Source organism: Stappia sp. MMSF_3263 (assembly GCF_030733745.1).
Lineage (GTDB): Bacteria > Pseudomonadota > Alphaproteobacteria > Rhizobiales > Stappiaceae > Stappia.
In genome coordinates this window covers 53451-111121 of the sequence record NZ_JASHIK010000014.1, presented here as the reverse complement: position 1 = coordinate 111121, position 57671 = coordinate 53451, and the positions used below count along the sequence as shown (strand labels likewise).

Sequence of the window (57671 nt, the reverse complement as noted above, 5' to 3'; positions counted from 1 at the left end):
AAGGACGGCCGCTCGGCGATTGCCGCCATGGCGCGCAAGATCCTCGAGATCGAGGCGATGACCACCGAGGACTGCACCTTCTCCGTCGGCGTCATCCATGCCGGCCAGTGGGTCAACTGCGTCTCGTCCTTCTGCGACGCGGAAGTGCTGTCCATGGCCAAGCGCCAGCACGACCTCGACGAGGGCGTCAAGCGCATGCTGGCGCTCAGCGGCGAGGAGAACGACGTCGTCATCGAGGTGACGCGCGGCGTGACGCGGCCGGTCTGGGAGCCGGACGAAGGCACGCTCGCGGTCTACGAGACGGCCCGCGGCATTGCCGGGGAGATCGGCTTCGACCTCACCCATTGCAGCGCCGGCGGCGGCTCGGATGGCAACTTCACCGGCGCGCTCGGCATTCCGACGCTGGACTCGATCGGCGTGCGCGGCGCCGGCCTGCATACGCTCAACGAGCATATCGAGATCGCCAGCCTGACCGAGCGGGCAAAGCTCATCGCCGGGCTGATGCTGCGGCTGAAGTAACGGCGGCCGTCCTGAAGCTGGAGTTGCCGAAACCCCTTCCGGATCGGAAGGAGCTCGGCCACTCTCTCATTCTGCGGCACCCCGCGATCCACCGGCGTAGCGGCCACCGCCCCTGCGCCGGTTTTGTCTTGTGGCTTCTCGTTTCGCCATCCCGGGCAAGTGCAAGCGCGACCCGGGACCGGAGAGCCGAGGGCCTATGAGGCGCGCTCCGGGCCAAACCCGCACCCACCGTGCCTCCCGATACAGGATCTTCGGCCTTCGGCCTCGTCCGGGAAGACGCGAGGTGAGGGCGGAGCGCAGGAGTTACCTTCATACCCGTCATGCCGGACCGCGGGACGCGGCAGCGTCATCGCGTGATCCGGCATCCAGATATCTGTTGCGGGCGTAGCCCGCGCTTCCGATCAAGAAACAGGTTGCGCGCCTTCGGCGCGGCTTATGCGCTGGATTCCGGATCTGGCCATGCGGCTGCGCCGCAGGCCGTCCGGAATGACGTGAAAGTGGCCCACACCTCCGAACCCACCCCGGCCAAGCGCAAGCGCAGAGCCGGGGCCCATTGGCTGCCAGAGCGGCGGCGAGCTCGCGCTGGCCGAGCTCGCGCTTTCGAATGTGTCAGGGTTGAACGTCTTGCTTGCCGCAGGGTTGGACGACGATGTCGTAGGCCTCTCTCATGCGCGAGATGTCGAACGATGCCTCGATGAGGACGGTGTCCTTGTCGCGCATGACCACGTCAAGCGTCTGGCCCCCGACAATCTGATCCAGGAAGGGCTTGGCTGTGTCGGCATCCGGGAGCTCGAAAGTACGCTTGTTTTCACGGGCGGGCATGGACACGGAGTGAGGCGGTCCCCCGTCGATCCGGTACGTCACTTCGGCGGCATCTGCGTTGAAAATCCTGTCGCGCCCGATCCACAAACTTAGCGTGTCCATGATACAGGCCATGGCGAATATCGTGCGCTCGCCGCTTTCGGGCTTGCTCCGTAGCACTCCCATCGTGATCAGGGTCTCGGTCTGGTGCGGCCCGCCGTGGATCTCCCATTCCGCGCTCGCGGTGCTGCCTGTCTGCGCGTTGGCCGCGGCTATTGTGAGCGCCAGCGCGGCGAGTGCCATTCCCGGTCTTTGCATCGTGTTTCCTTGTTCGGTCCGCGTTCGGATCTCAGCACATCGGCGCATTGCCCGTCCATGTTTCCCGCTCCGTCGGGAAACAGAAGTGGGAACCGGCTGCTGCCATGCTTGATCGAACGGCGATGGGATGCCCTAAACGGGAGCGACGCAAAAAGGAACCGGCATGCAGACCATCATCCTCTACATTGCGGCAGCGCTGGCCGAGATCGCCGGTTGCTACGCCTTCTGGGCCTGGCTGCGGGCGGACAAGTCGCCTCTGTGGCTGGTGCCCGGCACGCTCTCGCTGGTCTTCTTCGCGGTGCTGCTTGCCCTGGTCGACAGCCCGGCCGCCGGGCGCACCTTCGCCGCCTATGGCGGTGTCTATATCGCGGCTTCGCTCGGCTGGCTGTGGCTCTTCGAGGGCCTGCGTCCCGATCGGTGGGACCTGATCGGCGCAACCCTCTGCCTTGCCGGCGCCGCCGTCATCATTGCCGGCCCGCGCGGGGCGGTGTGAGGGGCGCAGCCCTGTCAGGTCATCATCCGGGGCAGGGGGCGCCGAGGCAACGCCAACGGCGACGGCCCGGCCGTACCGCGAGACCGATACGTTCATGCCATGCAAATCGCCCGCATCGGACGTTTCCGGCCTGCCGCGCGCGATGGAGCGACGGCGCGCCCTAGGCGGCGCGGGATTCTGCTTCGGAACTGAACTCCACGGCAAGCTCCCGGTCGTTGCGGCGGACAACAGTGCCGCGCCGCGCGATGGTCGCGACGCTTACATGCGCTGCACTCGCGACGGCGGGCTGTATGTCGTCGGCTCCGGTCGGTGCTCTTGAAGCTCCGATAGATCGCAGTCACCAGGACCTCGTCGCGCCGGGAGCGGGCGCTTGGGCGTCGGTTGAGCCAGGTATGGAAGCCCGAGCGGGAGACATCCAGCGCATCGCACAGCCATGCCACCGGCCAGACGGTCCGGTGCTTCGCGATGAAAGCGAACCTCATATCGCTTCCCTCGCGAAGAAGGCTGCGGCCTTTTTTTGGATGTCACGCTCCGCCTTCAGCTTCGCGACTTCCTTGCGCAGCCGGTCAATCTCCTGCTGTTCCGGCTTCATCTGCCCATGGCCGGGAAACGCATGCTGCGGATCACCCGATAGCTCGCGCACCCATTTGCGCAGCACGTTCTCGTGGACATCAAGGCCGCGGGCAGCCTAGGCCACCGAAACGCCTCGATCCTTCACCAGCCTCACCGCCTCAAGCTTGAGCTCGCGGCTGAACTTCCTTCTCTGCATTCCAACTCTCCGGTTCCGTAAAACACCTTATCTCAGTGTCCACGAAACCGGCAGCAGGCCAATGGGTCGCTGCGGATCGTGGCGCGGGGCGCGCGCGAAGACGGCAAGGAACCGTTGGCCGAGTAAGCTAAGAACTACGTTCCGCTGGACATCACAGATTCGGTCTGAACTCGAACGAGCCTTTTCCTGTTGCCTTAGCGAGCACGTTAATGGCGCCCCCGCCAATCCAGATCGACATCGGCTCAATCTCGTCGACGGCTCCTCTGAAGATACCGGAAGAACTGTCATCCTCGAAACTGACCAGGTCCTCCTGCAGTCGCTTTAGCTCCCCACCGTAAGCCCAGACGGCCTTCTCTTCGATCTTGCTTTCGATACGGGAAGAAAGCAGCCAGTTGGCGAGCTTTGCGATCACGCGCTCTGAATCCACATCGAAACCAACATCGCGTAACCCTATCGTTCGGGTATCGGTATCTAGATGGGGAGTTGCCCAAGCATATAGCGTACCGACAACTTCACCTCCGTCACGCTCGGCCACGGAGAGGGAGATGACGAATTTGTCGGAGCTCTGGTAGAGGCCAACATCGGCGATCATATAAGGCTGATCCGGGTACTCAGTTTCGACAAAGGAGGACAGTTCCTTCGCCAGCTTTTCCCGTACTGGGGCTAGTGGCACACTCGCGCTTGCCGACAAAACGACCCCCTTTGGCAAATCGTCCTGTACCGCGAAGGCCAGAGGCACTCCCGTGGGTGCGTCTGGTGGCCGTGAGCCAATCACAATCCGCGGGCTGGCTTCAACGGCCACATCCAGAGTAAGGACGTTGGATTGGCCGGAACCGGTACCTGAGAACTGACTCGCCAACAATTTCTCTGGATTGATGCGAAGCCATGCATCGTTCTTCAGATCGATGGGTTTGCTGATGCTATTGGCAATCTTCTGGAGACGGTCTGCAAATTTCAGGTCGTCAGCAATTTGCTTGTCTAGTTGCTGGTTCAAAATTTTTAGAAATGGCTTCTTTAATACTTCCTTCAAGAGTTCCTTGTGGAGAAACAAGTTTGTATTCAACAGAGTCAAATCTGTGAGTTGAACCGCGCCGGGGATGCAAAGATGCTTCGTATCCAGATTAAACCGTGTGATCTCGATGTCGACTGAAGCATCTCCCTGCACTGTTGTTCTGACAGTCATATCAAGTCCGAGTTTGATGTCACACTTCAGCGCTCCCTTCACCTTCATTGAAGCACTAAGCACGCCCTGCTTGATGTCGACAGATACGGTCGTATCGACGACGCCGGACACAGTCAGGTCCCGGCCATGAGCCTCGACGTCGAACTGACGAAGCCAACCTGCATAGTTAAACCAGACGGACGTTGGTAGCAGGCAGTCCTTGATCGTGGCGGGAACGACTACGTGTGACTCGATTACTTCCTTGATCTCGGGCCAACACTGCTGGACATCGCGGACACATGGAACATAGACGGTTTCCGTGATTGTCCGGAAACAGTCCCAAATCCTGAAGTTCCTGAAACAACGCTCCTTGATGCGCTTTTCAATTGATTTCGGACAACTGGATGTCACCTGTTTAACTGCGCAACCGGCGGCTTTGTACGGTGTGACAATCACTTTTTCGATCACTGCCGGAATGTCTTCTTCGGCGCCGATATCAGCGCTGATTTCATCTGTTCGCCCGTTGAAGATGGGGCCGACAGATGCGCGTTGAAGCACAGCCTCTTCGATCATCGATGTCTTGATGGAGAGCGGTACATGCGCATAGGAGGCCGGAATTGAAATACTTGGTTCGTTGGCCTGCGTCTCGGGTGGCGCTTTGGCGTCCCAGTTGTCGCATCCAGTCAAAAAGAGAGTGGCCAGTAAGCATATTGAAGAAAACCTGCTCATCGCAACCTCCTCAATTATATATATAAATATTTGAAAAAATACCACGACAATTATCTTTAATCTATAATAAATTGCATTGAGTGACAATGCAGCCAAAATGCGAGTGGCGGATGTTCAAGCTGCATTGCTGTCGGTCACTTAGAGACACGGAGCTCGTTCCGAACCCGACTTTGCTCCATGCGCCGTCGTTGATGCGCGCGAGCTGCGTGGCTTCTTCCTCCGGCGTCATGGTGCCGTGACGCCCCAGGTCGTCGAGTAATCGCCGCACCGGCTGAGGGGGCCTTGCGGTTGCAGTGGCCCCTTGCCGACGACGCGCTACGGATCGTGGCGCGCGGCCCGAGGGCGGACGGGTAGGGGCTGGGGATATGCGTTTCAGGGCGTATTTGTCGGGATAACTGTCGGGCTAGCCCTGTGACAGGGAAGCGCAACTCATCTAAGTATCTGAATTTGTTTGGTCGGAGTGGCAGGATTTGAACCTGCGACCCCCTCGTCCCGAACGAGGTGCGCTACCAGGCTGCGCTACACTCCGAATCCATGCGCCGAAACACCGCGAGACGGTGGGCGACGAGCGTTTGACCGGGTCGGGTGTCCGGCGCTCGTCGATGGCGTGGCGGGTTCATATCACCCGGATGGGGGCTCCGCAACCCTGTCGTTGCATCGCATTTTCACGTGCCTGTGGATGAGCTTGTCGCCAAGGCCGGATTGTGCCTGCACCCACGGTCCGCCTGTTGAAACAAGCATGCTGAAGGGCCAACGCCCCGCTTGCGCGGCGCGGGCGCGCTCGCTATACAGGCCGCCAGCAAATTGGGGCGTCGCCAAGTGGTAAGGCAGCGGCTTTTGGTGCCGCCATTCGCAGGTTCGAATCCTGCCGCCCCAGCCAGCCCGCCGATCAGGCCGGCCTGGCATGTCGGCGCCTGCGCACGGCCGATGATGTCTCCCTGCAAAAAATCATTTCTTTTGAGGCTCAGGCGCTCCTGCCAGGCGAGGGCAGGCGCAGGGGCAAAAATCCGCAGGCGCGATCTCCTGCCCTGCGATCCAGTCTAGTATAAATTACTTATTATATCGGCTCTCTAATATTTGGCTTTGCTAAACTGTAGAATCATGCCTTTATTAAAAGAATTATTTTCATTAGTACTTTGGAAACCGACTCCATCCAGCGTCGACGCAGCGTCATGTAACGAGGATGGCACCGATGTCGGGCATGGATTCAGCACACACGATGGAACGGCTGGCGTTTGCCAGGATCGAGGACGAAGCCCGGGTGCAGTTGCGCGCGCTGTGGAAGATCGTTGAGCCTGAGCTGGATCGCATCCTGTCGCGGTTCTACGTGCATCTGGCCCACCAGCCGACGCTGAAGGCCCTGCTCGGCGATCGTCAGGCATCTCTGGAATCGGCGCAGAAAAAGCACTGGCAGCGCCTGTTCGCCGCCAAGTTCGACGATGAGTATGTCAGCAGCATCGACCGCATCGGCCGCGCCCACAGCCGGATCGGCCTGGAGCCGCGCTGGTATATCGCCGGCTATCAGTACGTCCTCAACGAGTTGGTCGAGGTTGTCATTCGCCGCTATCGGCTGTCGCCGGCCAAGGCGACGGCGGCCGTCCAGGCGCTGAACAAGGCGGTGCTGCTGGATCTCGACTTTGCCATCTCCACCTACCAGCAGATCCTGATGGAAGCCCAGGAGGCGCAAACGCGTGGCCTGAGCGATGCCATCGATCGCTTCAAGACGAAGGTCGAGGTGTCGTTGCAGACGGTCGACACGACGGCCGACAAGATGCAGTCGCAGGCCGGCACCCTGTCGTCGGTGGCAAGCGCCGCCTCCCAGGAGGCGGTCTCCGCCTCGGCGGCATCGGAGCAGACCTCGGTCAGCGTCCAGACGGTTGCCTCGGCGGCGGAGGAGCTGTCCTCCTCGATCGAGGAGATCGGCCGGCAGATCACCGGCGCCTCGGACGTGGCGCGCCGGGCCAACGTGGTCACCGAAAGCGTTTCGAGGGAAGTCGGCCAGCTGTCCACCAACGCCCAGAAGATTGGCGACGTGATCGGCCTGATCCAGGCGATTGCCGAGCAGACCAACCTCCTGGCGCTGAACGCGACCATCGAGGCGGCCCGCGCGGGCGATGCCGGCCGCGGCTTCGCGATCGTCGCTCAGGAGGTGAAGCAACTCGCCAGCCAGACGTCGAAGGCGACAGAGGACATCGCCAAGCAGATTGCCGAGGTCCAGGGGGCGACCACCCGCGCGGTGGACACGATCGGCTCCATCGCCTCGACGGTCGGCGAGATCGACACGCTGACGGCTGCCATCGCGGCTGCGGTCGAGGAGCAGGGTGCGGCGACGCGCGAGATTTCCATGAACGTCCAGCACGCGGCGCAAGGCACGCTGACGCTGACCCGCAATGTCGGCGGCGTCAACGACGCCATCGAGAAGACCGAGCACGCAGCCCAGGACTTCCTCCAGGTGTCGGGGTCGTTGCGCAGCCAGTCCTCGCAGATTTCCGAACAGGTGCGGGACTTCTTCGCCGAGATCCGCACCTGCGGGCAGGAACGACGCAAGAAGGCCTGATCCGTTTCCCCGGTCTGCGGCCTGACGCTGCTCCGGCGGAAAGCCCGGAGGCACATCCGGGACTGCACCATGCCTGCCAACTCAAGGCCGGTGCCGGCAAGGCTCCGGCCTTTCTTTGTCTTCGGGCGCGGGAGCCGGGTCACGGGCAAAGAAAAACCGCCCATCCGCGTGCAGGCGCGAATGGGCGGCATTCTTCGTGAAACCCTCTGGACTATGCCTGTATGAATTTCCTGCTGCCGCCAGGCCTATGATTTTGACGCTCAGGCGCCGAAAAACCGTTGGGCGCGATCGCGAATGCGGCGATCGGCCGAAGACTGTCGCAAGCCGTCCCGAGGCCCCAACCACGCGTCCGGCGAAGCGGTCGCCGAAAAATGGGCCGGATCGGGTTATGGACCCGGCCCAGTTGGGTCACGTGCGATCCGAAGCCTGAAAACAAGCCTGGATTGTCCGCATGTGTCTCGCATCACCTGTCCGGAGGGGCGAACCTCCGGTTCGATACGGCGATGCCGTTCGAAAAGGTGCCGCGAGGGCACTCCTGAAACGCCTGCCGCGCACCCCGTGCGCGCGGCGTGAACCGCATTCACGCCGGGAAACCGGTACGGATCGTCCGTCGGACATCCGCGCGTCAACTGGGGGAGGTCAAACCGGCTCCGTCATGCTCCCGGCACGCAATCTCGTACCTGGCAAGCCTGCCGTGTCCCCCCATCCATTTGATTTTCCGATACAACACCAGCTAGCGTTATCTGTCCGTGATTTTTCCGCTCATCTTTTGAGCAGGGCGTTATTGCCGGGGGCGCGGCAGTGTCGCGGCGGAACGGGGAACGGGCGGGGAGCCGCTCGGGGGAAGGATGCGGATGCGCGAGGAGACGCGACGGACCTTGCAACTGGCAGGCGATGCGGTTGCCTCCGGCGGGCTGTCGGCAGACTGCGACGAGCGGGTGCGGGCCTTCCTTGCCTATCTGGGCGAGGGGGCGGGCGGAGTGCCCGTGGGCGATCCCGATCTTGCTGCGCTGTTGTCCGTCGCCGCCCGGCTCGACCGGCTGTTCGAGCTGCCGGTGCCGGATGCGCCTGGTCTTTACTGTTTTGGCGCCCAGGCGACCGCGTCCGCCTTTGGCGCGCTGGCGCCGGCGCGCGGGTCCGTTTCCGGCATGGGCGAAACGCGGCTGGCCGCGTTCCGAGCCTGCGTGGCGGAAGCGGCCGAATTCGCCAGCCAGTTCGAATGCGAGGACGAGACACGGGCCCGGAGCGCGAACGGCGCGGAACCCGCGTTGCCGGCGGCACTGCTCGCCGGACTGGTCGGGGAGGCGCCGGCCGACGGGGCGGATCCGGCGCCGGATGGGGAAGCGGTTGCCCGCGACCTTGCCCGCGACATCGATGTGAGGCTGCCCGCAAGCCTTGTCTGGCGACGTCGCGACAGCGGTCCGGCGAGCGCCGTCCCTTTCGCGCCCGGGCTGGGCGTTGCCGCCGGCCGCGACGCGGCGTCGGCGCGCCGGCATGCGTTGTTCGAGTGGATCGAGCGGGATGCGGTCGCGCTGTGGTGGCGCGGTGGCCGGCGCGCGCGCGGCTTTGCGCAGGAGGCGCTGGCCGAAGCCGCGATCTCGGGATGCCTGGCGGACTGGCGCCGTGGCCGCACGCAGCGACGAACATGGTTTCTGGACCTGACCACCGACATCGGCATTCCCGTGGCCGCGGCCCTCTCGGTGGATGCCTCCGGTGGCGGCTTTGCCTACGGCTTCGCGGCGCGGGCCACGCGGGCAAGAGCCCTGTCCGCGGCCTTGCAGGAACTGATGCAGATCGAACTTGCCGACAGGCTGGTCGATGCCAAGCGCGCGGAGGCCGGGGAGGCCGCGCTCAACGACATGGACCGGATCCATCTGGCAAGGCGCGAACAGGTGCGGCATGACTGGCCGATCCTGCAACCGGCCGGTATCGCCGCCGAAACAGTGGACGCGGTGCACGCGGGAGACCGGGCAGACGCAGGTGCGGACCCGCTCGCAGCCCTGCTGCATGCGGGGTTCACCGTACTGTTAATTGATCTCACCCGTGCCAATCTGGGAGTAAACGTGACACGGGTATTTGTTCCGGGGTTGCAACCCGATCCGGGTCGTATCATCACAGCAAGGCTCGCGCGCCAGTGCGCCGCGCATGATACGGTCCGGGACGGGAGGGCACTCCCGCCTCTCTACTGATTTTTGTACAAACCCTTTGATACGCAAATCTTTTCTTCTGGGGCAAGAGGGACTGACCTGCTAAGGTCTTGATGCGCAAGGGGGTTGGGGCAAAGTGGACGATATCGGGAACCAGGACAGGTTCGGCTCCGGGCCGGCCGGCCCCGCCTCGCGGGCGCGCCTGCACGCCTCGATTCTCGGAGTCCCCCGCTTCGAGGTCGGCGACCGGCCGGTTTCGTTCCGTTCGCGCAAGGCGGAAGGCCTGCTTGCCCGGCTGTGCCTGACGGGCGATGGCCGCCTGTCGCGCGAGATGGCGGCGAACCTCTTCTGGGAAGACAGTTCCGAACATCACGCCCGCTCCTCCCTGCGCCAGACCTTGTTGATCTTGCGCCGCAACCTGGAGGCTGCCGGCTTCGACGGGCTGGACAGCGACAAGATCAATATCAGCCTCGACCTTTCCCGCGTGGAAACGGATGTGGAGGCGTTGCTGGCGCCCGGCGCCACCGTCGCCCGGCGCTTGCTGAGCGAGAAGCGACTGTCCGAGCGCCTGTTCGAGGGCGGCGAGATGCTGGCCGAGCCGTTCACCGCCTGGCTTCGGGTGCGCCGGCAACAGCTCCACGACCAGCTGCGCGGCGTTCTCGAGCCGATGATTCGGCTTGGCGCCGGCGACTGGCAGTCGATGGAGGAAGCGGCGCTGGCGTTGCTCAACCTCGACCCGACGCACGAACCCGCCTGCCGTGCCTTCATGACCTCGCGGGCGGTGAGCGGGGATTTCACCGCCGCGCTCAGGGCCTACGAGGACCTGTGGAACATTCTGGAGGAGGAGTTCGACACCCAGCCCTCGAGCGAGACCCAGTCGCTCATCGTCGACATCAAGCTCGGCAATTTCTCCGAGTGGCTGAAACGCGAGCAGACCCGTGTTGCCGACGGGATGGCCGACCCGGCGGCAAAGGCGCGGGCCGCAGGCGATGCGCGTGGCGAGGCGAAGGCGGAGCCGGCCGTCCAGCCCGTGAACCCGGTGATCGTGGTCGACCAGATCCTGCAGATCACCGAGGCCGACGACGACGTGCGCCTTGCCAAGGTGTTCCGCCACGACCTGATCTCGCGCCTCGTCCGGTTCCGGGAATGGTCCGTGGCCGACGACATGACCGAGGAACTGTCGCGGTCGGCGGCGCCGATCTACCGCGTCTCGATCAGTGCCATGCGCTCGCAGCACGCCGTGTCCTACTCGGTGACGGTGAAGAACTCGCGCACCAACGCCTATGTCTGGGGGCGCAATTCGGATGTCGGCATCTCCGAACTGTTCTCGCGCCAGTCGCTCCTGGTGGCGGAGATCGCGCTGGCGATGAACGTCAACATTTCCGCCGAGCGCCTCGCCAACATGTCGCGGATGCCCGATGCCTCGCTCGACCAGTATGACCGCCTGCTGATGGGCCAGCGGCTGCACTACACATGGAAGATCGAGAACACGCACCGCGCTGAGGAGATCCTGTCGGGGCTGATCGAGGACAACCCGCGTTTCGGCCCGGCCTATTCAAGCCTGGCCCAGATCATCAACTCGCGCCACATCGTCTTTCCCGGCCAGGTGCAGACCCCCGAAATGCTGGAGCGCTCGGCCGGGCTGGCGCGCAGCGCGCTGACGCTGGATCCGTTCGATTCGCGCGCCTATCTGTGCTCCGCCTGGACGCTGGCCCTGCAACGGCGCTTCGAGCAGGCGGAGGCGCAGCACCGGCAAGCGCTCGAGCTGAATTCCAACGATCCCTGGACGGCCCTGTCGGCGGCGCACGGACTGGCCTATTACGGCTACCGGGAGGAGGCGGCCGGGATTGCCTATCGCCACCGCGACAGCGGCCTGCTGACCTCGCCGCTGCACTGGAGCTATTTCGTCGGGATCATGTGCCTTTGCGGCGACCACCGGGCGTCGATTTCCGCGTTCCGCTATCTGAGCGACGGCTATCTGGGGGTGGAGGCCTGGTATGTGACCGCGCTGGCCCTGACTGGCGAGGTCGACGAGGCGCGGGCCCAGGCCGAACATCTCAAGCAGCGCATCGTCGAGCGCTGGATCCTGCCGGACAAGCCGGATGACGCGCAGATCGGCCGCTGGATCGGAAACTGCTTTCCGATCAGTTCGCAACGCACCTGGAACGACGTGCGTCACGGGCTTTCCCTGGCCGGCATCCCCCTTCCGGATGACCTGGCGCCACCGCCGGACACGCCGCACTGAAAGACCGGCAGGCCAAGGGCCCGCCGGCAAGCCGTCGTTTCAGGTGCACACGGCGATCGTATAGTCGGCAACCCTGTGGAGAAGAAAGTCGCTGTTGGAAAGCGTATCGCCATCCTCGTAGAAGCCGGGCAGCGGATAGGGACCGGTGGCCCCGTCGCCGGTCGAGTAGTTTTCCAGCGACTGCTCGATCATGCGACGCGGCGGCAACCTCAGCAGCAGGACCTCTTCCGAAGGCTGGATCACCTGCAGCGCCTTGAGGTGATCTGGGACGGTGGCAATTCCCGCCAGTTCGCTCTTCAGTGCGGCAAGCGTCTCTGGCCAGGGTTTCGCGCCCGTGGCGTAGTCGGCCACAAGCTGTCCCAGTGCCTTGTGATCGTGGATGTCGATCTTTGCCAGTTCGTCAGTCATATTTTGCCCCGTAACGGTTTGAGAAGAAGGCACGCCGCATGAACATCCTCCGGTCTCTCGCCGGAGTCCCGTCATGTAATCCGCACTGCCCGCCACCCACCGGCCTCGACGGCGAGTGGCAGTGTTTGGCGCCCAAAAGCTGTGAACGAAAAGATTCCCAGCATGTGAATTAGAAGATTGACCGGGCAAAGCGTCAACCGGATATTTGTATAAATTCGAAAATACAACCTAAATACAATTCACGATATCCGGAGCAGGTGGGAGCCGCGGGGCGCTGCGGGAAAGTACTAGATCAGGGCTTTCGGACGCCGGAATCCTTGAAAATAACTCAACGGAAGTTTTTGCCTGGCCGCATCGCCTGTCCGAAGGTTGGGGAGGAGGGGCGCATCTTCCGGTTTTACGCCGGCACCGGATGCCGTAATCTGGCGTCCGGCTGCGATGTCGGGGTGCGTGTGGAAAGGCCTGCGCACCGTTGCTGACCGCTGGATGTCGGAGCCGCCAGGGCCGGGTGCTGGAGACCTGCCACCGGCCGTGATCGCGTTGCCCCGGTGCTGGCGAAGGCCAGACCTGAGCGGCGCGCCAGAAGGGGTGGTTGCTGGCACGCATGACCGGGAATAAGCCCAGTGTCCTGCTGGTCGAGGACGCGCGCGCGCTTGCCGAGACCTACAGGGCCTATCTCGTACCGCAGGGCCTCGAGGTCCATGTTGTCGCGACCGGCGCGGAGGCGATGGAGCACGTGGCGGCGCATGCGCCTGGCGTGGTGGTGCTCGATGTGAACCTGCCGGACGGCAACGGTCTCGACCTGCTCAAGCGAATCAAGGCGCGGGGTACGCCCTGCGAGGTCGTGCTGATCACCGGCAAGGCATCCGTCAACATCGCGGTCGAGGCGATGCGCGAGGGGGCTTTCGACTTTGTCATGAAGCCCTTCACCGCCGACCGGCTGCGGGTGACGGTGCGCAACGCGCTCGACCGGCTGCAACTGGCCAGCCGGCTGGAGGAACTGGGCGGCGAGATCGGCGCGGACGGCTTCGAGGGCATGATTGGCCGTTCGCCGGCGATGCAGGCCGTCTATCGCCTGATCTGCAGCGCCGCTCCCACCAGCGCCACCGTCTTCATCTCCGGCGAGAGCGGCACGGGCAAGGAGCTTTGCGCCCATGCGATCCATGCGTTGAGCAAGCGGGCGGCGGGGCCGCTCGTTTCCATCAACTGCGCCGCGATCCCGCGCGGCATGCAGGAAAGCGAGATCTTCGGTCACGCCCGTGGCGCCTTCACCGGCGCTGTGAGCGAGCGCAAGGGCGCGATGCTGTCCGCCGATGGCGGCACGCTGTTTCTCGACGAGGTCTGCGAGATGGACCCCGACCTCCAGACCCGGATGCTGCGCGTCCTGCAGGAAAAGGCGGTGCGCCGGGTTGGCGAGGATCACATGCGGCCCGTCGACGTGCGCATCGTGTGCGCCACCAATCGAGATCCGGAAGCGGAGGTCGCCGCCGGCCGCTTCCGCGAGGATCTCTATTACCGGCTGCATGTAATGCCGATCGAATTGCCGCCGCTGCGCGCGCGCGGCGGCGACGCGGTGCTGATCGCCCGCCATTTCCTGCGTCAGTTCGCCGAGGAGGACGGCAAGCGGTTCCGCGATTTCACGACCGATTGCGAGCGCGCGCTGGCAGCCTGCGCGTGGCCAGGCAACATCCGTCAGCTCCAGAACGCCATCCGCCGCGCTGTGGTGCTCAACGACGCGGAGCTGATGGAGGCGGGAATGCTGCCGGCGCAACCGCAGGGCCAGGCCGATATCCCGTCGCCGTCGCCGGTTCCGGCGGCAGCTTCTGCGGGCATTGCAGTGGCGGGAATGCCGGCCGATGCGCAGGCCGGCACCGACGCGGCCATGCGCAGCGAGGCGGGCCTGCGCATCCGGCCCCTCGACACGGTGATCCGCGAGGCGATCGAGAGTGCGATCTCGCTCTGCGGCGGCAACATCCCGCGTGCCGCCCAGGCGCTGAAGGTCAGCCCCTCGACCCTTTACCGGCGGCTGCAGTCCTGGAACGGACAGGGCAGGGCGCCGGCGGGGGCGCGCGGCGACGCGCCGGCGGGTGAGGGACCGATCTCCGAACGGTAGGGCGGTTGCCTCCTTGGGGGGCAACGCGGCTTGGCGCAAGGTGCCGGGCAAGGCCCGTCAGCCGTGCTCCTGTCCGGTGCCTGCCAGCCGGCCGGTTGGCGCGTCGCGTTCCGGTTCGGCCTCGGCATTCATGCGCTGGCGCGCGTGCGCGACCTCCGCGATATGAGCCTCCAGCGCCGGGTCCTTGTCCATCAGGCTCCTGAACTCCGACCGCGACAGGACGAGCAGGTTGCAATAGCCGAGCGCCCGCACATCCGCCGTGCGCGGTTCGCCGGTGACCAGCGCGATCTCGCCGAACACGTCGCCACGGCCAAGCCGGATGCGCATGGTTTCTGTGGAGACCTCGACAGCACCCGAGGAGATGAAATAGGCGGTGTCGCCGCGTTCGCCCTTGCGGATGAGGCTGTCGCCGGGCACGGCGAAACGCGGCCGCATCAGCCGCGCGATGGCGCGGATCCGGTCCTCGGGCAGGTCGCGGAACAGGGGCAGCTGGGCGGTCAGTTCCTCGGTGCGCATGCCCATGTCGAGATGCGGGCGCTGGTCCGCCTCGTCGCGGCCGGCATGAACTTCCTGGGCAAGGTTCGAATAGAGCTCGGAGCCGATCAGGTTCTGTGCCTGCAGCGCCCGGTACGCATCCTCCTCGAGCCGCAGCGCAGCCTTCAGCAGGAACCGCTGGTCGAGACTGTCGGCATAGTCGGGATATTGCAGGCGCAGCGCTTCCAGCGCCGTGGTGGTGGATTCGCGCCGCAGCAGCAGGATCTCGGTGAGGATCTCGGCCACGCGGGCGCCGAGCAGCGGCTCGATCTTGTCGTCTGTGAAGGCGATCAACTCGTCGATGACGATGCGGCTCAGCAGCAGCATCTCGTAGCGGTCGGCCAGCAGGCGGGCGAGCCAGCCCTCGTATTTGAGGTGACGCTGGCACCATTGGGCCAGCCGCATGGTGCGCGGAAAGGCGAGCGATTCGCGTGCCGCGCGGTTGTATTCGAGCCGTCCGCCGGCTCGGGCCTGGTCGCCGATGCGGCCGATCTTGGCCAAAAGGTCCTCGGCGGTGTGGATCGAGGCGGTGCGCTCGCGAAGATGACGCAGCACGATCTCGCGCTCGCGGTTGGAGATCGAGACGAGGCCGACCGTGACCCGGTCCCGGTCGAGGATTTCCTGCGAGGCGCTTGCGGCGCCTGAGGCGATCGTCTGCCGGTCCCGGTAGCGCCGGTCGGTCTCCTCCGCCGCCGCCGGGGCGATGTTGTAGTTCGCCGCCACCCGGGCGACGCCCTCGCGCACCTTGGCCAGCGCCAGCGCCAGCACCTGCGAGCGCATCGCGTTGTCGAGCGGCGTCAGCCTGTCGAGCCCGAAGACCTTGATCAGCGGCTTCAAGGTGGTGCCGTAGACAAGCAGCGTGAACAGCACGAACCCGGTGGCAAGCACGGCGACGAAGCGCTGCACCTGCGGGTCGATCGCGGCGTTCTCGGTGACGCCGAGCGCCAGCGTCAGGGTGATCGCGCCGCGCATGCCACCCCACAGGATGACGGTCTTGAACGGGGTACTGACCGGCTGCGACAGGCGTAAGAGGCTCATCAGGGGCAGCGCGCCGAACAACACCACGGCGCGGGCGACCAGCGCGGCCGCCACGACGATGGCAAGCAGGCCGAGATCCGCCCAACCGACATCCACAAGGAGCTTGGGGATCAGGATCGAGGCGAGCATGAAGATCAGCGACGATGCCCAGAAAGCGATCTGCTCCCAGACGTCGTTGAGATAGGTCCAGCCGTCCGGCGTGACGCGGGAGGGGCCGGCGAGATTGATCAGAATGCCGGCGGCGACCACCGCGACGACGCCGGAGACATCGACGAAATTCTCCGCCACGATATAGACGAGATAGGGCATGGCGACGGACAGCGTCACCTGGGCGAGGCGGAAGTCGCGCACCAGGGGCAGCAGGCGGACCATCGCCTGGCCCCCGAGATAGCCGAGCGCCATTCCGCCGGAAAAACTCCACAGGAACAGCTCGACGCCGCCGGTCAGCGTCGGCGCCTCGCCGCCGGTCAGCGCATCCAGCAGGATGACGAAAAGGGCGATGGCGGCGGCGTCGTTGAGCAGGCTTTCACCTTCGACCAGGCGGCCGAGACGGGCGGGCGCGCCGATGTCGCGGAAGATGGCGACGACGGCGACCGGGTCGGTGGTGGCGACGATCGCGCCGAGCAGAAGGCAGGCGATCAGCGACACGCCGGCGAAGGGCTGCAGCGCCAGCCCGATAAAGGCGGTGGCGACCAGCACCGCGACCACCGCCATGACGAAGATGACGCCGGCATCGTCGGCCATGCGGCGGATGTCGAGGGTCAACGTCGTCTGGAACAGGAGCACCGGCAGGAACAGGTGGAGAATGCCCTGCGAGTTCAGCGGCAGGTTCACGAACACCGCGGCGATGTCGTTGAAGGCATCGGTGCGCGGCGTGTAGAGCAGCCACGAGGCGAGCACGCCGATGCCGATGCCGACAAGGGCGAGCAGCACGGAGGACGTGACCTTGAGCCGCCGCGCGAGCGGCTGGATCAGGGAGATGACGACGAGCAGGCCGGCGATCGCGGCGATGAACAGGGGCGCTTGCATGACCTGTCTATCTTGCCACATTTCGGCAAATGCGCGACGGCCTTGCGGCACTTCGCCGATATTCGGTGTTGATTACGTGGTGTTGGCGGAACGAGGCGCGTTGCTGCGCCTCAGCTAACGGGCGCCGCGGTGCGCGACTTGCGCTCGGACAGCGCGATGCCGACCAGAACCAGCGCGAGCGCGAGCGCGTGATAGAGATGGAAAGGCTCGCCGAGCAGCATGACGGCCAGCAACGAGGAAAAGATCGGCACCAGGTTGATGAAGACGCCGGCCCGGCCGGGGCCGATCAGCTCGACGCCGCGCATGAAGAAGATCTGCGACAGGAACGAGGGGAAGATCGAGATATAGGCGACGACCAGCCAGCCCTTCGGGGTCGGCCATTGCACGGTGCCCTGGATGAATTCGAAGGCGAAGACGGGCACGGAGACGATCGCCGCGATCACCGAGAGCACGGTGAAGAAGACCATGCCGGAAACCGCCGGCCGGTTGCGCAACAGCACCGCGTAGAGCGAGTAGAGGATGCAGGCGGCGATCATCAGCCCGTCGCCGGGATTGACCTTTAGCTCCGCCAGGCGGGCGAAATCGCCCTGGCTGGCGATGAAGACGACGCCGGTCATGGTGACCAGCACGCCGAGCGCCTGCAAGGGCCGGATCGGGGTGCGCAGGATGATCAAGGCGCCGAGCAGCACGAACATCGGCATGGAGCCCTGCAGGATGCCCATGTTGAGCGCCGTGGTGGTGTGAGCGGCGATGTAGAAGAGCGCGTTGAAGGCAGTCAGTCCGATGGTGCCCATCAGCGCCATCATCGGCAGGTGCTTCCTCAGCATCGGCCATTCGGCCCTGACCTGGCGGCCGTAGAGCGCCACCATCAGCGCCGAGACGAAGACCCAGCGCAGGAACACGACGGCCAGTGGCGACACTTCCCCGATGGCGAGCCGGCCGGCGATGGTGTTGCCCGCCCAGAACAGGGTGGTCAGCACCAGCAACAGGATCGGCCGGGCGTAGAACCGTGCGGCGAGGGTGGAGCCTGGTTGCGACATGGGACGGTCGGTTCACCTGCCGGGCGAGGACGGTCTCCGGCGGCCGGGTGCCGGTTCTGGTCGCTGTCCGGTCTTGCTGGGGGTCTCGGTTCGCGGCGCGTCTGGAGCGCCGGTTCATCGACGGGAATGGCTGTTCCTATCGTATGACCAATAGTGCAATCGGATGCAAGCCGTGCCCGCGCGCAAGGGGATTGCGCGTGGCGCAGGGCTGGCGAAGGGGCAGGGCGCCGGACGGACCCGGCCCGACGGGTCAGGCCTTCGTCTTGCGGGACCGCGCAAGCCGGCGTTCGATCTTGGCGAGGAGCACCAGACTGGCGGTCAGAAGCAGAGCGCCGTTGACGGGATGGAAGGCGAGGGAGCGGGAGGCATCGCCGGCGGCGAGGGCGACCTGCAGCAGGTAGAGCAGGGCGGCAAGTCCGGCCCACCATCCGAAGCCGCGCAGCCGCGGCACGGCGATCGCGCCGCCCGCGAGACAAAGGACCGGAAGGGCCAGTCCCGCGCCGAGGCCGGCGTGCAGGTTCCATGTTCCGGTTTCGCCGAACAGGGCAAGGCCGGCGGTGAGGAACTGGGCGAGGATCCAGACTGGCAGCAGCCGGCCGGACAGGGAGAACCAGACGGGCGTGCCCCGCCCGAGATCCGTCAGGGTGTCATGGGTGGCGCCGGTCATGGTTCAGGCCTCCGCGGATACGGGGAGGGATTCAGCCTGCCAGGCAGTGAGGTCCGCCGCGTAGTTCCGCGCGGCAGCCTCCAGCTGCCCCTCCGAGAGGCCGTCGGCGTCGTGCAGTACGAAGGGGCGCGACCAGGTCAGGCCGCAGCGGTTGGCGGTGGCGCGCAGCGGCGCCAGGATCTCGGTGATCGGGAACAGGTTGCGGCCGCCGTTGCGATAGGCATCGGCTGTGCCACCGGTTGTGACGGCGAGCCTGAACGGCTTGCCGGCAAGTCGGGCCCCTTCCGTGTCCGACAGCAGATACATCATGCGGGTGAGAACGGCTGCCTGCCAGGATTGCAGGAGCGGCGGCGGCGCGTACCAGTGGAGAGGGAACTGCAGGACGAGCCTCTCGGCGGCGATCAGCCGGGCGGCCTCGGCTTCTGCGTCGCGGGCCATGTCGAGCCCGTCGGGGAACCGGGCCTGCATGTCGACCACCTCGGTGCCCGGCAGGCGTGCCGCCACCCGTGCCAGCGCGGCATTGGCGCGCGAACGCGAAAGGTCCGGGTGGAAGAGCAGGATCAGTGTCTGGGTCATCTTCGTCTCCATTGCGATGAAGGGAAGATGCGAGGACTGTAGAAATTATCCCAATCGATAACAAATATAGTTTATTATTAATCCTATGAATTTGAGAAGCATCGATCTCAACCTCCTGGTGGTCCTCGACGCGCTGCTCGACGAGGCCCATGTAAGCCGCGCCGCCGAACGGCTGGGCCTGACGCAGCCGGCGGTTTCCGCCGCTTTGCAACGGTGCCGAGGTCTGTTCGGCGACGAGTTGCTGGAGCGCGGGCGCGGCATGATGCGCCGCACCGACAGGGCGGAAGCCTTGCGGGCACCGCTCAAGACCCTGCTTGCCGGCGTCGCCGAAATGGTCGACCCGGCGCCGGTGCCGCTTGAGAAGATCCGCCAGACACTGAAGATCAGCATGGCCGACTATCCGGCGGTTCTGGTGATGCGGCCACTGCTCGAGCGGCTGGGCGCTGCGGCACCGGGCATCGATCTCGTGCTGCAGCCCTGGCAGGGGGCGGACGCGGCGCGCACCGGGCTTGTCGCCGGCACGAGCGACCTGGCGCTGTCGGTTTTCCCGCCGGCGGAAGACGATCTGGTGCGCACGGAACTGGTGAGCGAGCACTACGTGGTGGCGATGCGGGCCGATCATCCGGCGGCGCGCGATTTCAGGCTGGAAACGTGGCTCGCCCACCCGCATGTGCTGGTGTCCGGCCGGGGCGACACGCGCGGCCCGCTCGACACGGTGCTTGCCGGACAGGGCCTGTGTCGGCGCGTCGGCGTGGTCGTGCCGACCTTCCAGATGGTGCCCGAACTGCTTGCCGGCTCCGACCTGATCGCCATGCTGCCCTCGCTCTGCGTTCCTTCGGCGAGCGGCCTTGTGACCTTCGCGCCTCCCGTGCCGGTGCCGGGCTTCGTGCTGCATCTTGCCTGGCACGCTCGCCGCGACGGCGACACGGCCCTGCGATACGTGGCGCAGGCGCTGGTGGAGATCATGTCCTCGGATCTTCGCTGATTATGTCCGGAGCGGATCAAGTCTTTTCGATTTGTGACAGATTGACCGGGTGGAGGGGCTTCGCTTTGATGGGGCGAAGCCGATCCGGTCGTGATCTCCATGACGATCCGGCCGGTTTCGCGGCAGATTTCGGAAAGCCGGTGGCGCCATGCCCGCCGTTTTCCCTCAAGGATGGAACGAAGGAGCGCTGACGCCATGGAGCGTATCGAGATTGCCGGCCTGAAGGTCGCCAGGGAACTGCGGGATTTCGTCGAGCAGGAGGCGTTGCCGGGCACCGGGGTCTCGGCCGATGCCTTCTGGCAGGGGCTGTCCGGCATCGTCCACGATCTTGCCCCGGAAAACCGCGCGCTGCTGGAAAAGCGTAATGCGCTGCAGGCGAAGATCGATGCCTGGCACCAGGCCCATCCCGGCCCGGTCGACCTGCCCGCCTACAAGGCGTTCCTGAAGGAGATCGGCTACCTGGTCGAGGAGGGCGGCGCCTTCGCCGTGACGACGGCCGATGTCGATCCGGAGATCGCCTCGATCTCGGGCCCGCAGCTCGTCGTGCCGATCACCAATGCCCGCTATGCGCTGAACGCGGCCAACGCGCGCTGGGGCTCGCTCTATGACGCGCTCTACGGCACGGATGCGATGGGCAGCCGGCCGGGTGGCGGCGGCTACGATCCGGCGCGCGGCGCCGAGGTCGTTGCCCATGCGCGGCGACTGATGAACGACCGGGTGCCGCTTTCCGGCGACTGGGCCTCGGTCACGGGGCTTTCGGTCGAGGGCGGCCGGCTGGTTGTCGCGGGCCAGGGCGGTGTGTCGCTGACGCTGGCCGACCCGGCCCAGTTCGCCGGTTATCGCGGCGAGGCGAGCGCCCCCGATGCGGTGCTCTTCGTGAAGAACGGCATGCATATCGAGGTGTCGATCGATCGGGCCCATGCGATCGGCCGCGAGGACCCGGCCGGCATCGCCGATATCGTGCTGGAATCCGCCGTTTCCACCATCATGGATTGCGAGGACTCCGTCGCGGCTGTCGATGCCGAAGACAAGGTCGTTGCCTATCGCAATTGGCTCGGGCTGCTCAAGGGCGACCTCACGGCGAGCTTCGACAAGGGCGGGCGCACCATGGTGCGGCGTATGGAAGGCGACCGGGAATACCGGACGCCGGCCGGCGGTGTGCTGCGTCTGCACGGCCGCTCGCTGATGCTGGTGCGCAATGTCGGTCACCTGATGACCAACCCGGCCATCCTCGACCGCGACGGCAACGAGGTGCCCGAAGGCATTCTCGACGGCATGATGACGGCGCTGATCGCCATGCACGACATCGGCACGGGCGGCCCGGCGGGCGGCGGAAAGCGGATGAATTCGCGCGCCGGCTCGCTCTACATCGTCAAGCCGAAGATGCACGGTCCCGAGGAAGTCGCCTTCGCCAACAAGATGTTCGGCCGTATCGAGCAGGCGCTGGGCCTTGCGCCCGACACGCTGAAGATGGGCATCATGGACGAGGAGCGGCGCACCACCGTCAACCTCAAGGAGTGCATTCGCGCGGCAGCGTCCCGCGTGTGCTTCATCAACACCGGCTTCCTCGACCGTACCGGCGACGAGATGCACACCTCGATGGAAGCCGGCCCGATGATCCGCAAGGGCGACATGAAACAGGCCCCCTGGATCGCCGCCTACGAGAACTGGAATGTCGACGTCGGCCTGGAATGCGGCCTGCCGGGCCATGCCCAGATCGGCAAGGGCATGTGGGCGATGCCGGACCTGATGCAGGCGATGCTGGAGCAGAAGATCGGCCATCCGAAGGCCGGCGCGACGACCGCCTGGGTGCCTTCGCCGACGGCGGCGACGCTGCACGCGCTGCACTACCATGTCGTCGACGTCGCCGCCCGCCAGCAGGAACTGAAGGCACGCGGCCGCGCCAGCCTCGATGATATCCTGTCGATCCCGGTGGCCGAGCGGCCGAACTGGTCGGCGCAGGAAATCCAGGCCGAGCTCGACAACAACGCGCAAGGGATCCTGGGCTATGTGGTGCGCTGGGTCGACCAGGGGGTCGGTTGCTCCAAGGTGCCGGACATCAACGATGTCGGCCTGATGGAGGACCGGGCGACGCTGCGGATTTCCTCCCAGCACATCGCCAACTGGCTGCGCCACGGCGTCTGCACGGACGCCCAGGTGATGGAGACGATGAAGCGCATGGCGGGGGTGGTCGACGGGCAGAATGCCGGCGACCCGCTCTACACGCCGATGGCTGCGGATTTCGACGCCTCGGTCGCCTTCAAGGCCGCTTGCGACCTGGTGTTCAAGGGGCGCGAGCAGCCGTCCGGCTATACCGAGCCGGTCCTGCATGCCCGCCGGCTCGAGGCGAAGGCGCTGGCCGGCGCCTGAACCGGCCGGCGGACCGCGTCCGGCACGAGCGACCCTCCTATCGGCCTCCGGGCCGATAGGGCTGTTCGATCGTCTCGGCGTTCTGGCGTTTGGAAATCTCGTTGAAGATGATGTCCTTGAGCCGCTCCTGCTCGGGATCGTTGTAGATGAACCGCCAGCCGCTCTCCTCGCCGCGCCGCCAGCGCTGCTCCGCCCGCAGCTCCAGCCCGTAGGCGGTGACCGAGATACGCACGCTGAGTGCGAATTTCGGCAGGTCGGAGCACAGGATGCGACAGCCCGTGAGGCTCAGATCCTTCAGCTTCGCGGGCATCGGGCCGCGCATGGTCACCACCATGACGGGTATGGACCCTTGCGCCCGTGGCGTCCTGCGTCGCTCCCGCTGTGTTGCGGATGCCGACATGTACCGGTTTCTTGACGACAGGGTGACCACCTCCTGTGTCTCCTGTTTTCACTCAGTCGAAAACACTCCTCCCCGGAGCCGGTCGAGGGTTCTATCCTTGACGTATCGGCAGATGTAACATGGAAAACCTTGCCGATTTCTAATGATGGGGATCGGACCCTGAGGAAGGCAACGTCATTGCGGACGTGAGCCGGTTTTTTCCGGGTTTTCCATTGGAAAAGCATGCGAGCTGCCCTAGCGGCAGCTCGATCTTGCTTGAGAGCGATGTCCCGGAACCGGGCGCGAGGGGATCAGGCCCGCGTCGGACGGTCGGCGGGAAGCATGATTCGCGCCTCCAGCCCGCCTTGCGGCCGGTTGACGAGTTCCAGCGTACCGCCATGGGCATGGACGATGGACCGGGCGATCGACAGGCCAAGGCCGATGCCGCCGGTTTCCTCGGACCGCGATTCCTCGATCCGCACGAACGGCTCGAACACATCGTTGAGCCGGTCTTCGGGAATGCCCGGGCCACGGTCGGCAACGGCAATGCGCACAGAACCGGCGCCGGCATGGAGCGAGAGCTCGGCCTCCCCGCCATAGCGCACCGCGTTGTCGATCAGGTTGCGCAGCGCCCGCTTCAGGCTGAGCGGGCGGCATGACACGACGATGCGCCCGGCGGGCGGGTCGAAGGCAACCGGCCGGCCCATGTCGCGATAATCCTCGGCGATGGCGTCGATGAAACCGCCCAGATCGGTCCGCGCGGCGTCCTCCCGGGAGGCCTCGTCACGGGCGAAGGCGAGCGTTGCCTCGACCATGCCCTGCATCTCGTCGAGCGTCTCGATCACCTTCTCGCGGTTTTCCTCGTCGTCGATGAATTCGGCCCGGATCCTCAGCGAGGTGATCGGTGTCCTGAGATCGTGGCTGATCGCGCCGAGCATGCGGGTGCGATCGCGCACGAAGCGGGTGAGGCGGTCCTGCATGACATTGAAGGCATGGATGGTGCCGCGCACCTCTAAGGGGCCGGTCTCGGCCAGCGCCTCGACATCCTCGCCCCGGCCGAGCCGGTCGGCTGCCGCGGCCAGCTCGCGCAAGGGGCGCGTCAGGCGCCGCACGGTCAGCGCGATGATGGCGATGATCGCCGCCGCCATCAGCGCGACCGCGACAAGCACCGGCAGCAGCGTGTTGCGCGGCACGCGAAAGCGGCTCGATCCGTTCAGCCAGCGGCCATCGGCAAGGCCCACGGACAGGGTCAGCGACACCGGCGCATCGCGCCAGCGGTCCCGGCCACGCCGCCGGTCGTCCTCTGCCCGTCCGTCGTCATCGCCGTCGCGCTCGCCGACATCGATGCGCCGCCGCGAGGGGGCCTCGCGCACCGGCGGGCGATGGGAGACGTCGACGCGAATGTCGCGCTCCGCCCCCAGTTCCTCCGCCAGCATGCCGGCGATGCGCCTGTCGGTCTTGCCCTTGCCGGTGTTGCCAAGGGCCGGCGTTTCGTCGATCCAGAACCAAAGGAAGCGGCTCGATATGGCGCGCAGCATCTCCGGGCGCTGGGTCTCGGTCGCGTCTTCGACCAGACGCACCAGCGAGACGGTGCGCGACACGATGGTGTTGCGGGCAAGTTCGACCAGCGCCACCCGGCGCTCGCCGGCGAAGAGCCACAGGGTCAGCACCTGCGCGACCACGAGCGCGATCAGCAGCAGCGCGATGAGCTGGCCGGCGAGCGATTGCGGCCAGGGACGGAAGCGCTTCATTCGGCGCGCTCCTCAACCTCGGCGGTGAAGGTATAGCCGCCGCCCCAGACCGTCTTGATGAGCTCGGGGGACTTGGGATCGGGTTCGATCTTCCGCCGCAGCCGGCTGACCTGGTTGTCGATGGAGCGGTCGAAGACGCCGGGACTGCGTCCCGACGTGAGATCGAGAAGCTGGTCGCGCGACAGGACCATGCGCGGCCGCTTGAGAAAGGCGATGAGCAGCTGGAACTCGCCGGTCGACAGGGGAACGGCGATGCCGTCGGCTCCGGTGAGCAGGCGCTTGGGCACGTCGAGCCACCATCCGGCGAAGCCGAGGGTTTCCGCCTCCACCGGATCGCGGTCCCTTGGCACCTGCGAGGAGCGGCGCAGCACGGCGCGGATGCGCGCCAGCAGCTCGCGCGGATTGAAGGGCTTGGTGACATAGTCGTCGGCGCCGATCTCCAGGCCGACGATGCGGTCGGTATCCTCGGCCATGGCGGTGAGCAGGATCACCGGCACGGTGCCGCTTTCCACCAGCGAGCGGCAGAGCGACAGCCCGTCCTCGCCCGGCATCATGATGTCGAGGACGATGAGATCGACGGCCGCCGCCTTGAGGAACTTGCGCGCCTGCGCGGCGCTGTCGGCGACGGAGGAGCGCAGCCCGTTCTTGCGCAGGTAGCGCGCCAGCGATTCGCGAATGTCGCGGTGATCGTCGACGACAAGAATGTGTGGCCCGTTCTCGCTCATGGGTTCCGCCCGGTCCTTACAGTCAGCTTCATCCTGTCTTATCGCTCGCGCGGGCGAAGCGGAAACGCCAATTGTATCGAGGTGTAACAGGCCGCGAGCCCGCCACAGCTTGCGACACAAACACCCCCCGGCCGGCATAGTTCTGCGACAAGCGGTCCCTATTTCGGTGTCATCGCATTCGAACCCAAGAGGAGACCTGGCGATGACCACGTTGAAGAAGATTGCCCTTGCCGCCCTTGCCGCGACGCTTGTCGGCACCACCGCAATGCCGGCCTTCGCCGATCGTGGCGGTCGCGGAGAAGGCGGCGGCAAGCACGGCTGGCACCAGGCGTCTCACGGCGGCCACTGGGGCAAGCATGCCGGCAAGCGCGGCGGCCATCACGGGCGCCGCGGCCAGATGGTGCGCATGTTCATGGAGCGCTTCGACACCGACCGTGACGGCAAGGTGACCCAGGAAGAGATCGACGCCAAGGCGGACGCCATGTTCACCTCCGCCGATGCCGACGGCAATGGCAGCGTGACGCTCGAGGAATTCAAGGTCGCCTATGTGAGCGAGTTTTCCGAGCGCCGGGTGCGCGGGTTCCAGCGCCTCGACCGAGACGGCGATGGCAAGGTCACCGAGGCCGAGTACAACCGCCGCGCCGAGCGTATGCTCGAGCGGATGGAACGCGCAGACGACGATGACGACAAGCGTCGCGGCGGTCGCCGGGGCCACGCCCGGATGATGGAGCGCTTCGATGCCGATGGCGACGGCAACGTCACCGCCGACGAGGTTCGCCAGGGCCGCGCTGCTGCCTTCGCGGCCGCCGACACCGATGGCGACAAGGCTCTGACGCTTGAGGAGTTCGGCACGATCTGGGCCGAACGGGCCGACACGCGCATGGTGCGCGGTTTCCAGCGTTTCGACCGTGACGGCGATCTCGCCGTGACGAAGGAGGAGGCGATGCGCCCGCTGACCGGCCTCGTCGCCCGCATGGACCGCAACAAGGACGGCGCCCTGTCCATCGAGGATCGTCCGCGCCGTGGCATGGGCGGTCATCACGGCAAGCGCTGGCACGGCCAGAAGAATCGCGGCGAGCGCGGTGAAGGTCGCGGCGAGGGGCCGCGCGGAAACGACAGCAACTGAGGCGCGGCTTCCCCGCACTGGCCTCGCTGCCGACGACACACCAGATGGCGGGACCCTTCGTCCCGCCATCTGGTTTTCCTCACGAAAATACGATCATCGCTCCGTGAGGATGGCCGCAATCGGCCGAACTTGCGGGGGCGGGACGGGGCGCGCGCATCAAGGCGCAAAAAATGCGCTCCGGAACGCGAATTTTCTCTTGATTATGATGGCGGCTTGATTCATATGTCGCTTGCCCAAATTCGCACGTGCCCGTGGTCGTCCAACCGTAAGGTGGCAGCCGCTCAATAGGGCCCGGACTAGTCCGGAATAGAGCGGCAAAACGGACGGCTTAAAGCAACGACGTAAGAGGGCTTTTTTGGTCTCTGCCGGGTTTCCAAGTCCCGGGGTCACTGAAGAGGCACTTGTTACATCATTGCCGGCCGTGCGGTTCGGGGTCCCCGATCCAATCCAAGGCAGCAATCGCGGAACGGCGAGCGATTACCCGTATTCGACGGGAATCCGATGCCCGACCGTTGCATATGCAGTCCGCATTCTCCCGTCTCCAAAGCGGGTGGGACGCGTTACCGCATCTGCAAGCTTGCGACCGGAATTCGGAAAACGGGTGACTGCCATGACGGAGCGCATCAAGAACTTTCTCCGCCAGCGACGAGGCGACGGGCCTTGCGTTGTCGTCGATCTGGACATCGTCCAGGACAATTATCTCGCCTTCGAGCGGGCGCTGCCGGACACGCGTGTCTTCTACGCGGTGAAGGCCAACCCGGCTCCCGAAGTGCTGGCCCTGCTTGCCCGCCTCGGCTCCTCCTTCGACTGCGCCTCCGTGGCCGAAGTCGAGATGGCGCTGGCCGCCGGCGCAGGCCCGGAGCGCATTTCCTTCGGCAACACGATCAAGAAGGAGCGCGACATCGCGCGGGCCTTCGAGCTCGGCGTTCGCCTGTTCGCGGTCGACTGCGAGGCGGAGGTCGAGAAGGTCGGCCGCGCCGCGCCGGGCGCCCAGATATTCTGCCGCATCCTGTGCGATGGCGCGGGCGCCGACTGGCCGCTGTCGCGCAAGTTCGGCTGCGCCCCCGAGATGGCGCCGCGCGTGCTCGAGCACGGCCATCGCCTTGGCCTTGTCGCCCATGGCGTGTCGTTCCATGTCGGCTCGCAGCAGGCCAATGTCGAGGCCTGGGACGTGGCGCTGGCCTCGGCCGCGTGGATCTTCCGCGAGATGGCCGAGCGCGGCATCAACCTGTCGATGGTCAACCTCGGCGGCGGCTTTCCGGCGCGCTACCTCAAGGACGTTCCGGGCGTGCCGCGCTACGGCGAGGCGATCCTGCGCGGCCTGTCCAAGCATTTCGGCAACCGCATTCCGCAGACCATCATCGAGCCGGGTCGCGGCATGGTCGGCGATGCCGGCATGATCGAGGCGGAAGTCGTCCTGATCTCGAAGAAGTCGGATGCCGAGGACGAGATCCGCTGGGTCTACCTCGATATCGGCAAGTTCAACGGCCTGGCCGAGACCATGGACGAGGCGATCCGCTATCCGATCCGCACGGACAAGGACGACGACCGCAAGACCCCTTGCGTGCTCGCCGGCCCGACCTGCGACAGCGTCGACGTGCTCTACGAGAAGGCTCCCTACGAGCTGCCCGTCAGCCTGTCGATCGGCGACAAGGTGCTGATCGAGGCCTGCGGCGCCTACACGACCACCTATTCGGCGGTCGCCTTCAACGGGTTCGAGCCGCTGCGCTCCTACGTCATCTGACGGTCATCCTTGATCACCCATAGATAGTTCCGGGCCGGCCGGTCGCGAAAGCGGCCGCCCGGCGTTATGCTCCCGCGTGGCGCCTGTCATTCAGCACGCCCATGCAGACCTTTCCAGACAGAAGGACATCCGCCATGACCGAAGCGAAGACACCGGCGGCACGCAGGAAGACCACGAGGGCCAAGGCTGCCGCGAAGCCGGCCGCCGCCCCGGCGCCTGCCGCCGCCGCCAAGTCCTGGCCCGTGCACGGCACGATCTCCGGCCCCATCGTGATGATCGGCTTCGGCTCTATCGGCAAGGGCACGCTGCCCCTGATCGAGCGGCATTTCCGCTTCGATGCCTCCCGCGTCACCGTCATCGACCCGGTCGATACCGACCGCAAGCTGGTCGATGATCGCGGCTACAGGTTCGAGAAGGTCGCGATCACGCCGGAGAACTACCGCCAGGTGCTGTCCCCGCTGCTGACCGAGGGGGAGGGGCAGGGCTTCTGCGTGAACCTTTCCGTCGACACGTCCTCGCTGGACCTGATGAAGCTCTGCCGCGAACTGGGCGTGCTTTACATCGACACGGTCGTCGAGCCGTGGCTCGGCTTCTATTTCGACGAGAACGCGGACAACGCCTCGCGCACCAACTACGCGCTGCGCGAGACCGTGCGCCGGGAGAAGAAGAAGAACCCCGGCGGCACGACGGCGGTCTCCTGCTGCGGCGCCAATCCCGGCATGGTCTCCTGGTTCGTCAAGCAGGGGCTGGTCGACATTGCCCGCGACACCGGCACGAAGTTCGAGGAGCCGAACAGCCGCAAGGGCTGGGCCAAGCTGATGAAGAAGGTCGGCGTCAAGGGCGTCCACATCGCCGAGCGCGACACCCAGCGTGCCAGGAAGCCGAAGCCGATGGGCGCCTTCTGGAACACCTGGTCGGTCGAGGGCTTCCTCTCCGAAGGCTTCCAGCCGTCCGAGCTCGGCTGGGGCACGCACGAGAAGTGGATGCCGAAGAACGCCCGCAAGCACAAGAAGGGCTGCAAGGCGGCGATCTACCTGGAGCAGCCGGGCGCCAACACGCGTGTGCGCACCTGGTGCCCGACGCCGGGCGCCCAGTACGGCTTCCTCGTCACCCACAACGAGTCGATTTCCATCGCCGACTATTTCACGGTGAAGGAGGACGGCAAGGTCGTCTACCGGCCGACCTGCCACTATGCCTACCACCCGGCCAACGACGCGGTGCTGTCGCTGCACGAACTGTTCGGCGCGGCCGGCAAGATGCAGGAAACGCTGCACGTGCTCGCCGAAGACGAGATCATCGACGGCATCGACGAGCTTGGCGTGCTGCTCTACGGCCACGAGAAGAACGCCTACTGGTTCGGCTCGCAGCTTTCCATCGAGGAAACCCGGGAGATCGCGCCCTACCAGAACGCGACCGGCCTGCAGGTGACCTCGGCCGTGCTGGCCGGCATGGTCTGGGCTCTCGAGAACCCGCGCGAAGGCATCGTCGAGGCCGACGAGATGGACTATCGCCGCTGCCTCGAGGTGCAGCGCCCCTATCTCGGTCCGGTCAAGGGCTACTACACCGACTGGACGCCGCTTGACGGGCGGCCGGGCTTCTTCGCCGAGGATCTCGACGAGAGCGATCCCTGGCAGTTCCGCAACATCCTGGTGCGGTGACACGACACTTTGACGCGGATTGATCGATGCGGGCCGTTCCGGACAAGTGATGTTCGGGACGGCCCGCCTGCTTACGCACTCGACGCAGCGTCAGGGAATGGATACTAAGGCCGGAGAATTGCCGTGATGTGGGGACGCACGAAGATCATGAAGCCGACCAATCCCGTTTTCACCGGTCTTCCGACCACGATCTTCGAGACCATGTCGCGGCTGGCCATCGCCCGCGGGGCGATCAATCTCGGCCAGGGCTTTCCCGATGTGGACGGCCCCGCCGACGTGCGCCAGGTGGCGGCCGACGCGCTGATGGCGGGTCCGAACCAGTATCCGCCGATGCTCGGCCTGCCGGAACTGCGCCAGGCGGTGGCCGCCTCGGCCAAGCGCTTCTACGACCTGGACGTCGACTGGCAGAGCGAAGTGATGGTCACGTCGGGAGCGACGGAAGCGCTCGCCGATGTGCTGCTGGCGCTGCTCGAGCCGGGCGACGAGGTGATCCTTATCGAGCCGCTCTACGACTGCTACCTGCCGCTGGTGAAGCGCGCCGGCGGCATTCCGGTGCGCCTGCGCGTGACGCCGCCGCAGTGGCGCCTCGACCTTCATGCGCTTGCCGATGCCTTTACCGAGAACACCAAGGCGATCCTCATCAACAACCCGATGAACCCGGCCGGCAAGGTGTTCCAGGAAGAGGAACTGGCGGCGATCGCGCGGCTGTGCAACGAGCACGGCGTCTATGCGATCTGCGACGAGGTCTACGAGCACCTGCTGTTCGACGGCCGCCGGCACATGCCGCTGATCGCGTTCCCGGGCATGCGCGAGCGCGCCGTGCGCATCGGTTCGGCCGGCAAGACCTTCTCGCTGACCGGCTGGAAGGTCGGCTATGTCACGGCGGCGCCGAACCTGCTCGACCCGATCGCGAAGGCGCACCAGTTCGTCACCTTCACCACCCCGCCGAACCTGCAGAAGGCGGTCGCCTACGGGCTCGGCAAGGACGACGGTTATTTCGCCGGCCTGCGCGACGAGATGCAGGCCAAGCGCGATCGCTTCGCCGGCGGGCTCGCGGCGCTGGGCTTCGGCGTGCTGCCTTGCGAGGGCACCTATTTCCTCACCTGCGACGTCTCCGCGCTGGGGCTCGAGGGCACCGATGCCGACATCTGCCGGCAGCTTGTCGAGGAGGCGGGCGTTGCTGCCGTTCCGGTCTCCGCCTTCTATGTCGCCGACGCACCGACCAATTTCGTCCGCTTCTGTTTCTGCAAGAAGGACGAGGTGCTTGACGGCGCGCTGGAGCGGCTCGCCGCTTTCATCGCCGCCCGCCGGCCCGCCCTCCAGGCCGTGGCGGAAGGAGCTTGACCATGGACAATCCGGTTCTGGTCGAGGTGCTGCGCGGCGACGCGGTCGAAAGCCGCCATCGCGGCGCCATCGCCATTGTCGATGCTGCGGGCCGCAAGGTCGCGGGCCTTGGCGACACCGCCCGTCCGGTTTTTCCGCGCTCGGCGGTCAAGGCCCTGCAGGCGCTGCCGCTGGTTGAATCCGGCGCCGCCGACGCGCTCGATCTCGAGCCGGCCGAGCTGGCGCTTGCCTGCGCCTCGCACAATGGCGAGGAAGTGCATGTCAACGCCGCGCGGGTGATGCTGCTGAAGGCGGGGCTGGAGGAAGACGCGCTGGAATGCGGCAACCAGTGGCCCTCGCGCATGCAGGATGTCGCCGCCATCCACCGGGCCGACGCGACCCCGTGCCCGCTGCACAACAATTGCTCGGGCAAGCATGCCGGTTTTCTCGGCCTTGCCCGGACCCTTGGCGCGCCGACGCGCGGCTATGTCGAGCCCGACCATCCGGTGCAGATCGAGGTGCGCGCCGCCATCGAGGAAATCGCCGGCGTTTCGCTGAAGGACATGGCGCGCGGCACCGACGGGTGTTCGATCCCCACCTATGCGATGCCGCTGGAGGCGGCAGCCCTGGCCTTTGCCCGGCTTGGCACCGGCGAGGGGCTTTCCCCGCTGCGGGCCGAGGCGGTTGAACGCCTCTACAATGCCTGTGTCGACAACGCCTTCATGGTCGCCGGCAGCGAGCGCTTCTGCACCGAGGTGATGCGGACCTTCCGGGGGCGCGTCTTCGTCAAGACCGGGGCCGAGGGCGTCTTCACCTGCTCGATCCCGGAAAAGGGCATCGGCATCGCGCTGAAATGCGAGGACGGGGCGACCCGTGCGGCCGAAACCATGATGGCGGCTGTCATTGATGCGCTGATCGACAAGGACGAGGACGAGACCGCCGGCCTCGCACCCTGGCTGGCGCCGCGCCTGACCAACTGGACGGGCCGCCATGTCGGCGACATCCGGGCCGTTTCGGACGCCTTCGCGCCCTTGCGGAGCGTTGCCGGCTGAGGCTGCGGCCTCCCCCTACCGCACCATGTTTCCCTGAATGGCGAGATGGGAGAAGGCCTCGGCGGCGCCCTGTTTCGTCAGGTCGCCGGTCGTTGCCTCCTTCCAGCGGTGGCCGACAATGGCGCCGCGCGTCGCGCCGGAATAGAGATTGCCCGAAATCAACGCCGGCCCCGCCCCCTCGACAACCGTCACGGCGGTGCCGATCGGACAGTCGCGAATGACGTTGGAGGTCGCCGCGACATCGCGCAGATAGGGGCCCCAGCCCATGTGCAGCCCGATGCGCGCGGCCTTTTCCACCACGTTTCCGGTCAGCGCCGTGTCGGCCTCTACCGCGATGCCGATGCCGAAACCTTGCACCTCGGCCGGGTAGGGGCCGGTGTCGACGATGTTGCGCACCACGTTTCCGGAACAGGTCGCCAGCCGCCCGCCATCGAGGAAATTGGCGATCGAGATGCCGATGGCGCCGCCGTCGACGAGGTTGCCGGCGATCACGGCGCCCTGGAAGGCGAACTCCGAGTAGATCGCCGTCTCGCCGGAACGCAGGCAGGAATTGCCTTCGATGACGATGTTGGAGCCGGAGTTGGAGCGAATGGCCGAGAATGCGCAATCGGCGATGCGGTTGCCGCGCACGACCACGCCATGGGCGCGGAAGATGTTGATGCCGTTGCCGTTCTGACCCGTGCCGCCGTCTCGCGCGGCAATCCGTTCGACCCGGTTACCGGTGACGATGGTGCCGTCCTCGCCCTCCGACCAGCGATAGACGAGAATGCCGGCATTGGCGCAGTCACGAACGTGATTGTCGGTGATCGACAGGCCGCGCGCCTCGATGGAGCGCAGGCCCGCGCCGCGCGCGCCGGACATGATGTTGCCGGTGACCCGGCCGGCGCAGCGGTCGAGCGCCAGCCCCGTCTTGGAACTGCCCGAAATGGCACAGCCCTCGATCAGGAGGTCGTCGACATCGGCGAAATGCAGGAGTGCGGGGGTGTACTCGCCGAGCAGCTTGTTGTCGCCGTCGAAATGGATGCCTTCCATGCCGACCGACTTGGCGCCCTCGGCGAAGACCAGATGGCCGCCGCCCTGATAGTCGAAGCGCGTCTGCCCCGGCAGGCCGACGAGCCTTGGGCCCGACGGCAGTCGGAGATTGGCGACCGTGTAGCGTCCGCCCGGCAGGAACAGGGCGCGTCCGCGGCTTGCCGCCGCGTCGATCGCCTGCTGCATCAGGGCGCTCTGGTCGTCGGCAGCGCCCGGACGGATGCCGAACTCGGCCGCGTCTATCGTGCCGCGCAGGTCGGCGACGCGTACGGCGGCGCTTGCCGGACGACGTCCGAGCGGCGAGGAAACGAGACCGGCAAGCGCCAGGCCGCCACTGGCCAGACCGCCGAAAAGCGCCCGGCGTGTCAGCCGGGGTGCGGCCGGCAGGATCAGTTTCGACGTTTGCCAGTCCCGTTTCATGCCCATCCACTCTCCCGATCAGGAGGGGAACGCAAAGGGCATGCCGGCGCCCGCGTCCCGAAACGGGACGGTGTTGCCGGCTCAGGCGGGTGTAAGGGGCGGCGTCAGGAGGCCTTCCAGATGATCCGCTGGATGGAGGCCTTGCGCAGCTGGTCGTCCGGCGGCAGGCGGTCGAACGGACCCTGATACTGCGAGACCGCGTAGACCAGCGTCACCCGCTCGCTGCCACGTGCCTTGCAGATGGCCATGCCGCGCCACAGGTTGCGGCCGACGCGGCAATCGCCGCGCGCCGTGCCGACCTCGGCGAAGGTCATGCCGATTCGCTCGCCATTGGGTCCCTGCAGGTGATGGGTGACGCCGTGCACCTCGCGGATGCGGCCCTTGTCCCCCTTGTAGACATGCAGCACCTGGAAGCCGTCGGAATTGAAGGCGCCGATCGCCCATTCCGTCCTGTCCTCGGTCGCCGCCTGGAAGCCCTCGGCGGTGAAGCCGGGAAGCGCCGCCACGACGGCCTTTTCGGAGTAGGGCGTGTCGTCGGTCAGCCCGCCGGCGCCGGTCTCGGTGATCTGCACCAGGGTCACGTTGGAGGTGCGCACCGCGGCCACCGGGCCGCCATCGACGGTCGGCGAGCAGGACGCGGCGACCATGGCGGCGACAAACAGGGCGGGGAGGCGGCGGGCGTGCACTGTCATCTTGTCTCTGGGTCCCTTGGCGGCCGAACAGCCGCGCCGAACAGCCGGGCGCGGCACCTTGCGTTGAGCGCAATAGCATTCCTGCGACGGGGGAGAAAGCCCGCGAGGCAAATCCCGGAAAGGCGCGGGGCACGCGCTGTGAATCATTTCTACTGTCAATTGGAACCGTGACTATAATGCCAATCAAGGACAACCTAAGATTTAGGCGGATTGTCCTTTCGTTGTGTCGCGCAGCGACTGAAGAAACGTCTGGACGGCACTGAATTCGCGTTCTGTCCCCCATTTTGTTTCGTTGCAGTAAAAACTATTGGTAACAGAGGGTTGCAGAAGTCATGCCTTCCGTGGTGAGATTGCGGGGGGACAGCTTTGCGGCGCTCGCCTGAATCGGCGGAATTCGAACGATTGGTGAGCAAAACCGTACGGCCGGCAAAGGTAGAACGGTGGGTCGGTGCATCACTGAAGCGCGCGACCTAACGGTTTTCAACAGGGGTGGGGGCACCGCGTACGGAGGAGCGCATCCGGGTTTTTGCATGATCGTGAAAGCCGGTTTCGGCCGGTTTCGCCAATGGCATCCCGGGTATCGCGAAAGTTGCGGACGATACGACAACCGAAGATGGCGAGCCGACCGAGGTTGGGTGCCGGGCAGGACGAAAGGCAGGACAGATGGCCGACCCGATGGAGATGCAGTCTAAGGCTTCGGCGATAGCCGATGCACAGACGAGCAAGCACGTACTCGACATTGTCGAGGCACAGCTCAGGCGACTGGGCGCGACACATATTCTCGTCACCGGCCTGCCGATGCCGAACCGGCCGATCAACGGTCTCGTGCATCGCTTCCGCTGGGCGGACGACCGCGCCGGCGGGATCGAGCGCGCCGAGATCGACGTCGAAGACAGCGCCTTGATGCTGGGCCTGATGCGCAACCGGGCGTTCCTGTGGGATGTCACGGCGGGCGATATCGGCCACTCCGAGCTCTTTGCCTCGCTGGGCGCCGACACCCGCGTCGTCGTTGCTCCGGTGACCGAGACGCACCCCTTCCAGGCCCTGGTGCTTGGCGGCGGCGCGCATCTGGAGGCGAGCTCGGTGGATCTGTCCAATCTGGAGCTGATCTGCAACACCGCCTTCCGCCGGCTGATCGAGCTTGGCGTGCTGTCGGTGCAGCGCCCGGGCGACCTGTCGGCGCGCGAGCGCCGGGTGCTGGAGCTGACCGCGCTGGGCAAGACGGCGAGCGACATTGCCGGCCTGCTGGAGATCTCGCAGCGCACGGTGCACGCGCATCTGCAGAACGCCAGCGCCAAGCTCAATGCCTCGAACAAGACCCATACGGTGGTCGAGGCGCTGCGCTACGGCCAGATCCGGCTTTAGGTCGCGCCGTCAGCAGGGCTGCCAAGGAGAACGAAAAGGGCGCGGGCCGCGACAGCGGCGCGCGCCTTTCGCGTTCTCCGGGGGAAGACGACGGGGGCGCTTCCGGATGCAGGCCCGCTTGCGCTAGACTGCAACTCTGGCGCGGCCCGCGCCTCCTCCCTCCATCCGGGGAAGCATCATGCATGCAGGGCGCGCGAATTCACATGTCAACCGACTGTACGAGTGACGGCACAAGGAGGGACTGCGCGATCGGCTCGTGGCAGGAGGTTTCGACATGCATCTGTCCGCCCCTCTCTATCGTTTGAAGCGCGAGGCCCGGCTTCTCTCCAGGCGGGACGCTCTTCCCCTTCACGCGGCGCTCGACCGGATCGCCTTGCGCGAGGGCTTTCGCAGCTGGAGCCTGCTGGCGCGGCGCGCCTGCGAACGCTCGCCGGCTGCGCGGCTTTATCCCCGCCTTTCGCCTGGCGACATGCTGCTGGTCGGTGCCCGGCCCGGCGAGGGCAAGACCCTGCTGGCGCTGGAACTCGGGGTCGAGGCCATGAAGGCGGGACATCGCGCCTGCGTCTTCACGTTGGAATATGTGGAACGCGAGGTGGAGGCCCGGCTCGAGCAGCTCGGCGCACAGGGCGCGCTGAAGAACCTGCTTGCGCTCGACTGCTCCGACGGGATCTGTTCGGCCCGCATCGTCGAGCGGCTGGAGGGGTGTGCACCCGGCACGCTGGCGGTCATCGACTATCTTCAGATCCTCGACCAGCGCCGCGACACGCCCGATCTCCAGACGCAGATGCGGGACCTCTCGGCCTTTGCCCGGCGCTCGGGGGCGATCCTCGCCTTCGTCTCGCAGATCGACCGGAGCTACGACCCGGCGAAAAAGCCGCTGCCGGACCTTTCCGACATCCGCCTGCCGAACCCGCTCGATCTTCGCGTCTTCGGCAAGACGTGTTTTCTCAACGCGGGCGAGGTTCGGTTCGCGGAGGCGGGGTAGGCAGGGGGGGGTCTCAACCGCCACCCACCCTCGGATGTCACCTGTGCGGCCTGGACCCGGCTCTCTGTCGCCACCTCCTACTCGGCCGTCACCCCCGGCTTGACCGGGGGGCATTCGTTTCCAGAGCGGGGCGACAGGAGCGCGGCGCCCGGCCCCGCACGTGCCGCACTTAACCGGCGGGAGCATCACGCCTGCCGGGGTTGCCAATGGATCCTCGGTCAAGCCGGGGATGACACGGAGCGGGAGGCATGGGCTGGCGTGTCGCCGGTGGCGCTGAAGGAGCGCGCGGGAGTGCTGGCCGATTCCGGTCCGCAGCCCACCCTCGGATGTCACCTGTGCGGCCTGGACCCGGCTCTCTGTCGCCGCTCCCTCTCGGCCGTCACCCCCGGCTTGACCGGGGGCCCATTCGTTTCCAGAGCGGGGGCGACAGGAGCGCGGCGCCCGGCCCCGCACGTGCCGCACTTAACCGGCGGGAGCATCACGCCTGCCGGGGTTGCCAATGGATCCCCGGTCAAGCCGGGGATTACACGGAGCGGGAGGCATGGGCTGGCGTGTCGCCGGTGGCGCTGAAGGAGCGCGCGGGAGTGCTGGTCGATTCCGGTCCGCCACCCACCCTCGGATGTCACCTGTGCGGCCTGGACCCGACTCTCTGTCGCCGCTCCCTCTCGGCCGTCACCCCCGGCTTGACCGGGGGCCCATTCGTTTCCAGAGCGGGGGCGACAGGAGCACGGCGCCCGGCCCCGCACGTGCCGCACTTAACCGGCGGGAGCATCACGCCTGCCGGGATTGCCAATGGATCCCCGGTCAAGCCGGGGATGACACGGAGCGGGAGGCAAGCGCTCTCCCGCCGTTACGCCCTCACGCCACGTTGCGGCGGCGGCCGGCGATCAGGTCGAGCACCGAGCGGGCGGCGTCGAGCACGTTGGAGCCCGGGCCGAACACCGCCGCGACGCCGGCCTCCTTGAGGAACTGGTAGTCCTGGCGCGGGATGACGCCGCCGACGATGACGATGATGTCGGACGCGCCGCGCGCCTTCAGCGCCTCGATCAGTTGCGGGGCGAGCGTCTTGTGGCCGGCGGCCAGAGACGACATGCCAATGACATGCACCTTGTTCTTCACCGCAAGCTCGGCTGCCTCTTCCGGGGTCTGGAACAGCGGTCCGGCGACGACGTCGAAGCCGATGTCGCCAAAGGCGGAGGCGATCACCTTCGCACCCCGGTCGTGGCCGTCCTGTCCGAGCTTGGCGACCAGCAGGCGCGGCGTCTCGCCGATGGAGCGGGAGAATTCGTCGAGGCGCTGGACCAGCGTCTCGTATTCCGGCTCGCCGTCATAGGCCGGCCCGTAGACGTCGCTGACCACTTCGGGCACGGCGGCATGGTCACCAAAGGCCTCGCGCAGGGCGTCGGAAATCTCGCCCAGCGTCGCCCGGGCGCGCGCCGCCTCCACCGCCGCCTCCAGGATGTTGCCCTGGCCCGTGCGGGCGACCTCGCGAAGCGCGGCCAGCGTCTCTTCCGCGCGCTGCGGGTCGCGCTGGCGCCGGGTCCGCTCGATGCGGGCGACCTGGGACAGGCGCACCGCCTTGTTGTCGATGTCGAGGATGTCGAGGTCGTCCTCGGTCTCCAGCCGGTACTTGTTGACGCCGACAATGACCTCGTCGGCCCGGTCGACCGCGGCCTGCCGGCGGGTGGCTGCCTCCTCGATGAGGCGCTTGGGCAGGCCGTCATTGACGGCCTTGGTCATGCCGCCCATCGCCTCGACTTCCTCGATCAGCGCCCAGGCCTTCTCTGCGAGCTCGTTGGTCAGGCTCTCCACGTAATAGGAGCCGGCCAGCGGATCGACGACGCGGGTGACGCCTGTCTCGTGCTGCAGGATGAGCTGGGTATTGCGGGCGATGCGCGCGGAAAACTCGGTCGGCAGGGCGATGGCCTCGTCGAAGGAGTTGGTGTGCAGCGACTGGGTGCCGCCGAGGGCCGCCGACATCGCCTCGAAGGCGGTACGCACGATGTTGTTGTAGGGATCCTGCTCTTGCAAGGACACGCCCGAGGTCTGGCAATGGGTGCGCAGCATCAGGGAGGACGCCTTCTTCGGCTGGAATTCCTTCATGATGCGCGACCACAGGAGGCGCGCGGCGCGCAGCTTGGCGGCCTCCATGAAGAAGTTCATGCCGATGGCGAAGAAGAAGGAGAGGCGCCCGGCGAAGGCATCGACATCGAGCCCCTTGTCCAGTGCGGCGCGCACGTATTCGCGACCGTCCGCCAGAGTGAAGGCCAGCTCCTGCACCAGCGTCGCCCCGGCCTCCTGCATGTGATAGCCGGAAATGGAGATGGAGTTGAACTTCGGCATCTCCTTCGCCGTGTATTCGATGATGTCGGCGATGATCCGCATCGAGGGCTCGGGCGGGTAGATATAGGTGTTGCGGACCATGAACTCCTTGAGGATGTCGTTCTGGATGGTCCCGGACAGTTGCGCGCGCGGCACGCCCTGTTCCTCGCCGGCGACGATGAAATTGGCGAGGATCGGGATCACCGCGCCGTTCATGGTCATGGAGACGGAGATCTTCTCCAGCGGGATGCCGTCGAAGAGAATCTTCATGTCCTCGACGCTGTCGATGGCGACGCCCGCCTTGCCGACATCGCCCTCGACGCGCGGGTGGTCGCTGTCATAGCCGCGATGGGTGGCAAGGTCGAAGGCAACCGAGACACCCTGCTGGCCGGCGGCGAGCGCCTTGCGGTAGAAAGCGTTGGAGGCCTCGGCCGTCGAAAAGCCCGCATATTGCCGGATCGTCCAGGGACGGCCGGCATACATGGTCGCGCGCGGGCCGCGCAGGAAGGGCTCGAAGCCGGGCAGGGTGCCCAGGTGTCCGATCCCTTCCAGGTCCTCCTCGGTGTAGAGCGGCTTGACCGGGATGCCCTCCGGCGTCTGCCAGACGAGTGCCTCGGGGTCGCTGCCCTTGAGCTCCTTCGAGGCCAGGTCCATCCAGTCGCGAACGGTCTTCTTCTCGGCCATGATCCCGCTCCCTATTCGAATTCCATGATGATCTCGTCGACGGCGAGGCTGTCGCCCGGCTTGGCGGCGATGGTCCTGACCACGCCCTTGCGCTCGGCCTTCAGCACGTTCTCCATCTTCATCGCCTCGACGGTGGCGAGCGTCTGGCCCGCTTCCACCTGCTGGCCTTCCTCCACCGCGATGGACACGACCAGGCCCGGCATCGGGCAGAGCAGCATCTTCGAGGTGTCGGCCGGGATCTTCTCCGGCATCAGCCGCGCGGCCATCGCCTGGCGCGGGGTCAGGCAGGACAGCGTCACGTCGGCGCCCCGGCGGCGCATGCGGTAGCCCTTGTTGGTGCGCTCGATCTTGATCGCCACAGGCCGCCCGTCGACGGTTGCCTCGATCAAGGCCGCGCCCGGCCGCCAGCCGCCGAGCGACACTTCAAGCCGGCCGGAAAGCGCGAGGCCTCCCTCCGCTTCGCGCGGGCCGACGACATAGCTGTCCTCGTCCCGGCGCTCGACGCTCACCGGATATTCGGCCTTGTCGACAAGCACGGTCCAGTCCGGGCTGACGACACGGCGGTGATTGTCCATCGCCCCCGATATATGGGTCGCACGTGTCTCGGAGAAATGGGTGCAGGCGGCCGCCACCGCGACAAGCGCTTCCAGATCCGCGCCGTCCGGCGCAACGCCGGCAAAGCCGTCCGGATATTCCTCGGCGATGAAGGCGGTGGTGATGGCGCCGCTGCGGAAGCGCGGGTGGTCCATCACGGCGGAAAGGAACGGCAGATTGTGGCCGATGCCTTCCACCTCGAACCGGTCGAGCGCGTCGGCCATCGCGTCGATGGCCTCGATGCGCTTCGGCGCCCAGGTGCACAGCTTGGCGATCATCGGGTCGTAGAACATCGAGATCTCGCCGCCCTCGAAGACGCCGGTGTCGTTGCGCACCACGATCCCCTCGGCATTCGTCCCCTCCTGCGGCGGCCGGTAGCGGGTGAGGCGGCCGATCGAGGGCAGGAAGTTGCGATAGGGGTCCTCGGCATAGAGCCGGCTTTCCATAGCCCAGCCGTTCAGCTTCACATCGTCCTGCGTGATCGACAGCGTCTCGCCGGCGGCGACGCGGATCATCTGCTCGACGAGGTCGATGCCGGTGATCAGCTCGGTCACCGGATGCTCCACCTGCAGGCGGGTGTTCATTTCCAGGAAGTAGAAGTTGCGCTCCCCGTCGACGATGAACTCGACCGTGCCGGCGGAGGCGTAGTTGACGGCCTTGGACAGCGCCACCGCCTGCTCGCCCATGGCCTTGCGGGTCGCCTCGTCGAGGAAGGGCGAGGGTGCCTCCTCGATGACCTTCTGGTTGCGGCGCTGGATCGAGCATTCGCGCTCGCCGAGATAGATCGCGTTGCCGTGGCTGTCGGCCAGCACCTGGATCTCGATATGGCGCGGCTGGGTGACGAACTTCTCGATGAAGATGCGGTCGTCGCCGAAGGAATTGGCCGCCTCGTTCTTGGAGGACTGGAAACCCTCGCGCGTCTCCGCCTCGTTCCACGCGATGCGCATGCCCTTGCCGCCGCCCCCGGCGGAGGCCTTGATCATCACCGGGTAGCCGACTTCCGCCGCGATCTTCACCGCCTCGTCGGCATCGGCGATCAGGCCCATATAGCCCGGCACGGTGGAAACGCCGGCCTCGGCGGCCAGCTTCTTCGAGGTGATCTTGTCGCCCATCGCCTCGATCGCCGAGGCCGGCGGCCCGATGAAGGCGACGCCCTCCTTGGCCAGCCGCTCGGCGAACTCGGCGCGCTCGGAGAGGAAGCCGTAGCCCGGATGCACCGCATCGGCGCCGGAGGCGCGGATCGCGTCCATGATCCTGTCGATGACGATATAGGACTGGTTCGCTGGCGGCGGACCGATATGGATCGCCTCGTCGGCCATCTTCACATGCAGCGCATCGCGGTCGGCGTCGGAATAGACCGCGACCGTCTTGATGCCCATCTTCTTCGCGGTCTTGATGACCCGGCAGGCGATCTCGCCGCGATTGGCGATCAGGATTTTCTTGATCATTTTCTCTGTCCTGTCCGGCATCACAGCGGAATGTTGTCGTGCTTCTTCCAGGGGTTGGAGAGCTGCTTGTTGCGCAGCGTCGCCAGTGCCCGCGCGACCCGCCGCCGGGTCGAATGCGGCATGATCACGTCATCGATGAAGCCCTTTTCCGCCGCCACGAACGGGTTGGCGAAGCGGTCCTCGTATTCCTTCGTGCGGGCCGCGATCTTTTCCGGGTCGCCCAACTCCGAGCGGTAGAGAATCTCGGTCGCGCCCTTGGCGCCCATCACCGCGATCTCGGCCGTTGGCCAGGCATAGTTGATGTCGCCGCGAATGTGCTTCGACGACATCACGTCATAGGCGCCGCCATAGGCCTTGCGGGTGATGACGGTGACCTTGGGCACGGTTGCCTCGCCATAGGCGAAGAGCAGCTTGGCGCCGTGCTTGATGACGCCGCCATATTCCTGCGTCGTGCCGGGCAGGAAGCCGGGAACGTCGACGAAGGTCAGGATCGGGATGTTGAAACAGTCGCAGAAGCGCACGAAGCGCGCGGCCTTGCGCGAGGAATTGATGTCGAGCACGCCCGCCAGCACCATCGGCTGGTTGGCGACGACGCCCACCGTCTGTCCCTCGATGCGGATGAAGCCGGTGACGATGTTGCCCGCATAGGCTTCCTGGATCTCGAAGAAGTCGCCCTCGTCGGCGACCTTCACGATCAGCTCCTTCATGTCGTAGGGCTTGTTCGGATTGTCCGGGATCAGCGTGTCGAGCGAGTTGTCGACGCGGGCCGGGTCGTCGAAGAACGGCCGAACGGGGGGCTTCTCGCGGTTGTTGGCCGGCAGGAAGTCGATGAAGCGGCGCAGCGCGATCAGCGCTTCCACGTCATTGTCGAAGGCCCCGTCCGCGACCGAGGACTTGCCGGTATGGGTCTTGGCGCCACCAAGTTCCTCGGCCGTCACCACCTCGTTGGTCACCGTCTTCACCACGTCCGGTCCGGTGACGAACATGTAGGACGTGTCGCGGACCATGAAGATGAAGTCGGTCATCGCCGGCGAATAGACCGCGCCGCCCGCGCAGGGGCCCATGATCATCGAGATCTGCGGCACCACGCCCGAGGCCATGATGTTGCGCTGGAAGACGTCGGCATAGCCGGCCAGCGAGGCGACGCCTTCCTGGATGCGGGCGCCGCCGCTGTCGTTGAGGCCGATCACGGGGGCGCCGTTCTTCATCGCCATGTCCATGATCTTGCAGATCTTCTGGGCATGGGTCTCGGACAGCGAGCCGCCGAACACGGTGAAGTCCTGCGAGAACACATAGACCATGCGCCCGTTCACCGTGCCCCAGCCGGTGATGACGCCGTCGCCCGGCATCGAGGTGTCCTGCATGCCGAAATCCACGCAGCGGTGGGTAACGAACATGTCGTATTCCTCGAACGAACCTTCATCGAGGAAGACATCGATGCGCTCGCGCGCCGTCAGCTTGCCTTTGGCATGCTGCGCCTCGATGCGGCGGGTGCCGCCGGCCAGGCGCGCGGCGGCGCGGCGGTTTTCCAGTTCCTGCAAAATTTCCTGCATGGCCGGCCTTTCGGGCTCTGGTGGCGTTTTGTCGTGTCGCGATCAGCGGGCGCGGTGGCGCACCAGCGCAACGGCAATTGCCGCTGCGAGCGCCGACTTCACGATACCGCCAATGATGAAGGGATAAAGCCCCAGGGCAAGGATCGGCTTGTCGAAGCCGATGAGCGCGCCGAGCCAGATCAGGCCGGGGACGAAGACGACGGCCTGGGCGAGAAGCGAGGCGGACAGGGCGCGCCACAGCGTGCGGGTCCAGCCGCGCGCGGCGAAGATGCCGGCAAGCCAGGCCGAGGCGATGAAGCCGAGAAGGTAGCCGCCGGTCGGGCCCATCATGTAGGCAAGGCCGATGCCCTTGGCCGGCGTGTCGGCGAAGACAGGCAGGCCGGCCGCGCCTTGCGCCAGATACGCGATGACCGACAGCGCGCCGAGGCGCGGGCCGAGCGTGAAGCCGAGCACCAGCAGCGCCAGCGTCTGCAGCGTCATCGGCACCGGGTAGAAGGGCACGCTGACCTTGGCCGAGACCGTCAGCAGCAGCGAGCCGGCGAAGGCAAGCGCAAGACCGCGCGCCAGGCGGGCGGGGGTGGATACGGTGGTCGTGCTCGACATGGCGGGTCCTCCTGCTCGTCTTGTTTCGCCAGCAATTCATGCTGCGCTGCAATGCCAGCCTGTTCGCTACTCCTTTTCCCGCCGTCACGGGAGTGTTGAAAAAGCCGCAAAGCGAATTTAATCTATTTGCAAATCTGTTTTTGCGAATTTGCAAACTTGGCTGCAACACCGGAAGCGGACCCTCGATGAAGAAGCTGTTTCTCGGACGCCAGATCCGCAGTTTGCGCGAGAACGCGCAACTGACGCAACGCGATTTCGCCGAGCGGCTCGGCCTGTCGACCAGCTATGTCAACCAGCTGGAGAACAACCAGCGGCCGGTCTCCGCCCCCGTACTGCTGTCGCTCGGCGAGCATTTCGGCCTCGACCTTGCTTCCCTGTCGGTGGACGACAACGACCGGCTGATCGCCGCGTTGCAGGAGGTTTTCGCCGACCCGGTCTTCGCCGGATCGCGGCCGGGCCTCCAGGATTTCAAGATGGTCAGCCAGAACGCGCCGGACTTCGCCCATGCCCTGGTGCGCCTGCACCAGGCCTACCGGCAGATGGGCGAACAGCTTGCCCGGTTCGACGACCGGCTGGTGCGGGACGAGGGGCTGGCGCGGCCGACCCCTTACGAGGAGGTCCGCGACTTCTTCCATTTCGAGAACAACTACGTCCATGATCTCGACCTGGCTGCGGAGGAACTGTCGGCGCGGCTGTCGCGAACCGGAAGGCTGTTCGCCCGCGATCTCGCCCAGCACCTGGAGGAGCGCCACGGCATCACCGTGGAGCGGCGGCGCGGCGAGGCCGGCGAGGGCGTCATCCGCCGCTACGATCCCGCCACCCGGCGGTTGGCGCTGAACGAGGCCCTGCCGGAATCGACCATCGTCTTCCAGCTCGCCCACCATGTCGCCTTGATGGAGGCGAGTGACATCGCCGACGCGGTGCTTGCAAGGGCCCGCTTCCAGTCCGCCGACGGGGCGCAGGTCGCCCGCATCGGCCTTGCCAATGCCTTTGCCGGGGCGCTGGTCCTGCCATACAGGCCGTTCCTGCACACTGCCCAGGAGACCCGCCACGATCTCGACCTGATCGCCGACCGCTTCGGCGCCAGCCTGGAACAGGTGGCGCACCGGCTCTCCACCCTGCAACGGCCCCGGCTGAAGGGCATTCCCTTCTTCTTCGCCCGGGTCGACCGGGCCGGCAACATCACCAAGCGCCACTCGGCGACCAAGCTGCAATTCGCCCGCTTCGGCGCCGCCTGTCCCTTGTGGAACGTGCATCGGGCCTTCGAGAGCCACGGCACCATCATTCGCCAGCTTGCCGAAACGCCGGACGGTTCGCGCTACATCTCGCTTGCCGCTCATGTGATCAAGAAAACCGGCGGCTATAGCGGCCCGGTGCTGCACTATGCCATCGCGCTCGGCACCGAGATCGCCCATGCCCGCGACATCGTCTATTGCGACGATCTCGACCTTGCGCGGGAGGCCGCCTTCGAGCCGATCGGGGTCTCCTGCCGCATTTGCGAGCGGCTGACCTGCCCGCAGCGCTCGGTGCCGCCGCTCAACCGGGCAATCTCCATCGACAGCAACGACCGCCGGCTGATCCCCTACGAGATCCGCTGAGGGGGGCGCTGTGGTGGCGGCCGGAGCTCTGACCGGGACGCGGTCCGGGTTACCGGCCGGTCACGTCTTTGTCGCGCGGCCTGTCGTTTTTGCCCTCCCGCGCCTTGCTCCGCCGCGCTAAGCTCGCTCCAACACCCCGCCCGCCTGTTGCGGCCGGCCCGGAGCGGATACCCTCCGCCCTGCCGGCAAGGACCTGCCCGCCGATGCCGGATTTCTCCGCCCGAACATGCCCGCCACCTTGCGTGACGCGCTGCTGCCCGACACTGTTCCTGACGCCGCGCCTGATACGGCGACGGGCACCATCCGCCGGACGGCGCGGGGAGCCGACATGAGTGCGCCCGCCACCGAGCGGCCGCTGGCGTTGGCGCTGGGCGGGTTGCTGGCGCTTGCCGCCGCCATGGGGATCGGCCGTTTCGCCCTGACCCCGGTGCTGCCCTTCATGAGCGAGGCGATCCCCTTGAGCGCCTCCCAGGGCGGGCTGATCGCCTCGGCCAATTTCCTCGGCTATCTGGCCGGCGCGCTGGGCGCTGCCGCCCTGCCGCCATCGCGGCTGGCTATGGGTTTCCTTGCCGCGCTTGCCGCGAGCGCCGCGACGTCCGCCGCGATGGCCATCGACGGTGGTCTCGCCTGGTTGGCGCTGGTGCGGTTCGCCGGCGGCATCGCCAGCGCCGGCGTGCTGGTCTTTTCCTCCACCCTGGTGCTGGAGCGCCTTGCGCGGGCCGGGCGGGGCGGGCTTGCCAGCCTGCATTTTTCCGGTGTCGGCATTGGCATCGCCCTCTCCGCCCTCACCGTCGGCTGGCTCGCCGGCGAGGGCGCGGGATGGCAGGGGCTGTGGCTTGCCTGCGGAATTGTCTCTGCCTTGCTCTGCACCGGGGCCGCCATTCTCGTGCGTCCGAGCGGCACGCGTGCAGGGGCGGGCGCTGCCTCCGCTGCCGCAAACCCTGTCGCAAGCCCTGTCGCAAGCACTGTGCCGCGCCGCGCCGGCCTGTCGCCGGCGCTGGTGCGCCTTGCCATCGCCTATGCCCTGTTCGGCATCGGCTATGTGGTGACGGCGACCTTCCTGACCAGCATCCTGCGCGCCTCCGAGCGGCTCGCCCCGTTCGAGGCGCCGGCCTGGGCGGCGGTGGGTCTTTCGGCGGCGATCTCGGTCTGGCTGTGGAGCCGCGTTTCTGCACGGATCGGCGGCGCCAGGGCGTTCGCCCTGGCCTGCGCGCTCGAGGCGGTCGGCGTCGCCGCGAGCGTCACCTTCACCGGCATGGCCGGGCTCGGCCTTGCCGCCGTGCTGCTTGGCGGCACCTTCATGGGCATCACCTCGCTGGGCCTGATCGAGGCGCGGCGGCTGTCCGGCGGCGATCCGCGCAAGGTGCTGGCGCTGATGACGGCGTGTTTCGGTCTCGGCCAGATGGTCGGCCCGACGCTGGCCGGGCTGATCGCCGATGCCACGGGCAGTTTTTACTGGCCCTCGATGGCCGCCGCAGCCCTGCTTGTCGCCGCCGCCCTGCTTGTCGGGCTTTTCGCGGAGCGGGAGGACGGTTGAACTGCGGAAGGCAGCTCCCCGACATTGCGGAGCTTTTGTGGAACCGGGCCAACCAAAGTTTAACCGGAAGACGGTAACACGGGCCCGGGTAGACTCCAGATTGAGTTGGGATGCGGCGGGTTCAGTTGTTCAATCGGCAGTTTCGACGCCCGAACGACAGTTTTAAGTTTTCCAGGCTCTTTTGCCCGCCGCTCGCTCCTGTAGCGCTTGCAGGAGGGGGGCGCCTTCGCACGGCGGCAGGACATCCGACGGGTCGTCATGAAGCCGACAGCCATGAAGTTGTCCTGCTCACGCACATACAGAGCGTCACCACGCTCCCGTCTTGCTTTCATTGCCGGAGATCAGCATGTCATTCCTCGATATTTTCAAGGCCGCTGCTGGCAATGTCATCAAGGCCAATTTCGGGGCCGAACGAAAGATCGCCAGCCTCGATGAATGGGATGTGACCGTGCCGCCCGACAGGACGGATTTCGACGCTCTTGCGCGGCAATCCATCGCGCCCTTTCATCGTCTGTTCGATCAGCGCGTGCACAGGCGGTTCCGTGACGGAGACACGGATTACTTGCGCGGGAGTGAGGAAAAGATCCTGCGCGACGAACTGCGGGCTCTTTCGCAAGCCGAAGGGACGCAACTGGCGACCGAACTGGCCCGTCGTTTCAAGTTTCTCCAAAACTGTCGTCACATCATTGGTGATCCAGATTTTGCTGAAGTTTTTGAAAATAACTTCGGTAGAGACCCGAAAATACTGGAAATATTCAACAGTGATCTGCGCCGTATCTTGAATTTCTCCTGTAAGGAAACGAGCTGGATATTTGGCGAGGCGCAGATCGCCATCCTGGCCAGGTCGTTGAAGGGGGTCGCGGGAACAGGTTCCATAAGCAACCATTTCTGGGATCTTGCCGGTCACCTTGCCCGTGTTCTCGATCTTGCGCCGGTCATGGGCGAGGCCCGCCATCTCGAGCAACTGGCAGCTCTCTATCTCGATCTCGATGCGGCGCCGAACAAGGGTAAGCACGAGAGAGACGGGCTGCCGGAGCTGGTAAGGTCATTGGCTCGCCATCTCGGCGAGGACCCGGATCGGCACAGCATTCTCCGGCAGGTTCGTGCGGATGCCGAGTTCGAGGAGCGCAAATGGCAGTCGCTGCTTAAGGTATCAGGCCCGCGCCTGGCGTGTTTCTGGGAAATCTTGCGCAAGCACAAGGCCTACGATCACCATCTGGATGCCTTCATCAAGGAAGATCCAGAAACGCTCCGGATCCTCGACATCTCCGCGTCGGAACGCGGGCATCTTCTCATGGATTGTATTCGTACTTTCATGTTCTTGAGATTGAGCCAAGGGTATGCATTCGGCCTTGATCCGGCTGCGGCTCCGGGGCCGGTCTCCTTCGACCCGGCCGACTTCCCGGATTTGAGTCGCTATGGATTGGGCTACCGGTATGAGACACAACTCGAAAAAATCACGGAAGTCGTCGTGAAGCGCAAGATCGAGTTGACCGAGGACGAGCTTGTCGCGGCTATCTCTATCCAGAGCGGGAACGGTCATTCGCCCTACAGTTCCCTGCGCATGCTTCAGCTAATCGGCGCCGAGGCAAAAAGAACAAACACTGTTCGTGTCAGGAATGAAATCGAGAAACTTATCAACTCCGTTGATGATCTGAATATAAGGACTGAACATCGAAGTGTGAAGAAGTACTGTTCGGCTGCATCGCGCAGGCTCGGTGATTTGCTCGGCACTCTGAACGACGAGATCAGCGAGCGGCTTGATCAATCTGTTTCAGGTCAGGGCGATACGCTTGTCGTGCTTCCCGGCGCGGTTCCTGTCTCGCAGGAAGAGGAAACTGTCGACCCGCCGGCCGTCGGTGTGCCATTCCACGACTGGATGCCGGAGCTTCATGCCTTCTATGAAGATCTTTCCGACCGAAGGAAGGCATCCGGCAGCCACCTGGCGTTCCTTGATCGGTTGCTGGCCCGCGACGCGGATGCGCAGACCGAGAACGCCGAGCGACGGAGCCTCTACGAGGCTGCTTGCGAGGAATACGAGACCTTCGAGAGGGAACATTGCCAGGAACTCTTCCGCATGTCGCGGGAGGCCAGGCAAGCGATCGATGCCACACGCAGAAGCCTCTACTGGGCGAAACAGAAACACCGCCATATTTCAACTTCTGGTCAGTACCGGGAGTTTCTGGCTTCGCTGCGTGCGCGGGCAGGTTTCGTCAACGCATTGCCGGAAGACGTGAAGGGCCTGTGGTCCCGTTTTCATCGTCATGCGCGCAAACTTGAAGGCAAGAGCAAACCGCCGGCGGCGTGGCTCCAGGAAGCACGGGAGATACTGACGCCGCTGGATGCGAACCGCAGGATGGAGCTGGTGCTCGGCGTCCTTGAGGCGTTCCGGCCGGTGGATTCAGGCCTGACGCAGCGTGACTACGATCATCGGCCGGTCAACATGGCCTCCGACAGCGTGCCGCGCGCGCTGATCCATTGCTCGCTTGATCTGCCATCGGAAAAAATCGGGCCGGCGCTGTCCCGATACGCCGAGAAGCACTGTTTCAAGACGATCCCCGGCGTTGGCATTCGGGACAGAAGGCTTGGCAACTCCTGTCTCTGGGCGCTGATCAACCGGCCCGACGGGGCAGGCGTCGGCTATCTCGCGCGTCTCCTGTCACGCATCAAGTATCCGTCGGTGAAACGCCTCATCAACGACGCCCTCGACGAGGCGGCGGCGAAGGCTGGCGTGACGCGCGGTGAACTCGACGACCTTTCGGTGCCTGATCATGGGCTGGAAGAGGGACGCCTTTCCGTTGCGCTCGGGACGCAGGGAGATGTCGCAGAGCTCACCGTCGAGGGCGCGCGCTCGGTGGGTATCGGCTTTCGCAAGTCCAACGGACAAACGACGGTCTCGGTTCCCGCCCACCTCAAGGACCTCAAGGGAGAATTGAAGGACATCCGTCTCCTTGCGAAGGAGATCGAGGCGGATCTGCAGACCCAGGCCCTGCGGTTCGAGCGAATGTGGTTGGACGATCGGTCATGGACGGTCTCGCAATGGCATGAGCGCATTGTCGACCACCCTCTGCTGTCTCTTGTTGCCTGCAGGCTGATCTGGTCGGTCGGCCAAGCTGGACGTGAAGTTTCCGGAATGCTCGTTGACGGCCGGCTTGTCGGCATCGACGGGCGCGACATCCGCCGCGAGCCGCAGGATGTCGTTCGGCTTTGGCATCCGATCGGCGAACCGGGCGAGGTTGTCGACGCCTGGCGGCAACGTCTTGCAGGTCTCGGCATTGCGCAGCCGTTCAGGCAGGCGCACCGGGAAGTCTATCTTCTCACCGACGGCGAGCGTGATGCGGGTGTTTACTCCAACCGCTTCGCCGGGCACATCGTCAAGCAGCACCAGATGATGACGCTGGCACGTCTCAACGGCTGGTCGGTCACGCATCGGATCTGGGCCGATGTTCCCAACAACGAGCCCACACGGATCGTTCTCAAGCCATACGGTATTGCCGCCGAGTTCTGGACGCGCGGAGCCGGGGGGGATGACCCGCCGGTCACGGAATCCCAAGCTTATATCTACATCTCGACGGATCAGGTTCGTTTCTACAGGCTCCCGAGCGAAGCTGACCCTGCCGGGGCGGGGGCGAGCGGCAAGGGAGAACCGGCCTGCCGCGACGAGGCGATGAGGCTTGCGGATGTCCCGCCCCTGATCTTCTCCGAGATCATGCGTCACTGTGATCTTTTCGTCAGCGTTGCAAGCGTCGCGCAAGATCCCGCGTGGCTTGATGGCGGCCGGGGCGGCGAGCATCCCAATGCCTGGCACAGCAGCGAGGGCGCGCGTTATTGGCAAAGCGCCGCATTGGGCGATCTTTCGACGCTGGCGAAAACGCGCATGACAACCCTGAAGCAGGTGGCGCCGGGGCTGAAGATCTCCGATCGCCTGAGCTTCGACGGTTCGTTTCTGGAGGTCCGGGGCAACCGGCACGGCTACCGGATCCATGTTGCCTCGGGCAGTGTGCTGATGATGCCCAGCTTGACCCATCTTTGCCTCCTGCCCACGCCTTCGAGCAAGGCGCTGGCCGGTCTCTCCATGCCCATCGAGGATGACCGGATGCTGGCCAGGATCCTGTCGACGGCATTCATGCTGGTGGAGGACCATAAAATCGCCGATCAGATGATCCTGAGGCAATTGCCTGGGTCGGCCAGCGACAGCAACATCGCCCCATGAAAAAAGGCCGCGGGCCGGTCTTCCGGTCCGCGGCCCGTCAGGCAGGCATGTCCCCGGCTCAGCCGTGGGCATAGGCCCAGTAGAGATCGCGGGCGCGGGCGGCAACCGGCCCGGGCTGCAACTCGCGATCCTCGATCCGCTTCACCGGCACCACCTTGTTGTAGTTGCCCGAGGAGAAGATCTCGTCGGCGTCGAGGAAGTCGCCATAGCCGAGCGTGCGCTCATGGACCTGGGTGCCGGCATCGCGCAGCAGCCGGATGATGCGCTGGCGGGTGATCCCGTTGAGGAACGTGCCGTTCCAGGCGGGCGTGTGCACCGCGCCGTCCTTGACCATGAACACGTTGGCCGTTGTCAGTTCGGCGACGTTGCCGAGCATGTCGAGCACGATGGCATTGTCGAAGCCGCGCGACTTGGCCTCGACGATGGCACGTGCGTTGTTGGGATAGAGGCAGCCGGCCTTGGCATTGACGGGCATGGTCTCCAGCGTCGGGCGGCGGAAGGGGGAGAGCGTCAGCGTGATCGCCGCGTCCTTCGGTGCCAGCCCCGCCTCGAACAGGCAGAGCGCGAAACGCGTCGTCTCCGGATCGGCGGCGATGGTGCCGATGCCCTCGCCCTCGCCCCAATACATCGGCTTGATGTAGACGGGCGTGCCGGGAGCGAACCTCGACAGGCCGTCCTGCGTCAGCTCCATCATCTCGCCGGCCTTCATCACCGGCTTGAGGCCGAGCGCGAGCGCCGAATCGTTGAGCCGCTGGCAATGCAGGTCGAGGTCGGGCGTGACACCCTCGAAGGCACGCGCGCCGTCGAAGACGGAAGAGCCGAGCCAGGCCGCGTGGCTGCGCGTGCCCATGATCGGGGCGTTGCCCTCGATCCATTCCCCCTCGATCCAGTTCCAGGTCTGCGACCACTCGGCCATGTCGATCTCCCCGATCCTTTTGCGTGTCCGGCGTTATGCGCGAATTGACCGGATCGAACGCCCTTCGCTCCCGAAGGTCAAGACCTTGGCCGGCATGCGCGTCAAAAGGACCGGATTGTTCTGCAAAGCCTTGTTTGCCGATGCGGTTCGGTTCCCGTTCACGGTTTTTTGGAATTTTTCTTTCGCGCGCGCCAGTGCGGCGGCCCCGTGGGCGGAAAATTTAGGCTGACATTTTGTTCTCTTTATGTTCCATTCATGGGCGAGACTGAACGGGCCGGGTGACGGCGGCGGGGGGCGATGTTTGCCTGCGGTTCCTTGCAGGGAAAAGCACGCCGCGGAAAACACGATGGAGAAGATGCGATGGAACAGAGACTGACACTGGTGACGCTCGGCGTTCCGGACGTGGCGGCGGCGCGCCGGTTCTTCGAGGACGGGCTTGGCTGGCGGGCGGCGGAATTCGACAGCGACGAGGTCGCTTTCTTCGATTGCGGGACCTGCGCGCTTGGCTTGTTCGGGCGCGGCGCGCTTGCCCATGACGCGGGCGTCGCCGACGACGGCGGCGCCTTTCCGGCCACGTCGGTTGCCTGGAACGGACGCACGCGCGCGGAAGTGGACGCGGCCTTCGCCCGGGCGGTTGCCGCCGGTGCCGAACCGGTCAAGCCGCCGGAAGAAGCCTTCTGGGGCGGTTATTCGGGCTATGTCCGCATTCCGGGCGGCCACCTGCTGGAACTGGCCCACAATCCCGGCTGGCCGCTCGACGAGACGGGCCGGATGGTGCTGCCGCCGCCCGCGGCGTGAACGCGGCGAGCGGGACGGGGGCGGCAAGGCAGTCGTGCTCGCAAGGCGGTCGGCGACGCGTTGTCGGAGAGTTCCGGCGGGGCGGCTTCTTGTGCGCTGCACAAAAGCATTGACCTTCAGGTGTTATGGCTGTTTGCTTGGCAGGTGAATAAAAAAACGGCAGTTCCGAGAAGGCCTTCCCATGTCGCTGTCCAGCCCCAAGCCTGTCTCCGCCTATGTCTTTGACGCCTATGGCACCTTGTTCGACGTGCATGCGGCCGTGCGCCGGCACGCCGGCGATCTTGGTGCCGAAGCGACACGGCTCTCCGCACTCTGGCGCGAGAAGCAGCTCGAATATTCGTGGACGCGGGCGCTGATGGGGCGCTATCTCGACTTCTGGACCCTGACCGAACAGGCGCTCGACACAGCGATGGCGATCACCGGCAAGACCGATGCGGGCCTGCGCCAGCGCCTTCTCGACGCCTACTGGAAGCTCGACTGCTACCAGGAGGTGCCGACGGTGCTGAAGCGGCTGAAGGACGACGGCAACCGGGTGGCGATCCTTTCCAACGGCTCGCCGGCCATGCTGGAATCGGCCGCTCGCGCCGCCGGTATCGACGACCTGCTCGACGAGGTCTTCTCCACCGACCTCTTGAAGACCTACAAGACGCGGCAGGACGTCTACGAACTCGTCACCAATCATTTCCGCATCTATCCCGAAGCGGTCTCCTTCCAGTCGTCCAACCGCTGGGACATTGCCGGCGCCACCGCCTTCGGCTTCCGCAGCGTGTGGATCAACCGGGCCGGTGCGGCCGACGAATATGCCGACCTGCCGCCGGTCGCCGTGCTTGCCGATCTCGAGGGGCTGCTGGCGCTCGCCTGAACCTGGCTGTCGGCTCCGGCGGCCGCATGGTTGCCGCGCGCCGCATCGAAACGCGGTCGCGGACGGCGCTTTGAGGGGAAATCGCCCGCCAGCCCGTTGCCGATTGAAGATCGCGTGCCTATTTTGCCTTTTGTGACAGGCGCCGACGGCTCTCGGCCGCGCGGCGCCGACATTGTGACCGGCTGTCACGCGGCTGCCGGACATATGCCCTACAACCGCGCAGGCGATCGCGGCAACGGCGCCACCGGGCATTTCCCGCCCGGCCGTCGTCTCCTTCGCCGGTTCCATCCCCTGCGCCCCCACCCGGAGGACGACTTCATGGCTTTTGAACTCCCGGACCTGCCTTACGCCTACGACGCGCTCGGCCCCTACATGTCGGCCGAGACGCTCGAGTATCACCACGACAAGCACCATCAGGCCTATGTGACCAACGGCAACAACCTGCTGAAGGATTCCGGCCTTGAGGGCAAGTCGCTCGAGGATGTGGTCAAGGAGAGCTTCGGCAAGAACGCCGGCCTCTTCAACAATGCCGGCCAGCATTTCAACCACATCCACTTCTGGAAGTGGATGAAGCCGAATGGCGGTGGCACCAAGCTTCCCGGAGCGCTTGCGGCGAAGATCGACGCCGATCTCGGCGGCTACGACAAGTTCCGCGCCGATTTCATCGCGGCCGGCACGACGCAGTTCGGCTCGGGCTGGGCGTGGCTCGCGCTGAAGGACGGCAAGCTTGCGGTGATGAAGACGCCGAACGGCGAGAACCCGCTGGTGCACGGCGCGACGCCGCTGCTGGGCGTCGATGTGTGGGAGCACTCCTATTACATCGACTACCGCAACGCCCGCCCGAAGTATCTGGAGGCCTTCGTCGACAGCCTGATCAACTGGGACTATGTCGACGAGCTGTTCCAGGCCGCCTCCTGATCCTGAAGGACGGCAGAGTGACAAAAGGCGGGCCCCCGTGGCCCGCCTTTTTCATGTCCGCATGCCGCGGGGACGCCCGGCTCAGCGGTGTCGGCATTCGCGGGTGAAGGTCATCGTCAGGAAACCGGAAATATAGTCGAGGAAGGCGCGGCACTGGGCCTCGGTGCGAAAGCAGCCCTCGCGTGAGAACTGCAACGTCTTCAGGTCGACATTCTTGCGTCCTCCGATCAGCCCGCGCCAGGGGCCGGACGAGGGGTTGCGGCAGTCGGCCTCCGAACCATAGGTGTCCGGCACGTGGTCCTCGTCATAGGTCGGCGAGAAGAGCAGCTGGCCGAAGAAACCGGCCTGGGCGGACGCGGTCTGGGGAAGGGCCAGGGCAGCCGCCAGCGCCATCGCGACCGACATGGAGCGCCATGCTCCGGCGGTGCGCTGGATCCTGCGGGAAGGCGTGGTGCAAACGGGCATGATGTCCTCGATATGTCTTTGATCGCCAGTGGTTCTGTCCTGGGTGGCGCCGTCCCGAACAGATAGCGCGGGCAGGGCCGCCGCGCCATGGGCAAGGCCGTCACGTTGGCGCGATGCGGCGGGACTGCGCTGCCCGCATCAGGGAGAATGATCGGGGCCAAATGATGATGCCGGCTCGCGTCGAAGGTGGCGTCGTCCGGTTCAGCCGGCGACTTCGCTGACGAATTCGCCGATCAGTCGCAGCACCTGCTCCTCGGCCTCGCGGTGGGGATTGTGCCCGATCCCGGCCAGGATCTCCGCCCGGCCCCGGCCTGCGGCGATGCGGCGGGGATGTTCCGCCGAGCCGAATTCGTCGGCCTCGCCATGGATCGCCAGGACAGGACACGCGACGCGGGCGAGGGCGGCATCCAGCGTCCATCCGGCGAAGGCGGGCGAGAGCCAGGTTTCGGTCCAGGCATCGATCACCCAGCGGGCCTTGTCGCCGTGGTATCGCTCAAGCCGGGCGAGGCCTTCAGCTTCGCCGAAACCGGCCTTCGCGGTGCGGATGCCGGCCAGCGTACGGTCCTCGACAAAGGCCTGGGCGCCCATGGTGACGACGACGAGGCAGGCATGCGGATGTCGTGCCGCTGTCTCCACCGCCATGCCACCGCCGACGCTGTGGCCGCAGGCGATGAAGCGGGTAAAGCCGAATTGCCGGCGCAGCAGCGGCACGACACCTTCCGCCTCCGCCGCGATGAAATCCGCCGGCAGCGGGCCGGGAAAAGGATCGGAGCGGCCGAAGCCCGGCCGGTCATAGGCGATGACGGGCTGGCCGCTGGCAGCGGCGAGCGCCTGCGGAAAGCCGCGCCAGAGATCCGTGCAGCCAAGTGAATCGTGAAACAGCAGAAAGGGCGGCGGCGCATCGTCGAGAGCGGCATTCTCCCACCACAACCGGGCGAAGAAGGCGCCCGTCTGCGCGTGGATCATACGGTCATGCGTTGGAAACGGCGGTGCGGGCTGGATCACGACAAGGTTCCGGGCGGGAAGGGGATGGCGGCAGGGCTCCCGCCGGCATAAGCGAGCCGTGCGGTCCTGTCCATGGCGCCGATGCGTCGGCATGCCCCGCCTGGAGAGGCCTTGTCAATCTGTCGCGGCGGGCATTGCTTGTGTGGCAAGGAGAGGTTCTTTATTTTCGAATAATCGAAAATTTAACGGCTTTGACCGCAACCCGCTCATGCAGGATGGCGGCGTGGCGGCAGGCCCAACGGGAGTGTTCTTGCCATGACGATCTTCACCACCAATGTCGGCACCGCCGACCGGATCGCCCGCATCGTCGTCGGCCTGGCGCTGATTGCCTTCGCGGTGTTCGGACCGGACGGCATCGACTGGAAATGGGTCGGTTGGATCGGCGTCCTGCCGCTTCTGACGGCGTTCCTGAAATGGTGCCCGGCCTATACGCTCCTCGGCATCAAAACCTGCGGACGGTAGGTCGGTAGCCTGCGCGGCGGTGGTCACGCGGCGAGGGTCCGACCGAAGAAGTCGATCAGCTTCTCGTGATGCCCGTTTTCCGCCTCGCTGCGCGGAATGTGATCCTCGCCCTCGTGATAGTGGACTTCCGGTTCCCGCCCTTGAGCACGCAGCCGTGCGGCCAGCCGGCGCGTCATCTCGACCGACCAGACACGGTCGGCGGTGCCGTGGCTGAGAAACAGCGGCCCGTCATAGCGCTCGATCTCGATCGGCATTGTCGGAAGCAGGTCGTCGCTCGATCCGCGCCAGGTCCAGGCGCGTTCGGCGGGATCCCAGGGTTGCCAGCCGGGGTCGCCGGCATCGCGCCATTTTCGTCCGTCGAAGGCGCCGCAGATGACATCGGGCGCGCTGTGCACGGCGATCGCGTCCGGCACGCTCCCGACACCGTCGCGCAACATCAGGGAGGTCAGCAGCAGGGCGTGTTCCGCCCCGCGCGAGACGCCGTAAAGGCCGACCTTTTCGCCCACCGGCGCAAAGGCGCGCAGCGCCTCCAGCGCCTCGGCCGTGCGCTCGAGCGGCACGTTGGCGATGGAGCCCGCATTCCAGGCGTTGCCACCCTTCGAATAGGGGAAGGGGAAGGCGAGGAAGCCGTGGGCGGCGAGCAGCACCGCGTTGCGATGGCTCCACCCCGACCACGCGCCTTCCGAGCCGTGCAGGACCATGATGGCGGGAAACGGCCCCTCGCCGGAAGGGCCGTAGGTCGTGCCGAAATCCGGAAGCAGGCGGCGGACGATTTTCAGCGACATGCAACCTCCTGTCGGGACGCCGGCAACCACCGTGGACACCACGACATGCTCGCCTCAACCGGCGGCGCTCACGCCCTGCCGGTAACCTTCAGCGCGAAGGCATAGACCAGCGCCACTTCCTTGAGCCGGTCGAAACGGCCGGAGGCGCCGCCATGG

At 65.8% G+C, this 57671-nt stretch carries 44 protein-coding genes, 2 tRNA genes and 1 pseudogene (2 of these 47 cut by a window edge); 24 read left to right on the top strand and 23 right to left on the bottom strand.

The window, feature by feature from the left end:
- Nucleotides 1-519: the end of a M20/M25/M40 family metallo-hydrolase gene (locus tag RBB46_RS15905; RefSeq protein WP_306030005.1), read on the top strand. The gene continues 612 nt to the left of window position 1, outside the view; 519 of the gene's 1131 nt are visible here — the last part of the coding sequence; the start codon falls outside the window, past its left edge; the stop codon is at nucleotides 517-519.
- 609 nt (nucleotides 520-1128) lie between these two features.
- Here RBB46_RS15905 and RBB46_RS15900 read toward each other — a convergent pair.
- Nucleotides 1129-1623, bottom strand: coding sequence for a hypothetical protein (locus RBB46_RS15900; RefSeq protein ID WP_306030004.1), 495 nt, complete (start codon nucleotides 1621-1623; stop codon nucleotides 1129-1131).
- A gap of 178 nt (nucleotides 1624-1801) precedes the next feature.
- On the opposite strand from RBB46_RS15900, the gene RBB46_RS15895 reads away from it, so the two are divergent.
- Nucleotides 1802-2131: a YnfA family protein gene (locus RBB46_RS15895; protein ID WP_306030003.1), complete on the top strand. Its 330-nt coding sequence runs from the start codon at nucleotides 1802-1804 to the stop codon at nucleotides 2129-2131.
- 302 nt (nucleotides 2132-2433) lie between these two features.
- Here RBB46_RS15895 and RBB46_RS15890 read toward each other — a convergent pair.
- From RBB46_RS15890 to RBB46_RS15880, 3 genes and pseudogenes are all read right to left on the bottom strand, one after another.
- A pseudogene (locus RBB46_RS15890) lies at nucleotides 2434-2900 on the bottom strand (transposase); the annotation flags it as partial.
- A gap of 151 nt (nucleotides 2901-3051) precedes the next feature.
- Nucleotides 3052-4791: a DUF4403 family protein gene (locus RBB46_RS15885; protein ID WP_306030002.1), complete on the bottom strand. Its 1740-nt coding sequence runs from the start codon at nucleotides 4789-4791 to the stop codon at nucleotides 3052-3054.
- A 452-nt stretch (nucleotides 4792-5243) separates the two neighbouring features.
- Nucleotides 5244-5320, bottom strand: a tRNA-Pro gene (locus RBB46_RS15880).
- Between the two features lie 276 nt (nucleotides 5321-5596).
- Between RBB46_RS15880 and RBB46_RS15875 the strand changes: the two genes are divergently transcribed.
- From RBB46_RS15875 to RBB46_RS15860, 4 genes are all read left to right on the top strand, one after another.
- Nucleotides 5597-5671 (top strand) — tRNA-Gln (locus tag RBB46_RS15875).
- A 321-nt stretch (nucleotides 5672-5992) separates the two neighbouring features.
- Complete coding sequence (locus RBB46_RS15870) at nucleotides 5993-7348, top strand: globin-coupled sensor protein (protein WP_306030001.1); 1356 nt, start codon at nucleotides 5993-5995, stop codon at nucleotides 7346-7348.
- Nucleotides 7349-8202: 854 nt separating this feature from the next.
- Entirely contained in the window at nucleotides 8203-9537 is a 1335-nt protein-coding gene (locus RBB46_RS15865; RefSeq protein WP_306030000.1) for a YcaO-like family protein, read from the top strand.
- Between the two features lie 94 nt (nucleotides 9538-9631).
- Nucleotides 9632-11740, top strand: a complete 2109-nt coding sequence (locus tag RBB46_RS15860) for a BTAD domain-containing putative transcriptional regulator (protein WP_306029999.1) — start codon at nucleotides 9632-9634, stop codon at nucleotides 11738-11740.
- 39 nt (nucleotides 11741-11779) lie between these two features.
- Here the strand turns inward: RBB46_RS15860 and RBB46_RS15855 are convergent, their stop codons facing one another.
- Complete coding sequence (locus RBB46_RS15855; protein ID WP_306029998.1) at nucleotides 11780-12148, bottom strand: hypothetical protein; 369 nt, start codon at nucleotides 12146-12148, stop codon at nucleotides 11780-11782.
- Nucleotides 12149-12752: 604 nt separating this feature from the next.
- On the opposite strand from RBB46_RS15855, the gene RBB46_RS15850 reads away from it, so the two are divergent.
- Nucleotides 12753-14261 (top strand): sigma-54 dependent transcriptional regulator, encoded by a 1509-nt coding sequence (locus RBB46_RS15850; RefSeq protein WP_306029997.1) that lies wholly within the window; start codon nucleotides 12753-12755, stop codon nucleotides 14259-14261.
- A 57-nt stretch (nucleotides 14262-14318) separates the two neighbouring features.
- On the opposite strand, the gene RBB46_RS15845 is transcribed toward RBB46_RS15850, so the two are convergent.
- The 4 genes from RBB46_RS15845 to RBB46_RS15830 form a co-directional block, all read right to left on the bottom strand.
- Nucleotides 14319-16862, bottom strand: a complete 2544-nt coding sequence (locus tag RBB46_RS15845) for a cation:proton antiporter (RefSeq protein ID WP_306029996.1) — start codon at nucleotides 16860-16862, stop codon at nucleotides 14319-14321.
- Between the two features lie 110 nt (nucleotides 16863-16972).
- Nucleotides 16973-17902: a DMT family transporter gene (locus RBB46_RS15840; protein WP_306029995.1), complete on the bottom strand. Its 930-nt coding sequence runs from the start codon at nucleotides 17900-17902 to the stop codon at nucleotides 16973-16975.
- Between the two features lie 250 nt (nucleotides 17903-18152).
- Nucleotides 18153-18569 carry a DUF6220 domain-containing protein gene (locus RBB46_RS15835; protein ID WP_306029994.1) on the bottom strand — a complete coding sequence of 139 codons (417 nt, stop codon included), beginning with the start codon at nucleotides 18567-18569 and terminating at the stop codon, nucleotides 18153-18155.
- A gap of 3 nt (nucleotides 18570-18572) precedes the next feature.
- Nucleotides 18573-19145: an NAD(P)H-dependent oxidoreductase gene (locus RBB46_RS15830; protein ID WP_306029993.1), complete on the bottom strand. Its 573-nt coding sequence runs from the start codon at nucleotides 19143-19145 to the stop codon at nucleotides 18573-18575.
- A gap of 85 nt (nucleotides 19146-19230) precedes the next feature.
- Between RBB46_RS15830 and RBB46_RS15825 the strand changes: the two genes are divergently transcribed.
- Complete coding sequence (locus RBB46_RS15825; RefSeq protein WP_306029992.1) at nucleotides 19231-20130, top strand: LysR family transcriptional regulator; 900 nt, start codon at nucleotides 19231-19233, stop codon at nucleotides 20128-20130.
- Between the two features lie 195 nt (nucleotides 20131-20325).
- The gene (locus tag RBB46_RS15820) at nucleotides 20326-22500 is read left to right on the top strand and encodes a malate synthase G (RefSeq protein WP_306029991.1); all 2175 of its coding nucleotides are present in this window, start codon (nucleotides 20326-20328) and stop codon (nucleotides 22498-22500) included.
- A 37-nt stretch (nucleotides 22501-22537) separates the two neighbouring features.
- On the opposite strand, the gene RBB46_RS15815 is transcribed toward RBB46_RS15820, so the two are convergent.
- The 3 genes from RBB46_RS15815 to RBB46_RS15805 form a co-directional block, all read right to left on the bottom strand.
- Complete coding sequence (locus tag RBB46_RS15815) at nucleotides 22538-22900, bottom strand: PilZ domain-containing protein (protein ID WP_306029990.1); 363 nt, start codon at nucleotides 22898-22900, stop codon at nucleotides 22538-22540.
- Between the two features lie 290 nt (nucleotides 22901-23190).
- Entirely contained in the window at nucleotides 23191-24630 is a 1440-nt protein-coding gene (locus RBB46_RS15810) for an ATP-binding protein (RefSeq protein WP_306029989.1), read from the bottom strand.
- Nucleotides 24627-25355, bottom strand: coding sequence for a response regulator (locus RBB46_RS15805; protein WP_306029988.1), 729 nt, complete (start codon nucleotides 25353-25355; stop codon nucleotides 24627-24629). Before RBB46_RS15805 ends, RBB46_RS15810 begins: the two co-directional genes overlap by 4 nt.
- Before the next feature lie 202 nt (nucleotides 25356-25557).
- On the opposite strand from RBB46_RS15805, the gene RBB46_RS15800 reads away from it, so the two are divergent.
- The 5 genes from RBB46_RS15800 (at nucleotide 25558) to RBB46_RS15780 (ending at nucleotide 32258) form a co-directional block, all read left to right on the top strand.
- Nucleotides 25558-26481 (top strand): EF-hand domain-containing protein, encoded by a 924-nt coding sequence (locus tag RBB46_RS15800; RefSeq protein WP_306029987.1) that lies wholly within the window; start codon nucleotides 25558-25560, stop codon nucleotides 26479-26481.
- 610 nt (nucleotides 26482-27091) lie between these two features.
- Nucleotides 27092-28225, top strand: a complete 1134-nt coding sequence (locus RBB46_RS15795; protein ID WP_306029986.1) for a type III PLP-dependent enzyme — start codon at nucleotides 27092-27094, stop codon at nucleotides 28223-28225.
- Nucleotides 28226-28497: 272 nt separating this feature from the next.
- A complete protein-coding gene (locus tag RBB46_RS15790; protein ID WP_306030026.1) occupies nucleotides 28498-29883 on the top strand; it encodes a homospermidine synthase in 1386 nt (461 codons plus the stop codon).
- Between the two features lie 147 nt (nucleotides 29884-30030).
- Nucleotides 30031-31227 (top strand): aminotransferase, encoded by a 1197-nt coding sequence (locus RBB46_RS15785; protein ID WP_306030025.1) that lies wholly within the window; start codon nucleotides 30031-30033, stop codon nucleotides 31225-31227.
- Nucleotides 31228-31229: 2 nt separating this feature from the next.
- Nucleotides 31230-32258 (top strand): asparaginase, encoded by a 1029-nt coding sequence (locus RBB46_RS15780; RefSeq protein ID WP_306029985.1) that lies wholly within the window; start codon nucleotides 31230-31232, stop codon nucleotides 32256-32258.
- Between the two features lie 15 nt (nucleotides 32259-32273).
- Here the strand turns inward: RBB46_RS15780 and RBB46_RS15775 are convergent, their stop codons facing one another.
- Together RBB46_RS15775 and RBB46_RS15770 are read right to left on the bottom strand one after the other, a co-directional pair.
- Nucleotides 32274-33716 carry a TIGR03808 family TAT-translocated repetitive protein gene (locus RBB46_RS15775; RefSeq protein WP_306029984.1) on the bottom strand — a complete coding sequence of 481 codons (1443 nt, stop codon included), beginning with the start codon at nucleotides 33714-33716 and terminating at the stop codon, nucleotides 32274-32276.
- Between the two features lie 98 nt (nucleotides 33717-33814).
- Nucleotides 33815-34402, bottom strand: coding sequence for a DUF1131 family protein (locus RBB46_RS15770; protein WP_306029983.1), 588 nt, complete (start codon nucleotides 34400-34402; stop codon nucleotides 33815-33817).
- A 663-nt stretch (nucleotides 34403-35065) separates the two neighbouring features.
- Between RBB46_RS15770 and RBB46_RS15765 the strand changes: the two genes are divergently transcribed.
- Nucleotides 35066-35767 carry a LuxR C-terminal-related transcriptional regulator gene (locus tag RBB46_RS15765; RefSeq protein ID WP_306029982.1) on the top strand — a complete coding sequence of 234 codons (702 nt, stop codon included), beginning with the start codon at nucleotides 35066-35068 and terminating at the stop codon, nucleotides 35765-35767.
- Between the two features lie 274 nt (nucleotides 35768-36041).
- A complete protein-coding gene (locus tag RBB46_RS15760) occupies nucleotides 36042-36752 on the top strand; it encodes a DNA helicase (protein WP_306029980.1) in 711 nt (236 codons plus the stop codon).
- Nucleotides 36753-37610: 858 nt separating this feature from the next.
- On the opposite strand, the gene scpA is transcribed toward RBB46_RS15760, so the two are convergent.
- From scpA to RBB46_RS15740, 4 genes are read right to left on the bottom strand one after another with little or no spacing between them, the layout of a single operon-like run.
- Nucleotides 37611-39758 carry a methylmalonyl-CoA mutase gene (gene scpA, locus RBB46_RS15755; RefSeq protein ID WP_306029979.1) on the bottom strand — a complete coding sequence of 716 codons (2148 nt, stop codon included), beginning with the start codon at nucleotides 39756-39758 and terminating at the stop codon, nucleotides 37611-37613.
- 11 nt (nucleotides 39759-39769) lie between these two features.
- Nucleotides 39770-41800 carry an acetyl/propionyl/methylcrotonyl-CoA carboxylase subunit alpha gene (locus RBB46_RS15750; protein ID WP_306029978.1) on the bottom strand — a complete coding sequence of 677 codons (2031 nt, stop codon included), beginning with the start codon at nucleotides 41798-41800 and terminating at the stop codon, nucleotides 39770-39772.
- A gap of 20 nt (nucleotides 41801-41820) precedes the next feature.
- Nucleotides 41821-43353 (bottom strand): acyl-CoA carboxylase subunit beta, encoded by a 1533-nt coding sequence (locus RBB46_RS15745; RefSeq protein WP_306029977.1) that lies wholly within the window; start codon nucleotides 43351-43353, stop codon nucleotides 41821-41823.
- A gap of 42 nt (nucleotides 43354-43395) precedes the next feature.
- Complete coding sequence (locus RBB46_RS15740) at nucleotides 43396-43956, bottom strand: biotin transporter BioY (RefSeq protein WP_306029976.1); 561 nt, start codon at nucleotides 43954-43956, stop codon at nucleotides 43396-43398.
- Between the two features lie 185 nt (nucleotides 43957-44141).
- Between RBB46_RS15740 and RBB46_RS15735 the strand changes: the two genes are divergently transcribed.
- From RBB46_RS15735 to RBB46_RS15725, 3 genes are all read left to right on the top strand, one after another.
- Complete coding sequence (locus tag RBB46_RS15735) at nucleotides 44142-45554, top strand: short-chain fatty acyl-CoA regulator family protein (protein ID WP_306029975.1); 1413 nt, start codon at nucleotides 44142-44144, stop codon at nucleotides 45552-45554.
- 328 nt (nucleotides 45555-45882) lie between these two features.
- Nucleotides 45883-47091 carry a YbfB/YjiJ family MFS transporter gene (locus RBB46_RS15730; protein ID WP_306029974.1) on the top strand — a complete coding sequence of 403 codons (1209 nt, stop codon included), beginning with the start codon at nucleotides 45883-45885 and terminating at the stop codon, nucleotides 47089-47091.
- A 346-nt stretch (nucleotides 47092-47437) separates the two neighbouring features.
- Nucleotides 47438-51304, top strand: coding sequence for a DUF4132 domain-containing protein (locus RBB46_RS15725; RefSeq protein ID WP_306029973.1), 3867 nt, complete (start codon nucleotides 47438-47440; stop codon nucleotides 51302-51304).
- A 58-nt stretch (nucleotides 51305-51362) separates the two neighbouring features.
- On the opposite strand, the gene RBB46_RS15720 is transcribed toward RBB46_RS15725, so the two are convergent.
- The gene (locus RBB46_RS15720; protein WP_306029972.1) at nucleotides 51363-52220 is read right to left on the bottom strand and encodes a branched-chain amino acid aminotransferase; all 858 of its coding nucleotides are present in this window, start codon (nucleotides 52218-52220) and stop codon (nucleotides 51363-51365) included.
- Between RBB46_RS15720 and RBB46_RS15715 the strand changes: the two genes are divergently transcribed.
- The 4 genes from RBB46_RS15715 to RBB46_RS15700 all read left to right on the top strand — a co-directional run bounded on the left by RBB46_RS15715 (nucleotide 52219) and on the right by RBB46_RS15700 (nucleotide 54798).
- Nucleotides 52219-52449: a hypothetical protein gene (locus RBB46_RS15715; protein ID WP_306029971.1), complete on the top strand. Its 231-nt coding sequence runs from the start codon at nucleotides 52219-52221 to the stop codon at nucleotides 52447-52449. The two genes, RBB46_RS15720 and RBB46_RS15715, sit on opposite strands and share 2 nt — an antisense overlap.
- Before the next feature lie 131 nt (nucleotides 52450-52580).
- A complete protein-coding gene (locus tag RBB46_RS15710; protein WP_306029970.1) occupies nucleotides 52581-53018 on the top strand; it encodes a VOC family protein in 438 nt (145 codons plus the stop codon).
- A 181-nt stretch (nucleotides 53019-53199) separates the two neighbouring features.
- Nucleotides 53200-53880, top strand: coding sequence for a haloacid dehalogenase type II (locus RBB46_RS15705; RefSeq protein ID WP_306029969.1), 681 nt, complete (start codon nucleotides 53200-53202; stop codon nucleotides 53878-53880).
- 318 nt (nucleotides 53881-54198) lie between these two features.
- On the top strand, nucleotides 54199-54798 hold the full coding sequence (locus tag RBB46_RS15700) for a superoxide dismutase (protein ID WP_306029968.1): 600 nt from the start codon (nucleotides 54199-54201) through the stop codon (nucleotides 54796-54798).
- Between the two features lie 81 nt (nucleotides 54799-54879).
- Here RBB46_RS15700 and RBB46_RS15695 read toward each other — a convergent pair whose 3' ends face one another.
- Both RBB46_RS15695 and RBB46_RS15690 read right to left on the bottom strand, forming a co-directional pair.
- Nucleotides 54880-55263 (bottom strand): hypothetical protein, encoded by a 384-nt coding sequence (locus tag RBB46_RS15695; RefSeq protein WP_306029967.1) that lies wholly within the window; start codon nucleotides 55261-55263, stop codon nucleotides 54880-54882.
- Between the two features lie 201 nt (nucleotides 55264-55464).
- Nucleotides 55465-56229, bottom strand: coding sequence for an alpha/beta fold hydrolase (locus RBB46_RS15690; RefSeq protein ID WP_306029966.1), 765 nt, complete (start codon nucleotides 56227-56229; stop codon nucleotides 55465-55467).
- Nucleotides 56230-56523: 294 nt separating this feature from the next.
- On the opposite strand from RBB46_RS15690, the gene RBB46_RS15685 reads away from it, so the two are divergent.
- Nucleotides 56524-56730: a DUF2892 domain-containing protein gene (locus tag RBB46_RS15685; protein WP_306029964.1), complete on the top strand. Its 207-nt coding sequence runs from the start codon at nucleotides 56524-56526 to the stop codon at nucleotides 56728-56730.
- Nucleotides 56731-56753: 23 nt separating this feature from the next.
- On the opposite strand, the gene RBB46_RS15680 is transcribed toward RBB46_RS15685, so the two are convergent.
- A complete protein-coding gene (locus RBB46_RS15680; protein ID WP_306029963.1) occupies nucleotides 56754-57515 on the bottom strand; it encodes a S9 family peptidase in 762 nt (253 codons plus the stop codon).
- 68 nt (nucleotides 57516-57583) lie between these two features.
- Nucleotides 57584-57671 carry the final stretch of a S9 family peptidase gene (locus tag RBB46_RS15675; protein WP_306030024.1) on the bottom strand. 2060 nt of this gene lie beyond the right edge of the window, so 88 of the gene's 2148 nt are visible here — the last part of the coding sequence; its start codon lies off the right edge, out of view — the gene reads right to left on this strand; it ends in the stop codon at nucleotides 57584-57586.

Excerpts from the sequence above, each read along its gene's own strand:
- RBB46_RS15835 (WP_306029994.1), bottom strand. The coding sequence starts at position 18,569 with ATGACCGGCGCCACCCATGACACCCTGACGGATCTCGGGCGGGGCACG.
- RBB46_RS15730 (WP_306029974.1), top strand. The coding sequence starts at position 45,883 with ATGAGTGCGCCCGCCACCGAGCGGCCGCTGGCGTTGGCGCTGGGCGGG.
- RBB46_RS15790 (WP_306030026.1), top strand. The coding sequence starts at position 28,498 with ATGATCGGCTTCGGCTCTATCGGCAAGGGCACGCTGCCCCTGATCGAG.
- RBB46_RS15825 (WP_306029992.1), top strand. The coding sequence starts at position 19,231 with ATGAATTTGAGAAGCATCGATCTCAACCTCCTGGTGGTCCTCGACGCG.
- RBB46_RS15815 (WP_306029990.1), bottom strand. The coding sequence starts at position 22,900 with ATGTCGGCATCCGCAACACAGCGGGAGCGACGCAGGACGCCACGGGCG.
- RBB46_RS15745 (WP_306029977.1), bottom strand. The coding sequence starts at position 43,353 with ATGCAGGAAATTTTGCAGGAACTGGAAAACCGCCGCGCCGCCGCGCGC.
- RBB46_RS15855 (WP_306029998.1), bottom strand. The coding sequence starts at position 12,148 with ATGACTGACGAACTGGCAAAGATCGACATCCACGATCACAAGGCACTG.
- RBB46_RS15770 (WP_306029983.1), bottom strand. The coding sequence starts at position 34,402 with ATGACAGTGCACGCCCGCCGCCTCCCCGCCCTGTTTGTCGCCGCCATG.
- RBB46_RS15795 (WP_306029986.1), top strand. The coding sequence starts at position 27,092 with ATGACGGAGCGCATCAAGAACTTTCTCCGCCAGCGACGAGGCGACGGG.
- RBB46_RS15810 (WP_306029989.1), bottom strand. The coding sequence starts at position 24,630 with ATGAAGCGCTTCCGTCCCTGGCCGCAATCGCTCGCCGGCCAGCTCATC.
- RBB46_RS15780 (WP_306029985.1), top strand. The coding sequence starts at position 31,230 with ATGGACAATCCGGTTCTGGTCGAGGTGCTGCGCGGCGACGCGGTCGAA.
- RBB46_RS15895 (WP_306030003.1), top strand. The coding sequence starts at position 1,802 with ATGCAGACCATCATCCTCTACATTGCGGCAGCGCTGGCCGAGATCGCC.
- RBB46_RS15840 (WP_306029995.1), bottom strand. The coding sequence starts at position 17,902 with ATGTCGCAACCAGGCTCCACCCTCGCCGCACGGTTCTACGCCCGGCCG.
- scpA (WP_306029979.1), bottom strand. The coding sequence starts at position 39,758 with ATGGCCGAGAAGAAGACCGTTCGCGACTGGATGGACCTGGCCTCGAAG.
- RBB46_RS15695 (WP_306029967.1), bottom strand. The coding sequence starts at position 55,263 with ATGCCCGTTTGCACCACGCCTTCCCGCAGGATCCAGCGCACCGCCGGA.
- RBB46_RS15800 (WP_306029987.1), top strand. The coding sequence starts at position 25,558 with ATGACCACGTTGAAGAAGATTGCCCTTGCCGCCCTTGCCGCGACGCTT.
- RBB46_RS15820 (WP_306029991.1), top strand. The coding sequence starts at position 20,326 with ATGGAGCGTATCGAGATTGCCGGCCTGAAGGTCGCCAGGGAACTGCGG.
- RBB46_RS15690 (WP_306029966.1), bottom strand. The coding sequence starts at position 56,229 with ATGATCCACGCGCAGACGGGCGCCTTCTTCGCCCGGTTGTGGTGGGAG.
- RBB46_RS15735 (WP_306029975.1), top strand. The coding sequence starts at position 44,142 with ATGAAGAAGCTGTTTCTCGGACGCCAGATCCGCAGTTTGCGCGAGAAC.
- RBB46_RS15870 (WP_306030001.1), top strand. The coding sequence starts at position 5,993 with ATGGATTCAGCACACACGATGGAACGGCTGGCGTTTGCCAGGATCGAG.
- RBB46_RS15760 (WP_306029980.1), top strand. The coding sequence starts at position 36,042 with ATGCATCTGTCCGCCCCTCTCTATCGTTTGAAGCGCGAGGCCCGGCTT.
- RBB46_RS15680 (WP_306029963.1), bottom strand. The coding sequence starts at position 57,515 with ATGTCGCTGAAAATCGTCCGCCGCCTGCTTCCGGATTTCGGCACGACC.
- RBB46_RS15845 (WP_306029996.1), bottom strand. The coding sequence starts at position 16,862 with ATGCAAGCGCCCCTGTTCATCGCCGCGATCGCCGGCCTGCTCGTCGTC.
- RBB46_RS15865 (WP_306030000.1), top strand. The coding sequence starts at position 8,203 with ATGCGCGAGGAGACGCGACGGACCTTGCAACTGGCAGGCGATGCGGTT.
- RBB46_RS15725 (WP_306029973.1), top strand. The coding sequence starts at position 47,438 with ATGTCATTCCTCGATATTTTCAAGGCCGCTGCTGGCAATGTCATCAAG.
- RBB46_RS15740 (WP_306029976.1), bottom strand. The coding sequence starts at position 43,956 with ATGTCGAGCACGACCACCGTATCCACCCCCGCCCGCCTGGCGCGCGGT.
- RBB46_RS15710 (WP_306029970.1), top strand. The coding sequence starts at position 52,581 with ATGGAACAGAGACTGACACTGGTGACGCTCGGCGTTCCGGACGTGGCG.
- RBB46_RS15720 (WP_306029972.1), bottom strand. The coding sequence starts at position 52,220 with ATGGCCGAGTGGTCGCAGACCTGGAACTGGATCGAGGGGGAATGGATC.
- RBB46_RS15765 (WP_306029982.1), top strand. The coding sequence starts at position 35,066 with ATGGCCGACCCGATGGAGATGCAGTCTAAGGCTTCGGCGATAGCCGAT.
- RBB46_RS15850 (WP_306029997.1), top strand. The coding sequence starts at position 12,753 with ATGACCGGGAATAAGCCCAGTGTCCTGCTGGTCGAGGACGCGCGCGCG.
- RBB46_RS15885 (WP_306030002.1), bottom strand. The coding sequence starts at position 4,791 with ATGAGCAGGTTTTCTTCAATATGCTTACTGGCCACTCTCTTTTTGACT.
- RBB46_RS15685 (WP_306029964.1), top strand. The coding sequence starts at position 56,524 with ATGACGATCTTCACCACCAATGTCGGCACCGCCGACCGGATCGCCCGC.
- RBB46_RS15785 (WP_306030025.1), top strand. The coding sequence starts at position 30,031 with ATGAAGCCGACCAATCCCGTTTTCACCGGTCTTCCGACCACGATCTTC.
- RBB46_RS15700 (WP_306029968.1), top strand. The coding sequence starts at position 54,199 with ATGGCTTTTGAACTCCCGGACCTGCCTTACGCCTACGACGCGCTCGGC.
- RBB46_RS15775 (WP_306029984.1), bottom strand. The coding sequence starts at position 33,716 with ATGGGCATGAAACGGGACTGGCAAACGTCGAAACTGATCCTGCCGGCC.
- RBB46_RS15830 (WP_306029993.1), bottom strand. The coding sequence starts at position 19,145 with ATGACCCAGACACTGATCCTGCTCTTCCACCCGGACCTTTCGCGTTCG.
- RBB46_RS15705 (WP_306029969.1), top strand. The coding sequence starts at position 53,200 with ATGTCGCTGTCCAGCCCCAAGCCTGTCTCCGCCTATGTCTTTGACGCC.
- RBB46_RS15900 (WP_306030004.1), bottom strand. The coding sequence starts at position 1,623 with ATGGCACTCGCCGCGCTGGCGCTCACAATAGCCGCGGCCAACGCGCAG.
- RBB46_RS15750 (WP_306029978.1), bottom strand. The coding sequence starts at position 41,800 with ATGATCAAGAAAATCCTGATCGCCAATCGCGGCGAGATCGCCTGCCGG.
- RBB46_RS15715 (WP_306029971.1), top strand. The coding sequence starts at position 52,219 with ATGTCGATCTCCCCGATCCTTTTGCGTGTCCGGCGTTATGCGCGAATT.
- RBB46_RS15805 (WP_306029988.1), bottom strand. The coding sequence starts at position 25,355 with ATGAGCGAGAACGGGCCACACATTCTTGTCGTCGACGATCACCGCGAC.